This window comes from Streptomyces sp. NRRL F-5122 (assembly GCF_001507435.1).
GTDB lineage: Bacteria > Actinomycetota > Actinomycetes > Streptomycetales > Streptomycetaceae > Streptomyces > Streptomyces lannensis.
The window spans coordinates 57,532-115,202 of record NZ_LMWH01000026.1; the positions used below are offsets into that span (position 1 = coordinate 57,532).

The window sequence follows — 57,671 nt, forward strand, 5'->3', positions numbered from 1 at the left end:
TCGGTGGCGGTGCGCGCCCCGCCGTAGTCGTCGACCAGCACGCAGTCGGCGGCGAAATCGTTCGGCGGGCGGCTCGCGAGCACCACGGGCACACCCTCGGCCGCGGCGGCGGCCAGATGGCGCTGGTCGGCGTCGGCGGGCACGGCGATGATGCCGTCGACCCGGCGGGCCACCAGGTCCTGGACGAGGCTCCGCTCGCTGTCCAGGTCCTGTCCGGTGTTGCCGATGACGGACTTGAGACCGTGCTGGGCGAGCACGGAATCCACGCCCAGGGCCAGGCGGGAGTAGAAGGGGTTGGCGAGGTTGGTGACGACGAGCCCGACAAGTCCGGTCCCGCTGCCCAGTCGCAGGCTGCGGGCCATCTCGTTGCGCCGGTAGCCGAGTTCCGCGATGACCGTGCGCACCCGGGCCGCGGTGGCCGGCGCCACCTTGGGGTCGTCGCGCAGGACGCGCGAGACGGTCATGGCGCTGACCTCCGCACGCTCGGCGACGTCCCGCAAGGTCGGCTGCGCGTCCCTCGGTCCACGTGTGTCCGCCATCCCGGCCGTGTCCCCCTTCGTCAGTCCCCGTCGGCCGCCGCGCGCGCCGCGCCGATCAGTGCGGCGTCCCCGGCGAGACGGGCGGGCTTCACCGCACGAGTATGCCGTGTGGCGGCCGCGGTTTCGGGGGGCACAAGGCCACGAAGGGCGTCGCCGGCGTCGGGCACCCAGCCCCCGGCCTCGAGTCCCGACGTCAGGGCCGGAGCGACGAGATCCCACGAACGGGCCATGGAGCCGCCCACGACGAGTGCCGTGGCGCCGAAGGCCGCCAGACGCGGCCCCAGCACAGCACCCAGCGTCGAGAAGGCGTTGCCCAGGACCCTCAGGGCCCGCCCCTCGCCCGACCCGGCTCGCTCGGCGACGTCGTGCACGTCGAGGGCCGGATCGCCGTACCGGAGCAGGATCGCGCGGCGTGACACGACTTCTTCGAGTGGCTCGTCGCCCACCTCGGTCAGGTCCATGCGTCCTTCGGGCGGCACGCCGGGCCCGTACTCGCACATACGGCCGTCGGCAAGGAACGCGGAGCCGACACCCGTTCCGAGGGTGATGCCGACGACGCGGCGGTGGCCGCGCGCGGCGCCCGCGGACCACTCGCCTGCCAGGAAGGCGTGCGCGTCGTTGAGGAACACGACGTCGACGGGACGACGCCGCAACCCGCCGCGCAGCGCGGCCCCCACATCCACTCCGTACAGGGCGTCGAACTTCCCGACCCCCGCGAAGAGGGCGATGCCCGCCGCGTAGTCGAACGGGCCCGGCACCGCCACACCCCAGCGGGCCCCCGAGGGCACCGCCAGGGTGGCGGCACAGTCGTACACGGTTGCGAGGATCTCCTCGGCGGAACCGTGTGCGTCCAGCGGCATACGGGTCCGGTCCAGGACGCGGCCGTCCCGCGGCTCGACGAGGGCCGCGGTGACGTGGGTGCCGCCGATCTCCAGGACGGGTATCAACGCACGAGCGCCTTCACCACCCGGACGGGTCCGCCGTCCGCTGCCCGCAGGGTGTAGTGGCCGACCGCGGCGGGGACGGTGAGCGTCTCCGCACAGGCCAGTTCGTGCGTGTCCCCGGCCGCCGTCCGCACCGTCACACCCGCACCCTCCACCACGTTCAGCACATGGAAGCGCCCCAGCGTGGCATCCTCCGCCTCCGCTCCGGCGTCGAGCACATATCTCCTGACCTCGTAGAACATTTCGTCCAGTGCGCCGATGACCTCCTCGCGCCAGCCGGCACCCTCGCGCAGGATGCGCGGCTCCTGCACAAGGTCACGGGTGACGGCCGCACCGCGCCGTCCGGTCTCCAGGTTGGCGAAGCCGTGCTCGTACGGCAGCGGCCGGGGGCTGCCGTCCGTGCCGGGCCGCAGCCAGTCGTAGAACCGCAGGCTGTACAGGTACGGGGTGGCGCTGATCTCGAGTACGACGTTGCCGGCACCGCTGGCGTGCGGCGTGCCCGCCGGGATCATGAACAGCCTGCCCTGCTCGGCGGGGAAGGTCAGGACATGGTCCTCCGGATCCATGGGCACCCCCTCGGTGGCGGCCTTGAGTACCTCCTTGCGGAAGACGTCGACGTCGGCGTCCTCGCGCAGGCCGAGGAACACCTTGCTGTCAGGGCCGCCGAGGGTCATGTAGTACGTCTCATGCTGGGTGTAGGGCCAGCCGAAGCGCTCCCGCATGTACGGCTCCCTGGGGTGGCAGTGCACCGAGAGGTTGCCGCCGCCGACCGTGTCAAGGTAGTCGAAGCGGATCGGGAAGGAGGTGCCGAAACGGGCGTGCACATCGTCGCCGAGGACGTCCTCGGGGTGCAGGACGCACATCAGCTGGAACGGCACCTCCGCCTGGGCCTGCGGCCCGTCGCCGACGAGGATGCCCGCCTCGGGGGCGATGAGTTCGTAGCCGAGCGCCGTGTTCCGTGCCCCCGGGTCGAAGCCGAGTTCCTGCTGGGCCCAATGGCCGCCCCAGGGGGTGGAGTTGAAGAACGGCCGAGTGCGCACGGGACGGCGGGCCAGGGCGGCGAGGGTGGCCCGCAGTCCGTCGCCGTCCAGATAGACCGGACGTTCGGGGTCCTGGACGTCCAGCCAGCCGTCGAGGCGGGGAGCGAGCGCGTCGCGATGGCGGTCGAGCATGGGCCAGTCGACGTAGAACAGGCTGCGGAGGTCGCCCTGTTCGCGGGGCAGCCCCAGGTTGACCCCCCGTCCGGCGGCCACGGCGGCCTCCGCATGGCGCTTGGGGAGGTCGGCGTACCAAAGGACGTCGTGCCGGACGAGGGCGGCTCCGGGCCCGTAGACCACGGCCGCTCCTCCGCCCGGTGGCCGCGGCACGTCGTCGAAGAGGTCGTCCAGGGTGTTCTCGGCGAGCTTGCAGTAGTACGGGTCGGCGGCGTCCTCCGGGCGTACGGTGCGACGCCTGACCTCGGCGGGCGGTGCGTAGTGCTCGCGCACGTCGAGCAGCCGCACCGCCGTGCCCGGGAAGGCGGCGACGAGCCGGTCGGCCAGCAGGTCCCAGTCCACGGACGGCGGCCCGTCAATGGCGACGACCGCCGGGGTAGGGGGTAGTTGGTCCGCGATCGCCTGCCAGCCCGTGGCGAGGACGGTTCGCGGTGCGGGGGTGTATCGGGGGTCGAGCCGGTACACGCAATCTCCTTCGTACTGTCGTGCAGATTCAGTGGTGCTCGAGGAGTACCGCTGCCGTGCCCAGTGCGGGGATGTCCAGCGTCACCTCGCCGTCGTGCAGGGGGAGTCGGGCGGAGGGGGTACCCAGGTAGTTCGACCGGTGCGCGGCAAGGACCGGGAAGCCGGCCCGAACGGGGCAGGCCACCGGTTCCTCGGCGAAGGACTGCAGCCGCAGTAGCACCCGACCGGGTGCGGGCGTGGTGGCGCCGACCAACCTCACCCGGGAGTCACCCAGTTCGGCGAAGGTCAGGGAGGCGGGTGCAGCCTCCGGCTCCGGCCCCCTGGCGCGCACGGCGTGCAGGGGGCGGCTCCAGGCGGCGGCCGTGCGTGGGCCGAGACCGGCGTCCGTGCCGCCGCAGGCGATGCTGTAGCGGAAGGTGAACTCGAAGCCCTGCTCGCTGGGGAAGTTCGTGTCCCAGAGGTTGTTGTGGATCCAGGAGAAGACAGTGGAGGGCTCGTCGTGACCCATGGTCTTCGGGAACGGGGCGTACGGCAGCGCGATGTTGCCGAACTGAACCAGCGGCGCGTCCTGGCTGGCCCAGGCGACGGTGAACTCGTCCTCCCGCAGGGTGATCCAGCGGCGCACGGCGCGCATGTGCAAGGCGGATCCCGGGACGACCGGGAGGCCGTTGCCGGTGGCGCCGCCGGACGCCTCCATGCGCACCGTGGGCGTACCGAACGCGAACGGGAAGGCGAAGTAGGCGCTCTCCTTACCGGTGGTGGCGTCCTTGTCGACGCGATTCTCGATGTCGAGACGGGCGACGCCGCGCGGCAGTGTGAGAGTGGTGCGCACCCGGTTGGCGCCCGCGGGACGGGTCTCGTATGTGATCGTCTCGGCGGTGGTGGTCGACCGGCGGGCGATCAGGGCGGCCGGCGGCGCCACGGAGCGGTCGCCAAGGTGCTCCAGGCGGTCGGAGCCGGTGGTGCGGCTGGAGTTGTGGTTGAAGCCGCCTGCGGTGGTGTAGCTGTCGTGGATGTAGGCGTTGAAGCCGGTGACGGCGTCGTCACGGACCAGTTCGCGGCCGGTGGCCTTGTCGGTGACGGAGCCGATGCAGGCGCGGGCGAGATCCACGCGGACGGCGAGGTGCTCGTTCTCCAGGAGCAGCGGTTCGGCCAGCGCGTAGGCCGCGGCGGCGGTCTCGGCGGGGTCCTCCCGCTCGGTGCCGCCAGTGGGGTTCCAGCCGGTGGCGGCCTTGAGGACGGCCTCTTCGGCCGCGTCGCCGATCGCCTCTTCGGCGATCCGGATGTCGAGGCGGACGGAGCCTGCCGGCGGCACGTCGTCCACACGCACCAGCAGGAAGCGGCCTGCGTCCCGGTGGTCGTCGTTGACCTGGGGACGTTCCTCATGGTGCAGGTGCGCACCGGTACGGCCGTCGCGGACCACAACGGGTTGTTCCAGCGGGACGCTGGACTCGGGCAGGAAGATGCGTACGACGTCGGTACGCGCCCAGGAGCAGGTGTTGACGACGTGGTAGGAGGCGGGAACGCCGGCCGGGGAGGCGAGTCGCTGGCCCAGTCGCGCGGCGGCGCGGTTCAGCAGTGACTGCCCTTCGTCGTGGGCGCGCAGGGCCTGCCCGTACTTCCAGTGCCACTGCTGTTCGCCGGAGTGCCCACCGTGGTCGCCGTGTGTCCAGGGGTCACCTGCACCCCAGGTGTGCTCGTCGAAGAGGGACACCGACTCGTAGACGCCGGCCGCGTCGCGGCTGTCGTCCTCGGCCCCGGCGGCGCCGAGGACACCCGCGAAGGTGCCGAGGGTCTGGGCGTCGGCGACGACGGACTGGGCTGTGCGGGCCAGGGACAGCGGGTGGGCGCCCGAGCCGACACCGTCGACCCACCAGTCGGTCCAGTCGCCCTCGAAGGTGCGGATCTGGTCGCCCAGCCGGGACTCGGCGTCGGCGAAGAAGTCCTCGTTGCGCGACAGCCTCAGCTGCGGATAGGCCCAGGTCTCGTTCCAGCGGCGCACGGTGTCGGCGATGATCCGGCGTGGCGGCGCGTTGTCGCCGAACTTGCCCTGCACGCGCAGGTGCAGCACGTCCCACGGGTACGGCTCGCGCTTGATCTCCTCCTGGTCCATTGCCCAACCGAAGATGCCGCCGCGATAGGGGTACGGGTTGCTGGCGAGGGAGGTCAGATAGGACGGCAGGAGATCGTCGACGCTGCCGTAGTCGGTGTCGAAGCCCAGCAGCGGGCCCTCCATGTAGGCCAGGCCGTGCGGCGTGTCGGTGACCCACACCAGCAGGCTGTTGCCGCTGGGTGCGCGCCAGCGGAACAGACGCGGCAGCTTCTCCCCGCCGACGAGGTGCGGTACCGAGCGACCGGCCCAGTTGTGCGCCACCGACAGGTACTTCACGCCGGCGTCACTGAGCGCGTCGACCAAACCGACGACCGATCCGGGCACATCGGTCTGCATGGCCGAGGTGAAGTCGACGCCGTAGCGCTCCCTCACCTCATGGGCCATGCGCAGCAGTTCGTGCAGTTCGTCGGTGGAGCAGGTCTCGGTGTGCAGGTTGAAGGGCATGGCGGTGAGCTCGATCCTGCCCTCGCGCACCCGCCGTACGAACTCCTCGACCTGTTCGGCCGGCCGCGCGTCGGCCCACTGCCGGAAGGACCACAGCGACTCGACACACCACCGGAACTGGGACTCGGGTGCCCAGTCGTCGGTGGCACGGGTCAGCTCGAGGCAGGAGTCGAGGAAGGACAGGTGCTCGGCCAGCACCCTGCCTTGCGGGTCGGTGTATCCGATGTCCAGGTGCGAGTGGTGGACGAGGTGGACGGTCCAGCGGCGTTGGGGGGTGAGAGTGACGTCGATTCCGCTGTCCGGGTCGCTTCCGTGCAGGCCCACCGTGACCCGCTGCGCGGTGTCGACGGCGGGCAGCAGCAGGCGGACCGAGCGGTTGGGCCCGGCGATGCGTTCGGCGGGGAGTGCGCTGCCGGACTCGGTGCGTACCGTGAGCTCGTCCGGGAGTCGGGATCCGTTCACCGCTTCCACCCGCAGTGACTGCAGCAGGCCGCCGTTCCCGGCGCGGCGCAGAAGTGGTTCGACGGTGAGACGCAGGGCGCTGCCGCCCAGACTGCCTTCGGCGCTCACGACTGAGCCGCGAAGGCTGTCGCGTATCCGGTCGTTGTCCCAGTCGGTCGTACGGACGAGTGCCCGTGTGGTCATGCGGATCTCTCCAGATCGTGCTGAGGGACGGGGCTAACGTGCGGTCGCGGTGATGCCGCGCAGGAACAGGCCGCGGAAAACCAGGAAGACGACCAGGGTGGGAAGGGAGACGATGAGCGCGCCGGCCAGGATGACGGGCGGTCCCGAGGATGCGTAGGCGTTGTTGAGGGTCGTCAGAGCGGCCATCACCGGCTGGATGTCGGGGCTGCGGCTGAGCGTGATGCCGAACAGCAGGTCGTTCCAGACGGCGGTGAACTGGAAGATGAACGCGGCCGCCAGGCTGGAACCCATCAGCGGCACATGAATGCGCCAGAAGATGCGGCGGAAGGACGCCCCGTCGAGCATGGCCGCCTCCGTCACCTCGGGCGGCATCGTGGTCATCTGATTGCGGATCAGGAAGAACGCGAACGGGACCGCCCACGCCACATACACGAGCATGAGGCCGAGCCTGGTGTCGTACAGATTGCCGTCCGCGTACATGCCGAACAGCGGGGCGAGGAACATCTGCAGCGGGAAGAGCGTCCCCGAGTAGATGAGCCAGAACCAGAACACGGGCTTCGGTATGGGCAGCACCACCACGGCGAAGGCGGCCATGGCCGCCACGACCACGGCGGCCGCGCCGCACACCATGGCGTACACCATCGAGCTGAGGAAGCTCTCACCGATGCCCGCGTCGCTCCACGCGGTCGAGAGGTTCTCCCACACCGCGAAGCCCCGCGGGGCCCAGTCGGGCCGGCCCGTGTAGGCGGCGACAGGTGTGAGCGCGTTCACCACCAGCAGGTACAGCGGAATGAGCCAGAGCACCACGCAGCCCGCGACGAAGAGGTTTCGGAAGATCCGTCCCATGGGTCGTCACTCCTTTCGAACGCCTGGGGTCAGTTCTTCGCAGCGGACGTGTCGGGCATCTGCCGGCGCAGGTACATCCATGAGGAGGCGACGACGATGATGGACAGGACGAGTGCGATGGCGGATCCGTAGCCGACGTGGAAGAGCCGGAAGGCCTCGCGGTACATGGTCAGCGCCAGCGTCTCGGAGGAGCGGGCGGGCCCGCCCTGGGTGAGCACCCAGATCAGGTCGAAGGCCTTGAGGCTGTTGACGATGGCCATCCCGACCACCACCACGGTCACGGATCGCAGTTGCGGCAGGGTGATGTGCCGGAACATCCGCCAGCCGGTCGCCCCGTCGAGTTCGGCCGCCTCGACCGTCTCGCGCGGTATGGCGCGCAGTCCGATGGCGAACAGCACGACGTTGAGGCCGGTGGCCTGCCAGGTGCTGGCGACGATCATCGCGATCGTGTTCTGCGGCCACTCCAGCAGCCAGGCGCGCGCGAGTGAGTCCAGCCCGATGCCGTGCAGCACCTCATTGAGCGAACCCTCCGAGGTGAGGATGAACTTCCACAGTACGGCGGTCGCGGCGCCCGAGATCGCGTACGGCAGCACAATGAGCAGTTGCGCGAGCCATCCGAAGCGCATCCGGTGCGTCGCCACGGCGATGGCGAGGCCGATGGCAACGGGCAGCAGCAGCGTGCCCGCCACCCACATGACGGTGTTGAGCAGCGATCGGCCGAAGATCGGGTCGTCGGCGAGCCGCGCGTAGTTGTCGAGGCCGGTGTAGTGGCTGGTGAAGCCGTTGTCCTCGAAGAAACTGCCGTAGACGCTGCGGAAGAACGGGTAGACGAGGAGTACTCCGACGAAGAGCAGCGCGGGCAGCGCCCATGGGATGCCGACCAGCGGGTGGCCCAGCCGGTGCCCGGCCCGTATGCCGTCCGCGGCCTGATGAGGGGTGCGGGTGGGGATCCGCCGGCGTATCCGCAGTGGCTTGCCCGCGGCGCCGGGTCCGTCCGTCGCAGCGGGGGTTGCCGCGCTCATGGCGTCCGTCATGACTTCTCCCCCTCCCTCCACACCCTCCACGCCTCGTCGGCCCGGCCCTGCATCGTCCGCAGCACCGAGCGGTACGACGACGGATCGAGCAGAAAGGCCGCCAGATCGTCGACGGTGGCCTCGACCAGTTCCGGCGGTCCCAACTCCCAGAAGCGGTTGAGCATCCGCACCTTCTTCTCCCGCACGGTCGCGGTAATGCCCGCGATCATGACGTTGGCCGGTGCGACGCCGGGGTTGGGGCACCCGTCCTGCAGGGTGTGCGAGAAGGCCTTCATGACCTTCGGGTGCATCCAGGCGCCGGCGGCGCGATGGGCCTCGTCACGATCGGGGCCCTTGACGGTGCAGACGAGGGCGCTGGATTCGAAGATCATGCTGGGCCGCGCCCGGGTGTTCTGCATCGGCAGCACGAAGGCGTCCAGGCTCTTGCCTGGCTTGCCGCCCGCGCCGACGAGGGTGGAGCCGAGCCAGGTGCCGCAGGGCAGCATGCCGACCTTGCCGTGTACTACGGCCGCGGCGGCCATCGTGTGGTCCATGTCCATCGAGGTGAACCAGTCCTTGTCGAAGAAGGACGCGATGGTGCGCATGGCCTGTTCGGCGGGCGGGTCGGTATAGCGCGCCCGCCCGTTCATGAGGTCTTCGTAGAACTGCGGGTCCTGGCGGCTGAGGATCTCCTGGAACCAGATGAACGAGGGCCAGCGCCCGGCCGCGGTCCCGTGCAGCGGGGTGATGCCGGCGCTCTTCAGACGGGCCGCGACGGTGAGGAAGTCGTCCCAGGTCTCCGGTTTTCTCAGGCCGTTGGCCCGGAAGACCTCGGGGTTGTAGTAGAAGACCCAGTAAGCCAGGTTCATGGGCAGGGCGTAGACGCGGCCCTTGTATGTGAAGGCGGAGCGCAGCGAGGTGTCGACCCAGCCCTTGCCGGCGGCGCTCTCCCAATGTCCGGTCATGTCCACGATGCCGCCGGTACGGGCCAGGTCCTGGAGACGGTAGCCGGACCAGTACTTGAGCATGTCGGGCGTCTTGTCGGTGCGCAGTGAGGACTTGACGACCTGCTCGAACGACTCCAGCGACGGGATGACTTCGGGCACGATCTCGATGCCGTCGACCGAGTGCATCGCCTTGCCCGCGGCCTTCAGGGGTTCGGCCCAGGCCGGATTGTCCCCGTGTACGGCGACCTTGCCGGGGGGCTCCGCGGCGGCGCTTCCGCAAGCGTTGACCAGAGCGCCGGTAGCAGTGGCGAAGGCACCGGCCGCGACCGTTCGCAGGACGGTGCGGCGGGTGGGACCGGTGGCGCTCTGGGCGAAGTGCGCTGTGTTCATGGGCGGGTGACGGCCTGGCATGGGGCGGCTCCCTCAGGCATGTTCCGTGGCGGTGTTATCGTTAACATGCACTGCGGGGAGCTTGGACGCCAGGGGCGGTGGATGTCAATGGCCCCGACAGCCGGAGTTTTGGAACCGAACCGCGAACCGGCGGTGCGGCGCGGGTTCGACCTCACTTCGATCTGCGGCAGACCGGCACTTTCGTCGCCGGACCGGCTCGCGGATCTCGCGGTAGCCGACTCCCCGACAGCCGAGTTGAGGCATCGGACATCTCGAACAGCAGCCCAAGAACGAACCCTGGGGGCACTCCCCCGGACGACGGTCAACTGCGTCGTCCTGGTCGAAGCGAGCGGCAGACAGCTCTGCCCGCGCCCGGACCCAAGCAATCGGTGTGAAGACCTCGCCATGGGCCCCCCGCCCCGGCACACAGGGGGGAACTTCGGTGTCGATCGTTACATCGGGATCGACCATGACCATCATGGTCGTTGAAACCATGACACACATGGCAGAAGCGAATCGTTCTGCGTGCTCAGCAAATTCCGTCGCACACAGGCCCACGAGCGGAGCAATGATGCCCGACATCACGCAATCTCGCGAGGAATGGATCGCCGGCGGCAGCCGCCGGAGCCTGCCGGGGTTTCCACATGTCGTGTTCGTGAGGCACGACGGGCCGTCGACCGGCGTCCCCGTGACCCTGCTGCACGGATTCCCCACCTCCTCGCACGACTGGGCGGCTGTCGTCCCGCAGCTCGTGGGCGCGGGTTTTCGGGTGACAACGGCGGACTTCGTCGGATTCGGCGAAAGCGACAAGCCCTACCCTCACGCCTATTCGATTCTCGAGCAGGCGGACCTCGTCGAGGCAGTCTGGGAAGTCGACGGACACGACACCACCGCAGTGGTGGCCCACGACTACGCGGTCTCCGTCGCTCAGGAACTTCTGGCCCGCACCCCTGACAGGGTGACCTGCATGACCTGGCTCAACGGAGGCATCTGGCCGGACTTGCATCACCCAAGCCCTGAGCAGAAACTCCTCGCCGGCCCTGCCGGAGCGGAACTGGCGGAGCAGCTGGACGAGGAGAAGTTCATCTCCTTCCTCGATCGCCTCATCGGTGAACGCCCCCTGCCAGGTGCAATGCTGCACGACATGTGGCTGGACGCACGGGCACGTGACGGATTGAGGGTTCTCCCCGCGCTCCTTCACTACATGGAGGAACGCAGGAAGAACGCCGCTCGCTGGACGGGCGCGGTACGTGACTACGAGGGTCCGCAACAGTTCATCTGGGGGCCCGAGGATCCCATCAGCGGGGCCCATGTGATTCCACGGATCCGCGAGGCCGTCCCGCGGGCGAGGCTTGCCGTCCTCGACCAGGAACCGGCCGTCGGGCACTTTCCCCAGGTCGAATCACCCGAACGCGTCGGCCCCCTGCTCACCGGATGGATCAGGGAGAATTCCTGAACCGTACGAGCTGGATCGCCGACAGGGCCGAAGACCGTTTTCGAATTCACCGCGAGCAGAAGAGAGCACACTGCACGCAGTGAACTTCCGGAAGCACGGCAGCACTTGCCGGAGCTCCTCCGCAACTGCCGTGCGCAGTCGAGGATTCGCCCTGCCCGGTCCTTGATCGGTGCCGGCTCAGCTTGGACTTCAACCTTGAGGGGGAGCTTTGACCTTCAGCTCCGCAGGTTCGGTCCGGCAGCAACGGTTCAAGCCGCGCCCAGTACGCGTCAAGTCAACGGAACACATCAATCAACGTGCAGATGATCCGCTGGAGACGTTCCGGCACGGTCGAATGTCAGGCCGGTTCGAAGCCGTTCCGGATGACACCGTATTCCGTGGGCGTCTCCCAGCACGTGTAATGGCGGCCAAGAAGATCGGGCAGGTCAATCCCCAGTTGCTTCGCCAGGAGGTCGGCACCGGTCTTGGATGTCCGAGAGGGGTCATCGGCAGCTTGGCAGTGCGCAGTGGCGCCGCGCAGTCCGACAACTACGTACTCCACGCGCCTGCCCGCGCTGATCCCCGATTCCTCGTGGTTCTGCTCGTGCCGGGCATCCATGACCTGCCCACAGAGCCCACAGCGCAAGTCGTCCTTCGAGGCATCCATGGCAGCATCGTACGGCTTCCTCGAACACGCGTTGCGAGCAGCCGTCGCCCCGAAGCACCCAGGCATCGGCTCGCCGGGGTCCCATCGCATCACCCATCCGAAAGAGACGCCCCAGGTGCGCTGTTCGGAAAGGTCGGTGACGTGGACGACCTTCACCCCGGTCGACGTGCGTTCTCGGAACCCAAGCGAGCCGAACGCCGGCCCGTATGCCGGACTATATGCCGGTCGCGAACCACTGCTTCGCCGAGCCGCGTAGATACAGATGTCGCCCCCGCCCAACAGGGCGCGCGTACTGCTTGAGCGGTGCGCCGTCGGGACGGGTGAGCAGTGCTTCTTCGACGGGTATGACTTTGTGCCCATCCATGCGGCACCGGTGGAGCCGGTCGCTCTGCCGATTCCCGCCGAGCATCACGATCTCCTCCCCGTGCACGGCCATTCCCCGGGGAGCGACCACGGACGACGCGCGGACGCAGGTCCGCCCGTTCGTACGGACCTCCAGCAGGGGAAAGGTCGGGTAGTAGCAGGCCCAGGCCACACCGTCGTCGACGTTCAGGGCATAGACCGTATCGATGTATTCGATGCCCTCGGGAGCCGAGTACCGCCATTCCTGACGGCCCCCGCTGTCCCAACGCACCAGGCCCGCGGCGCTGATGGGGTCGGCGTAAACACCTTCGTCGAAGTAGGCGCTCCAGACATGATGCTGCCGGTCCGCCATCGCGAACTCGAAGGCATCCCCCATCTGGAAGGCGTGTCGGCGTCGACCGTCTCTGCCGTGGATCCGGGCGGTGCGCTCATCTCGGGTTCCGCGTCCGTCCACCAGGATGAACCGCCCGTTGGGCAGCGAGTCCACGTGGCTGACCCACGCGCTGACGTCGTGCAGGGTCCGTTCCTGTATGGTGCCGCGGTCGTCGGTGACGAGAATCGCGTCATCAGAGTCGGTGCGGGGTCTGGAATACGGCCTTCCGTACGGTTGCGGTTTGAGTTCCGCATCAGGGCAGATCAGCCAGAGGGCCCTGCCCCAGGCATCCACCGTGGTCGCCACGACCTTCCGGTGGTCGTACCGTCGAGGCAACAGTGCGTGGGGACGCAGTGCCACCTTTCTCAAAGGATCACCTCACGGGCGAACGAACATGGTGGCAACCATGTTCACCTGGTTCCACCACATGCCGCCACTGATTTCAGCGTCCGCGGTGGAGGTGACAACGCACCTGATTCGAGGACCGTTCGGGCAGATGCGCGGCACCGTCAAACCGTCTCGGTGCCGACGGCAATGTCTCCGCCTTGGGCAGGTCAGGCGGTTCGACGGCTGAGGGGAGACAGGACCCGGTCCCATGGCTGAGCGACGGCTTTGCCGCACTACGACGTGGCGGTGCGTGTGGCCAGAGCCGGTTCGGGCCAGGATCCGGCTTGGGCCACCGCCCCTTTGCCCTGGTCATGACCAAACCCTACGCAGTGCCGCGGGACGGTCGGCCACAAGCTGCCAAGCGGACAGCCTTCGACAACGAGCGCGGTGGGAGTTCGAGAACTCTTTCCCTATTCGATGGCACTGTCCAGGCCGAAGACGCGAGTGACGCAGGAGTCGAGCAGCGCTCCGAACGCCTGGGCGGAACGGATCGGCGGAGCAGGGATCCAACGGGCACCGGGCCCTGTCTTCCCGATGACTTGAGGAAGTCAGGGAGCCGGCCGTCTCCACTGCTCGTCGGTCAGCAGGCGCAGGCGCCCGTCGTGGTCATCGAGGTTTGTATGCGGTGGCCAGGACAGAGACGGTCACCCGGTCGGGAAGGGGTCCGCCGTCGTCCAACTCTGCGCGGCTCACGTGACGTGCACTCGGCGTCATCCCCACCAGGTTCAGGGCCTCCAGCCCGCCCAGGGCGATGGAGTACTCCACCCGTTCGGTGACGACGACCTCGAAATAGGGGTCCAGTGCGCGATGCAGGCGTTGTTCCTTGGCTGGGTCGACGGTGACCATTGCAGGTACCCGACCGTGCAATTCGGCCAGATGCCGCCCGGTAGGTCGGACCACGATCAGTCGGCCGGCCGGGCGGAGCACTCGGTGGAACTCGGCTGGATTGCGCGGTGCGAACACGTCCAACACCACGTCGGCCACCCCGTCGGCCAGTGGAAAGGGCCGGAAGACATCCCAGGTGGCGGCAGCGGCTCGTTCATGGGCTCGGGCTGCCGACCGCAGGGCTCGCACCGATGTGTCCAGGCCCAGGCCTCGGGCGCCGGGCAACTGGTCGAGGACGCCGGCCAAGTAGTAGCCCGTACCGCATCCGACGTCCACGACCGTGCCCCGCGCAGAGGATGAGTCGGCCGCCAGGCAGGCCACCGTTCGGCGGATGGACGCGTACCGGCCGGTGGCCAGGAAGCGGCCCCGAGCCTGGACCATGGCCGCGTCGTCGCCGCTGGTGGCGCGGGTGCCCGTCAGGAGGCCGGCATAGCCGTGGCGAGCGATGTCGAAGGTATGGCCCGCCCCACAGCGCAGTGCGCCGTGGTCGGCATGCAGGCGGCGCGTGCGGCACGTCGGGCAGCGCAGCAGGTCGAGGAATCGTTCGAGGGCAGGGGGAAGCAATACGGGCACGAGCACTCCTGGCATGGCTGAGGGGAGGGGACCGTGCCTGCGCGCACCGAAGGTGACTGCCTCAGGAAGGATCGGGCAGTGTCAGGAAGGTGGTTCGCACGGCAGGCACGCCGAAGAGGGCGACGTCGTCCGACATCGCCCTCAATGCCTTCCGATCACAGGAAGCAGCAGTGCGGGGTGCTCGTGAATGCCACCCCATGAGTTTACGAGCCTCGACAAGATCCTTCGTGCTGCCGAAACTGATGCCATGACCGTTGATCGCGCGGCACTTCAAGCCGGCTGGAACCTGACTCGCGCCCACCTTGCCGCAGCCAGGGTCCACCTGGCGGCCGCCCCGGAAACGCAATGACCCACCAACCCGGCCGACAACCCCCGTCCGGGCGGCATCCGGCAGGGTTCGAGTGTCCAGCACCGAATCCCCGTTGAGGTGCCGCGCGATCCGCCCGGTGGCCGTTCGATGATGGTTTCGCAGCGTGGGCCGAGCCGGTGCAAGCCCCGCAGCGTGGGCCGATCCGGTCGGGTGGCGACCGACACAACCGACGAGCAACCGCAAGGCCCGGTCATCGGTGTGCCGGCACGAACCATGTGCGTGGTGGCCAGGGCGTCAGGAGGCCGGGCCTGCGGCCTCGACCATGTCGAGGGAGAGCTGCCACAGACGAGCCGCACTCTGGGGGTCGACGGCGTGGCCGGCCACTCCCCGGCGCACACCCGGCCGGTGCGGACCGGCCTCGTTGCAGTCCTCGAAGTACCGTCCGGTGACACCCTCGACCAGCGGCGAAGCCGCGAGCAGCACCGATGTCGCGGCGCCCTGCTCGATGTTCTTCCAGGACACGTCGGTGCTGGTGGGGTCGAAGGAGGACGGGCTGTTGCCGATGTCCCCGATGTGGCGACCGAGGCGGGTGGTGGTGATGCGGCCGGGGTTGAGGGCGTTCACGCTGATCAGGTCGTGCGCCCAGCGACGGCCGGCCTCGACGGCGAACAGGACATTGGCGGTCTTGGACTGGCTGTAGGCCGCCCAGGGGTCGTAGGGGTGCTCCTCGAAGTTGATGTCGTCGAAGAGCACGTCGCCGTTGACATGGCCGACCGAGCTGACGACGACCACGCGTGCACCGCGGGCCTCCGTCAGGGCGCTGTGCAGGCCGGTCGCGAGGGCGAAGTGGCCGAGGTGGTTCGTGGCGAACTGCAGCTCCCAGCCCTCCTTGGTCCGTTCCAGCGGACACGCCATCACGCCGGCGTTGAGGACCAGGACGTCCAGTGGCCCTTGCCATGCCGCAACGAAGGCGCGCACTGACGCCTGGTCGGCGAGGTCGAGCATCGCGGCGCGCACCGTGCCCGGACCGCTCCCCGGGGTGATCTCCTCGGCCGCCTGTGCACCCGCGTCCAGGTCACGGACGCCGACGATCACCTCGGCGCCGGCAGCGGCCAGCACCCGGGCGGTCTCACGCCCGATGCCGGAGGCTGCTCCGGTGACGAGGGCTCGGCGACCGCTGAGGTCGATTCCGGCCAGCACCTCCTCCGCGGTCGTCAGCGCGCCGAACGGGGTGGTGACAAGGCTGTCTGTCATGTGACTCTCCAGAACGAGGGAAGAGGGCGAAGGGGATGCCGAGATACCGAGCTGCGCGGCGGGTGGCGTGGGGCACGGATCGCCGTAGGCTGATATCCGGAACCGGTTCCGGTTCGTCTTCGACATTAAGCGGAACCGGTTCCGGTTGCAAGTGGCGGCCGGGAGAGAACCGACAGTGAGCATGCAGACACACGCCGTCGCACCGCGGACCCGTGGGCGTCGTCGACGGGCGCATCATCGACGAGTCCGCATCGGCACCTTCGACCCGCGACTTCAAGTGCCGCCACGCCCCACATCGGCGCCGGCATGTCGGTGACACAGGGCACAACCACGGTCACGACACCACGCAGGGTGACCTCCGGCTCGGGTCCGTACAGAGTTCGCGTCGGACCGCACAGACGCCGAATAATTGCTTATCACTCGAATACGGCAGATCTTCTCTCGCGCCAACCGGCTCTTCGCGCCGGAGGGAGTCGTCATCGTGACGAGCAGCAGCCCAGGAAAAGATCAGCATCTCAGCGGCGAACCCACGGACATCCACGACGCGGGTCTTGCGGAAGTCCTGCACCATGCCGTCCGTGAGGCCAAGAAGCGGTTGTCCGCCGTGGCGGCAGCGGTCTACCTGCTGGACGAGGGCCGGGGCGAACTCCGACTCGCACTGGCCGCCGGGAGCCAGCTGTCGCTCTACACGATGCCCGGACGCATGGGACTGGACGGGTACGGCGCATCAGCCCGAGCTCTGCGGTCGGGGAAAGCGGCCGTCCTGGTCGATCCGGATCCTGCCGACCCCGGTCAGAAGCATGTACTGCCGTATCCCTACGTGGCCCTCTCTGCCCCCGTCATCGCCGGGGACCAGCGCTTCGGCGCCCTCACCGTTCTGTGTCTGGAGGACCGTGGCTCCTGCCGGCCCGCCGACGGACTGGCTCTCGTGGAGATCGGCGACAAGCTGGCCAACGCTCTCACCATGCTCGTCAAGGACGGCATCACCGTGGCGGCCGATCCGATGCCGATGTTGATCCCACCGGAGTCCACCACCGACGTGTGCGGGTGCACAGCGGGCTGGGGAGTGCAGGGCGTTCCCGGGTCCGCGGGCACCAGCATGATGTACCCGCTGCGGCGGCTGTCCGTGCTGCTCAACCGCGCGACGACCGTGGACGAGGTCGTCGGGGCCGCCCAGTACTGCATGATGGACCCGCTGCGGGCGCAAGCCCTGGTCCTGGCCACGGCCAGCGAGGGACGCCTCTGGGTGCTGGGACACAGCGGAGCCTCCTCCGGCATGGTCCGCAGCATCCACGGCGCCCGAGTCGAGGACCGGATACCGGCAGCAGAGGCCTTTCGCGGACGCCCGCTGTACATGTCCGCGGACTCCTCGCCGAGCGCCGATCCCCTGTCGGTCGACGAGCCTCGAACCGAGGTGTATCTCCCGCTCATCGGCAACGGACAGCTGCTCGATCTGCCTGTCGTCGAAAGCGGCCGGGTCGTAGGCGTCTGCTGCCTGACGTTCTCCGGGCCCCACAGTTTTCCGCCTGAGGAAAGAGCCCTCCTCGGCATGATGGCGGGCATGCTCGGAGCGGCGGTCGAACGGGTCGAGCTGAACCAACAGCAGCGTGCGGTCGCCGAATGCCTGCAGAGGTTTCTGCTGCCGTCCCGGTTGTCCCACCTGCCGCAGCTGGCCACCACGGCGCGCTACCGCCCCGCCACCGTCACCTCCAAGGTGGGTGGCGACTGGTACGACGTGATCAAACTGGCTGACGACCGTGCGGTGCTGGTCGTGGGCGATGTCGAGGGACACGCCATGGAGAGCTCCGCGGTCATGGGACAGGTACGCACCGCCGTCGCCTCCTATGCCACCGAAGGGCACCGCCCCGCCGCGGTGATAGACCGGACGGGCCGGCTCCTCATAGGGCTGGACACCGGTCTGACCGCGACCTGTTGCGTCGTTGCGCTCGATACGTCCGACCACACCCTAGAGGTCGCCCTGGCCGGCCATCCGGCTCCTCTGGTACGGCGGCCCGACGGAAGCGTCTACGCCTTGGAGGCCCCGGCCAACGTGCCTCTGGGTGTCTGCGCGCCCGGCCCCTACCAAGGATGCGAGCACACCTTCGAGGCCGGTTCCGTCCTGATGCTCTACACCGATGGTCTCGTCGGATGGGACGCAGCCGATCCCGAGGCCCGTGCGCAAGCGCTGCTCGGCTCCGAAAGCCCCGGATCCACACCCGACCTCGAGCAGCTTGCCGACGAGGTGATCGCGGAGGTCTCCGCACCACAGCAGCGGCGGGACGACGCGGTTCTGCTGCTGGCACTGTACGAAGGCACGCAGGGCACTGACAGGCCCCATGTGGGAAGCCTGCACATTCAACGCCGCGATCTGCGCGGGGTCAGGACGGCACGCGCCTTCGTACACGACCAGCTGGACTCCTGGGGGCTGGACGACTTGTCGGAAGCCCTCGAGCTGGCCGCATCGGAAATGGTGACCAACGCACTCATCCACGCCGGCAGCGACGTGGACGTCCGTCTGCGGGCCTTCCCCGATCACGTCCGGCTGGAGGTGCGGGACTCCGACAGCAACCCACCCGTCCCCTCGCCGCTGTCCCTCAGCGAGGAGGACAACGCCGAGGCGGAGCACGGTCGCGGCATGCTGATCGTGGAGTCCTTGGCCGAGATGTGGAACAGCTCCCCCAACGGTCAGGGCAAGACGGTCTCGTTGAACCTGCCCATCTCCCCGCACTGACCGCGCGATCGGCGAACCTCCGAGTGTGCAAGTCGTGGCCGGGAGTCACAACACCCCGCCGCGCGGCGCCACGACAGGCCCGGCCACGCTCCTCCGTTGCGCGTACAAGCAACTACCTTCCACCGCCCGGCCGTTGGCGGGGCGTTCACCCCTCCACGAGGCCCGACCAGAATCCGATCAGCGCCCTCGCCGTCTCCGTGGGACGCTGGAGGTTGGGTGAATGTCCCACGCCCTGCAGGACCGTCCGGTGCGCGTTCAGGCGGGTGGCCATGTCCTCCAGCTCCACCGTCGTCCAGGTGTCGTCCTTATCGCCGTACAGGACGTGCCTCGGCAGCGAGGTCACGGCCGCGAGTTCCGTTGTCCGGTCCGGTTCGGCCAGGAGCCGCCGTCCCACCACGCGCAGGTGCGACGGATGTGTACGCAGCCATCTCGCGCGAAGCCGTTCCGCGTCAGCGAGGGACGCGGGTGCGGGCCGGGACGCCTGCATCGCCTCCCACACTCGTGCCATCGTCATCGTTTCAAGCGCACCCAGGAGCAGCTTCAGCTGCAACTGCCGTTCCTCACCCACTTGCGCAGGCCCGGACGACAGCAGCGTGAGGGACAGAAAGGGCCGGGGGTCCGTCAACACCGCCGCCCTGGCCACCTGCCCGCCCATCGAGTGGCCCAGCAGATGCACCGGTCCACCGAGGGCCTCCACCTGCGCCAGCACGTCCAGGGCCAGAGCTTCCTGCCGATACGCTTCCTCGTCGTCCGGACCGGCAGTCTCGTTCTGCCCACGGGCATCGATCGCGACCGCTCGATAGCCGGCGTCGAACATGTCCGGGAGAAGGGGGACGAACTCCTCCTTGCTGCCCGTGTAACCGGGAAGCAGCAGGACGGTGCCGCGATGCTCCCCGCCGGTCGGCGTGGACTGCAGCGCGGCGAAGTCACCACGCCGGGTTTTCAGCGGCAGCGAACGCACATGGTGCGGCAGAGTGGAAGAAAAGTGCTCAGACATGGGCGGATCATATTCTTTGCCCGTCGCCCGGTCGGACAGCAGGCTGCGCATACGTACGGGACAGACACCTCAGCCCGCTCGCGGATCCGTGGGCGAGTACCCGCATCCCGGCCGAGACTCCGAGCGGAGCTTCACTCACATAACGTGCGGACGTAGATCAAAAGTTCTGCCCGCACATCGCCGAGGACGTCCGCCACGACCGTCGGAGCCACGGTCTATCCGGCCGTCGGAGTGGCGGACGGCGGGGCGTAACTCGGGTGCAGTGAGGCGGGCAGCGGGGCGAGCGACGCGCACAACGAGGTGGGGAAGGCGGGCTCGTTGCGTTGCACGTCCCGGCAGCCTCCGGCCGAGGTCCGCAGCATCGGCTCCCAGCCCGACTTCTTCGCCCGGAAGAACCAGCGATCGCCCAGCCGGGAGGAGCAGGCAGGGTCGGTGGAGTCGCCGCAGGCCGGCCCCGTGCGCCAGGAGAAGTCCAGCACGAGCCACTCCCCGTCGCACTTCTCCGAGTCCCGGTACGTGTGAGCGGGGGCGTCGACCGCCATCAACGCCTGCTCGTAGGAAGCGGCGGTGCAGCCGGTGGTCGGCGGTGTGCAGCCGAGTTCCCCGCACAACCGCAGCGCGGGCGGTTCGGCACCGTGGGCGGTGAAGACCGTGTTGTAGTCGACGACCACCTCCCGGTCGCCCAGCGGTTGGGGCAGCCTGACCTTCGCCGTGGCCGTGCTCTCCTTGGTGCACCCGGAGGCCCTGTCCGCGGACGGCGAGGTGAAGGTGACCTGCACCCGCACGAGGTCCGTCATCGGCTCGGTGAGCACTGCCTTGAGTTCGCGGACACACGCGTGTGCGCCACTGGGCACCTGCGTATCGAGGAACAGCGTGCGGCGGTCGTCGCCGAGATGGGCTCCGGTGACCGCGGAAGGCGCCATAGTGGTCCATGGGATCGGCCCGGTCGTCGTCGACAAGGGTGACCTCCCGTCGCCCTGACCCACCACCTGTGTTCCGCACGCGCCGAGGAACAGTGCGGCAACGCCGCTGAGCAGGGCGACCACCGCAGCTCGACACGTTCTGCCTGCTCGCAAGAGCGCTCAATCCCCCCGGCACGCAACGACGTTTCCCCCAGTCAATATAAGGCGGCGGCCGCGTCACCTGTTCGGTGGGTCGGCCACCGGGCCGACGCTGCGATGTGAGCCCGCCGGCCCCTACGCAACAGCGCCGCCGCCCACCACAACGGCGACCGGAACCTGCCCACAGCACGACGAGCAAGGCCGCCGCGCCCATTGAACACGGCGGCGCCGACACATGCCCGGCAGTCGCCCTGCCTGTACGACATATGAGACACATTTGCTTGACCGGTCAAATATGTGTTGCATGGCCTCGCTGTGCAACCACGTACCGACGGAAGCTTCCTGGGTGCCGCTGCCGGGCCGCCCCCACCTGACCGCAGTGGGCCCGTGCTCCTCCTCCGGCCGACCGGACCTGCCCCCGGACCCAAGAAGCAAGAGATGGCAACGGGGATTGACGCGTCAACCCCCCGTTGTCATGCTGGGGTCCATGGCAGACACCAAGGACCTCTCTGTGCATCAGCCCACCTTGAGCCGTATCAAGGAGGCCCGCGAGCAAGCGATCCACCACGCCCGCCTGGCGCAGCAGTTCGCAGCCGAGCGGCGTGGCTTGATGCAGAGCCTCATCGCCCAAGGCGTGTCGCAGGCCGACATCGCGCGGGAGCTCGGTGTGTCACGTCAGGCCGTTCAAAAGATGCTGGCCTGACCGGCCGCGCTCCCCGCCGTTCGCACGATGGGGTCATGGCCGGCCTCCGATGAGCCGGCGAGGGGGAAGGGCGATGTCCGGCCCGGGTTTCTCGTCGAATCGTGAACCAGCCCCGGCCTCTCGCCCGTATCTCCAGTAGCAGGACCCCACCGACGCGGTGTTCATCAACGGGCCCCGACGGTGGGACGGCGCCCTCACACCCTTCCCCCCTGGCGTGAGGGCGCCCTACTGCGTGCGCCGCTGCACCGCGTGCCCGAACACACTGTCAGTGCGGCAGACCTCGCCGCACGCGCGAACGCTTCGGGCCGATCGGGTGGGGCTTCGCCTCCCGATCCATGGGTCGGTCAGCGGCGTCATGCGTGCGCGAAGCTCGGGACGGCTCGTCTCCCGGCTCACGTGTCGGTCAGCGACGCCATGCGCGCGCGAAGCGTCGCCATGATGTCGCCGACGGCCGCGATCTGCTCGGGGGTGAGGGGCTCCACGAACAACTCCCGGATGGCACGCAGATGAGGCAGGGAGGCCTTTCGAAATGCCTGGGCACCCTGATCGGTGAGCGCCACCTCGGCACCGCGGTTGTCCGTGGCGCACTCGTCGCGCCGGATCAGCCCGCGGCGCTCCATGCGCCCGAGCTGATGCGACAGGCGGCTGCGTTCCCAGTGGATGGCTGCGGCCAACTCGGAGGAGCGCATCCGGAAATCGTCCGCTTCGCTCAGCGCCAGAAGTACCGCGTAGTCCCCCGGCGACAGCGCGAATTCCTTCTGCAGTCGTGACGCGAGTTCGGACCTCAGCGCCTCGGCGGTCTCGATGAAGTCCCGCCAGTCTCGCAGCTCTTCGACAGTGGGATACGTCCTGCGCCGCTGCCCCATGACAGCCACCTCTTCTAATTGGCGCGTCAATCATATCTCTACATACTTGACACGTCAATCAAATGAACCCCCCCGAACGCCCGGCCACCGGGGAATCACGAGCAGGGGGATCCCGGCGGCCGCCGTCTCCGGAAAAGATCGCGTCACCTGTTTGACAGGTGACACTGCCGCTTGCCAGGATCTCACCGGTTGAACCGGTGACGCACAGTGGTGCGGAACCTCCGTCCGTGAGAGCGAAGGCGAAGATGGATCTGAAACTCGAAGTTGTGGTGCTGCCCGTTTCCGACGTCGACCGGGCCAAGGCCTTCTACGAGAAGGCCGGCTTCCGACTGGACGTCGACCATGCAGCCGACGACAGCTACCGAGTGGTGCACCTGACGCCCCCCGGCTCGCAGTGCTCGATACTCTTCGGCACCGGCGTCACCACAGCCGCACCCGGTTCCGTGCGGGGGCTGCACCTCATCGTCTCGGACATCGAGACGGCTCACGCCGAGTTCGTCGAGCGCGGCATCGAAATGGGCGAGATCTTCCATGACGCGGGCGGGGTCTTCCACCGCGGTACGGAAGAAGGACGGGTCAGTGGCCCGCATCCGCAGCGCGCCAGCTACGGCTCGTTCACCGCCTTCAGCGACCCGGACGGCAACGAGTGGGTGCTTCAGGAAGTGACGACCCGGCTCCCCGGCCGGTGACGAAGGCCTCCCACCGAACAAGGATCAGGCGCACACGTTCCGGCAGGACCGCGCGTGCGGAGGCCGGAGCATCCGACGGAGTGACAGGAGCAGTGATGGACGAGGCCTTCCGCACCTACGACGTGGTCGTCATAGGTGCGGGCCCGGTCGGCGAGAACGTGGCGGACCGGGCCCGCGCGGCCGGACTGAGCACCGTGATCGTCGAACGCGAACTACTGGGCGGTGAGTGCTCGTTCTGGGCCTGCGAACCCAGTAAGGCGCTGGTGCGGCCGGTGATGCTGCGCGCGGACGCACGCCGTGTACCCGGGCTGGGCGACGGCGTGAAGGGCCCGCTGGACGTGGACGCAGTGCTCGCGCACCGCGACAGGATGGCCGCGTACTGGAAGGACGACGACCAGGTCGACTGGCTCGATTCCGTCTCCGTGGACCTCATACGCGGCCATGGGCGACTCACCGGTCCACGGCAGGTGACCGTCGAGACCGATGACCAGGGCACTGTCCGGCTGACCGCGCGGCATGCCGTCGCGATCTGCACCGGCTCGGGTACCGCCCTGCCAGAGATCCCCGGGCTCGACACCGCACGGCCGTGGACCAACCGTGAGGCCACGGGCGCCGACCGAGTGCCCGGTCGGCTCGCCGTTGTGGGCGGCGGCGTGGTGGCCGTCGAAATGGCCACTGCATGGCAGGCGCTGGGTTCCCAGGTGACCCTGCTCGTCCGTGGCGGCGGCGTGCTGGCGAACATGGAACCGTTCGCCGGTGAGCTGGTGGCGGAGGAACTGCGCGACTCCGGGGTCGGCCTACGGCTTTGGACCTCCGTCACGTCGGTGATCCGCGAAAGCGGCACGGACGACGGCCTGCGGATCACCCTGGCGGACGGCGAGGAACTGACCGCGGACGAGATCCTGTTCGCCACCGGCCGCTCACCGAACACCGCGGACGTCGGCCTGGAGACGGTCGGACTTCGTCCCGGGGACTGGCTCACCGTGGACGACACCTGCCGCGTCACCGAGGTCGCCGAAGGCTGGCTCTACGCGGTCGGAGACGTCAATCACCGTGCTCTGATGACCCACCAGGGCAAGTACCAGGCCCGGATCGCGGGAGCCGCCATCGCCGCACGCGCCACCGGCAAGCCGGTCGATGACACCCGCTGGGGCGCGCATGCGGCGAGCGCCGACCACACAGCCGTACCCCAGGTCGTCTTCACCGTCCCGGAGACAGTCTCCGTCGGTCTCACCACGCACGAGGCCGCACGCACCGGGCGTCGGGTGGATGTGGTCGACTACGACCTGGCGCGCCTTGCGGGGGCACAGCAGTACACCCCGGGCTACAAGGGCCGGGCCCGTATGCTGATCGACCCCGATCTCGGCACCGTCGTGGGAGTCACCTTCGTGGGCCCGGGTGTCGCGGAACTCCTCCACTCGGCCACGATCGCCGTCACGGGCGAGGTGCCGATCGAGCGGCTCTGGCATGCCGTGCCGGCCTTCCCCACCATCAGTGAGGTCTGGCTGAGGCTGCTCGAGACCTACCGGGACATGAACCGGTAGGTCTCCGCAAGCGGTGGTGCGCCCGCCGGTAGCCCTCCGTACGGCCGCCCGCTCGCACCACCGCCCACTTGCACCGCCGGCGAATCGTCAACCGTTGCACAGCGGCGGCACGGGGGCTGCGTCCATCGAGGAGACGTGCAGGCCGCTCACGTCACTCGGCGTCGGCCGCGGTCGTGTCCGCCTCGGAGTCGTCCTGATCCGTCTCCTCCGGCGGCAGGGGAGCCTTGGGGGGAAGCGACAGGACCGTCCCGGGTATGCGGACGCGGCGCAGACGAGAAGGGGCGTTACTGATCTCCGATCGCTTCATGGCCATTCCCATCTGTGTGTCAACGCGCGGTATCCGCGCCGCAGTCGGCTCGGGGCGAGGGGGTGTCAGGGAAACCACGGACGGGGACGGCGCATTCCGCACTCTTTCAGAGGAAAAGTGTGAGGGGCCTCACGATGCAATGATGAGGTGAGATTGCTCCGACGGCACGGCGAGCGCCCTTCAGCCCGTTCGTTCCCGCAGCCGGTGCTCATGCGCGGGATAGACCCCGAGGATGCGCACCTCCGAGGAGAAGAAGCGCAGCTCCTGCAGCGCGAGGTCCACACGGGGCTCGTCGGGGTGCCCCTCGATCTCGACGTAGAAGCGGCTGGGATTCAGCCCGGCGCCCATCTGATAGCTCTCGATCTTGGTGAGGTTCACGGAACTGCTGGCGAATCCGCCGAGCGCCTTGTACAGCGCGCTGGGGATGTTCCGTACGCAGAAGAACAGGCTCGTCATCGTCGGCTCGCCCGTGGCCGGCGCAAAGGAGGTCTCCCGTGAGAGGACGACGAACCGCGTGGTGTTGTCGGGGTCGTCCTCGACTTCGGACCGCAGGACGTCGAGGCCGAAAAGCCGTGCCGCGGCAGGCGGGGCGAGAGCCGCGTGCCGGGCATCGCCGAGCTCGGCCACCTCTCGGGCCGCTCCGGCCGTGTCGTCACTCACGAGCGTGCGCCAGCCGCCCTCACGCAGCACCTTCCGGCACTGCCCCAGGGCATGCACGTGACTGCGCACGCACTCCACCTGATCGAGCGATGTGCCGGGCACACCCATGAGGTCGAAACGGATGGCCAGGAAGTACTCGGCGACGATGAACAGCCCCGACTCGGGCAGCAGGTGGTGCACGTCGGCGACGCGTCCGGCAGCGGAGTTGTCCACCGGGATCACCGCGACGTCGGCGGCGCCCAGTGTCACCGCATCCAAGGCCTGTTCGAAGCTCGTGCAGGCCAGCTCGTTGCCCGTGGGAAAGAGCGCTCGGGCGACCGTCGACGAGTTGGACCCGGGTTCACCCTGATATGCGACGGTCGTCACTGTGTTAAGCCTTCCACATAGGGATCTTGCTGTGCGGCGGCAGAAGCTCCACAACGAACCGCATACATTGCAGTATCGGTGAAGCGCCCTCGATCAGGCACATCAAGCGGTGACGATCGACGCTCGCGAGCCATCGGGCCGCATGTTCGTAAGCGGCCGCAACCGCCTGACCGACCGTGCGGCAGGCCCGGAGCAGAGGTGGCGCCCAAGGCTGTGGAAGGTGCCACGGGCCGCGACGATCGGGCGTGGCGCGTGGCGTGCACAGCTGCCACGAGGACCGCTCGCTAGTCGTGCAGTACGTCGGCGGGTCCGGCCGACGATGCGGCGGGTGGCATGGTCACGGCAGCCGCCACACGCACCGCGTCGGTGGTGAGCCCGCTCAGGGCATCGGTGAAGCCGGGCCGCGCCCAGGGCCATGGCCGTGACAGCGGTGCGCAGAAAGATCCCATCACCTGTCCGAAGGGGCGCACCCGCGGACCGTGTGGAGAGGCCGGCGGGCATGTACGCGTCTCGAAGTTCGACAGCCGATGTGGCACCCTCCCACGGGCCCCCACTCATGGCCGGCGACAGCAGGCCCGCCTTGATCACGAAGAGGTCCGGACCGCCCTCCGCCGTGTCCCCTCGGCCCTCTGCCGCTCGGCGGCACACGACACCGTCACCCATCCGGGCCGTTCACCGGATGGCAGACGCCACTGTCCGGACAGTGAGAATCCCCCCGGAGGACGTGCGACGGGATCGATGTCGGCTCCTGTGACGGGAAGCGCGCACAGGTGCGGCGCGGCCCAGTTCCAGGCGATGGTGAAACCCTGCCAGGCCGCCGAGGGATCCTCATGGGCGTCTGCCTCGAAGTGTTCAAGCACGCGCGGTAGCACCGATGCCGGCCCGATCCTCCCCGGAGATCCGTTGTGCGCGGGCGACGGCCGAACGGCCTCGCCCGACGTCCGTCCCGTGTCGCGGACAAAACCGCGCGCACCGCAGGGAGGCACGACGCCCTGCGTCGAACGAGTGCGCGCTCCTCCCGTTCCGTCGATGGCGGCGGCAGGAGCGACACACCCGCTGAGCGCGTCAGTCGAGCTTGGACACCTGATAGTGACCGATGTACCACTCACCGTCGATGCGCCGGAGCACGATGCTGAGGCTCACATGAAGGGTCGGCCGGTCGGTGAAGGAGAAGTCGACACTCAGGTAGCCGAGCAGGACATCCTCGGCAAGCGTCCGCGTCTCGAGCACCTCGTATTCCGCCGCCAACCCGAGGGGCTGCGAATCGTAGTACTCCGCGACCCCTTCGCGACCGACGCTGTAGGGGTGGAGCCCTTGGAAAATCGCGTCCTCGGTGAAATACGAGGCCACCTTGTGCGGTTCGCGGGCACCGACCGCGGTCTTCCACCGGTCCATGACGCCGCTCAGCACGGCCCGCTGTGCCTCTGTACTTGTCATCAGGAGTTCCTCATCTCTTGTGGTGCTGCGCCGAACGGCGGCCCGGGGTGGGTGTCGCCGTCTCTGCCGAGCGGGGTCAGCTGGTCCGGCCGGGATCGTTGGGGTGCGACTGCAGGGCGGTGATCACCGCGGTCATCCAGGGCCACAGGGGCAGGCTTCCGAGGACCTTCTCACGCAGTTCCGCCTCGTCGTCGGCACGCCACACACCGATGCTGCGAAGCTCGCCGACCGGACGCCAAAGCCGGAACAAGTGCCCTTGGGCGGTCAGCTCCTTGGCCCGCTCTGCTTCGGCAGCACGGCGCCGGTCGACCTCGGCCGGCTCTGCGCCTTCGGGCACGGTGGTGGTCAGTTCGACCAGGAACTCCTTCATGAATTCTTTCCTCTTCTCGGATGGAACCGGGCGGGGACCACGGGGCTTCGGGTCCGGAGGGGGCCCTCCAGGTGCCGCACAAGCCGGGAACCGCTCGTGCGGCACCTACAGGACGTGCGTGTCGTCAGGCGGCAGCCTTCAGGGCGCCTGCCATCTTGATGACGCGCTGGACCTGGATGCGGGCCGCGATGCGGGTGACGTCGCCCACGGGGTTGGTGCCCTGCGCGTCGACGTGCGAGGTGCCGTAGGGGTTTCCGTCGACGAACTTGTTCGGCTCGGTGAAACCGGGGGTGACGGTGAGCCCACCGAAGTGGTGAATCGAGTTGTAGAGGGCAAGGAGAGTCGACTCCTGGCCGGCGTGGGCCGTCGCGCTGGAGACGAAGCCGCTGTACACCTTGTCGGCCAGCTTGCCCTCGGCCCAGAGGCCTCCAAGCGTGTCGATGAACTGCTTCAGCTGCGATGAGACGTTGCCGAAACGGGTCGGCGTGCCGAAGATGACGGCGTCGGCCCACTCGACGTCCTCCGGGGTGGCCTCGGGAACCAGGGCGGTGGCCGCGTGGTTGGCCGCCCAGGCGGGATTGGAATCGACGGCGGCCCGCGGAGCGAGCTCGGCGGCCTTCACAAGCCGGACCTCGGCGCCGGCCTTGACGCCTTCGTCGTGGAGCTCCCTGGCGATCTCCGTGATCGTGCCGGTGGACGAGTAGTAGACGATGGCGAGCTTGACGGGGGTGGCCACGAAGGTGCTCCTTCATCAAGGGATCGAAAAGATCGGTCGAAGTAGTCGACCGGTCAACTAAACTAGACGACCGGTCGACAACCGTCAAACACTCCCCGGCACACGAGGGGCATGCACCGGACCGGGGACGCGCCGACCTCGGGACACCACTGGGCCCCGCACACCGCACGAGTCGCCCGACGACGCGTGGCCGGCGATCCTGGGGTTGCCGCCCGCCTAGGACCTCCAGGGCCCATCTCCGCGCCTGCGATCGCGTATGTCCCCCGGCAACGCCCACGGGCGGGCCGAGGGCGGCGACCCCGCACAGGCCGGCCGCCCAGGGCTTCGTCGAAGCCCTTCGTCTCTGGCGCGGTCCCACATCGTCGCCGACGGTACGTCGGTCACTGGGCATCCGGCATTCACCTCGGTCGGCCATGAATTCGTCGCGACGATCAAAGAGGCCGCCGACGAAGTTCTCGCGGCTGCTCCGTCCCTGTCTGAGGACGTGCTGACGGCCCTGCGCCGAGCCGTGGATCACCACCCCGACAACGAGCCCACTCACGGATCATCACCGCCATGGCCGTCACGGGGCGTCAGGCGGAGGCCCTGAACCAGTCGAGGCCCCCGCCGCAATCCGGCCGACGAACTCGGTGCCGTACCTGGCCCTCAGCTGCGCGCGGCCCAGCAGCACCTTCTGAACCCCAAACCCTCCCGGGACGCCAACCGTCACGGACGGCAAGCCGAAGCCATGGGCGGTGCCCCTCATCTTCCGGCCGACTCCCTGCCGTTCGCCGGCCGCGAGGAGGTACTGCGGCACTGCTGCCGGTCCCCGAATTCGGGTCGCGGTAGGTCGCGCCGACAACTTCCTTGCGTGCGTGGGGTTTGCGTACCCGGTCGACGACGAGGTGAGGCTGTCGCATTCCGCGGTGCCGACATATCTGACGCAGCCTGCTCCCGTGATTGCTGGACTCCAGGTAGGTGCGGGTTTCTTGGTGAGCACCGGGCCCAACGACATCAAGGCACCCACATTCACCTACCCGCGATGCGTTTGCGGGTAGGAGGAACATGCAGAACATCTGTTTCTCGTGTGTGCCAGCCGACGCAGGAAAGGCCCTGCGCACGTCCGCGTCCAACTTGATCGGGCACCTACACTGTGCGTATGACAGACGCGACGACGATCGAACCTCTGAATAGGGACGAGGAGGCCTTCCTACGGGCTCTTGGCAGGGTCATGGCGCTCCTGCCCCGAACCGTCGACGCGGACATGCTCGAGGAACATCCGATTTCCGGTACCGAGTACAGAGTCTTGATGCACCTCTCCGAAGCGCCGGACAACCACATGCGCATGAGCGAGTTGGCCAACATGTGCGGGCTGTCCCTCAGCGGGATGACAAGAGTGGTGAACCGACTTCAATCACAGTCATTCGTCGTTCGTGAGAAGTGCTCCGACGACGGAAGGGCCTGGTTCGCCGTGCTCACGGCTGCCGGATTGGCGCAGCTCAAGGAGGCGTGGCCCACCAACCTCGCGAGTGTGCGACGCCATGTCTTCTCCCGGCTGGAGGGCTGCGACATCGCCGCGGCCGCCGAGGTGTTGGAGCGTATCGCTCCCGAGTAGTTGCAGCGTGTCCGAGCCCATCTCTTCCAAGGGGCGCTACGACTACTGCGTGCACTGAGCCTTTTCCAACCTCGGCTTGCTGTGTCGAGGTGCGGGACGAGGACGGCTTGGACGAGTGCGGTGAGGCGAGTCGTGCTCCACCGCCGGCACGCTGCCGTACTCAGGGGCTTACCGCGGCGCCGGTGGCGCCGCCATCCCCGCGCCCGACCTACCGCCCGGCACTCATGCCGCCGTCCACGTGCAGGATCTCGCCGGTGACGAACGGGGCGTTCTCCAGGTAGAGCACGGCGTCCACGATGTCGCTCTGCTCCCCCAACCTGCCGACCGGATGCATGGCGGCGAGTGCTTCATGGTCTTCCACGGCATGCATCGGGGTGTTGACGTTTCCCGGCGATACAGCATTGACCCGAATCCCGCGTGTGGCGTACTCGATGGCAAGTGATTTCGTGGCCGACTGAAGCCCTCCCTTGGTGAGCGAAGCCAGCACCGAGGGAACCCGCGAATCCGCGTTGTCGACCAGGCTCGTGGTGATGTTCACGATGTGCCCGCCCCCCTGGGACAGCATCTTCTCGACGACGAGCTGGGTGATGCGGAAGAAGCCTGTGAGGTTGACACGGGTCACCGCTTCGTAGTCGCCCTGGGTGTACTCCGTGAAGGGCTTGGATATGAAGATTCCGGCATTGTTGATGAGCGTGTCGACACGGCCGAACTTCTCCATCGCCGCAGCGACGACACGTTCGGCTGTCGCGGCCTCGGCGATGTCGCCCTGGACCGTCAGGGTGCCCTCGTCGTCGGAGGGGGAAATGTTGCGGGAGGTCCCGACGACGCCGTAACCGCTCTTGCGAAACGCTTCCACGATGCCCGCACCGATGCCCTGCGAGGCACCGGTCACGACGGCGACCTTCTTGACGTGATGAGAGGTCATTCTCAACGAACCCCCTTCGCTGCAGGGCTGGGGAAGCGGGAAGTTTCCGCGCCACCCCTAGACCAGTGCCTTGAGCAGTCGCTCTGCCAGGACCGCGGCCGATGCCGGGTTCTGCCCCGTGTAGAGGGTTCGGTCCACCACCGTGTACGGCTTCCACTTCTCGCCGCGCATGAATTCGACGCCGAGTCCCCTCAGTTCGTCCTCCAGCAACCACCGTGCCCTGGGCGCCAGGCCGACGGCCTCCTCTTCTTCGTTGGTGAAGGCCGTCACCTTGTAACCAGCGAAGGGGGACATACCATGCATCCTGGTGGCCAGCATCGCAGCGGGCGCATGGCACACAACGGCGAGGGGCTTGCCCGAGGCCAGTGCCGCCGTCAGCAGTCGGCCCGCATCGGCGTCGACGCACAAGTCCTCCATGGGCCCGTGGCCACCGGGGAAGTAGACGGCGTCGTAATCCTCCAGTCGCGCGTCCGCCAACTGTATGGGGCGCCGCATCTCCTCCGCGGAACGGATGATGGCCTCGAGGTCGAGGGCGATCTCGGCGCTACCCGCCATCTCCGGGCGCAGGCTCATCATGTCGACAGTGGGAACAACACCCCTGGGCGTGGCCACCACAACCTCGTGCCCGGCAGCCTTCAGCGCCTTGTAGGGCACCGCGAACTCCTCGGCCCAGTAGCCGGTCGCATATCTGGTGCCGTCCTTGAGCGTCCAGTACGCGGTTCCAGTCATCACGAAGAGTAGTTTCGCCATGCGGGAAGCGCCTCCTCATTTTCACCCCGGCGACTGAGGCATTCTTCGCCGCTTATCAGCGTAAGTCGCCCCCTCGTCGGCCGCATGCGGGGCCACGATCCCGTCCACGTGCGCGTAGGGCGATCCTTCGCGCTGTCTCCGCGGCGGCGTCCGAGGCGACTGCACAGGCCCGGCACGCCATGGTCAGCGTTTACGTCGCGTAACGATGACGTCCTCAACGTCACTTCTCGAAACGGTGACGAGTCGCATGGCATCGGTGAGGCCCATCACATGCGATGGGGTCCGGCACCCGTGCCGGACCCGATCTGCACGGCCGCGTTCAACAAGGTGTGACGCGAGGCTCGACGACCGGCCTGCCGATTGAACGGAGTGTCCTCCGTGGAGGGCGGTCGACCGACTCCCAAGTGCTGACTCGGCAGGGCCGTACGCAGGAGGTCCATGGACACTCGAGGTACGCCGATGAAGCATGCGCCTCGCCGGCTCCGCCCTACAGCCGGATCACGAAGCAGCCCGTCGCTTCGCCGATCGTCACAGTGATCCGCAACTTTGTGCCGCCCGAGGTGGGCACGAAGATCGTGCCGTTGTAGATGCGCTCTGGACCGGCCGTCGGCGGCGGGACCACCGTCTTGATGTCCTTCGCCGTCCGCACATACAGCGCCGGATCGGATGGGCGCTCGTCGTCGACAACCTCCACACGGATGACGGCGTCATCGGTTCGGCTCGGTCGATTCGAGGCTGCCACCCAGAACTTGGCGAGTCCGGACTCGTGACCGGCCCCCCGCATACCCGCGAAGGGACCGGCGATGACCCCGCCGGATGTGGCGGAGTCCTCCTCATCCCCCACGGTGGTACATCGAGTTGCGGCACCCGGAGTGGTCGGAGCCCTCACTGGACGAGCCGAGTCCTGCGCAGACGGGTGGTCGTCGTCGGTGGCCGACCCCTGGTCATCGCAGGCCGCCAGAGCTCCCATGGATCCGAGCAACAGCAACGCCGCCGCCACACGCATCCGGGTCATCTGCATCAGCAACCACCGACCCTCTCGCCGTGTGACCCTACTTGCGGCATTCGTCCAAGGGAAGGACCTGGCGCGCCGGAGGCAGCCGCCCGGCCACTGTCCGGGAAACCAGAAGCGGTGTCCGGGCGGCAGGACCAACACCACGACGCGTCTCAGCCCTTGAAGAGGGGATCGTAGGGCCTCCAAGTAGCCGACTGCGCCCGCCTGTCGGCGAACCTGACGGGGCAACGGGTCACGTTCAGGTGCCGTGGGGGTGGGCGTCCTGCTCCGCCCAGATGGTCTTGCCGCAGTCGTGGTAGCGGGTGCCCCAGTGCTGGGAGCACTGGGCGACGAGGAAGAGTCCGCGTCCGCCCTCGTCCATGGTGGCCGCCCGCCGGATATGGGGCGAGGTGCTGCTGGCGTCGCTGACCTCGCAGATCAGCATTTGGTCGTGGATGAGCCGGAGCCGGATCGGCGGAACGCCGTACCGGATGGCGTTGGTGACCAGTTCGCTGACGACGAGTTCAGTGGTGAACGCCAGGTCCTCCAGGCCCCACCGCTCCAACTGGTGCAAGGCGAGCGAGCGGGTGTCCGCGACGGCACCGGGTTCGGCAGGCACGTCCCATGTGGCGACCTGAGCAGCAGGAAGACGACGGGTACGGGCGAGGAGCAGAGCCAGGTCCTCCTGCGGTCCGATGCGGGAGCCCGCCACGTTGGCGAGAGCCTGGCAGATGTCCTCCGGCGGCATGCCGTCCTGGGCGATGATCGCGCAGAGTTGCTCGTCCAGAGCCCGCCCGGCGTCACGGGAATCCGCCATGCTTCGGGTGTGGAACAGGAGGGCGCTGCCCGCGGGCAGTTCGACCTCCAGCGGCTCGAAGACCGGATCGCCCAGGCCGAGGGGCTCGTTGGGCGGCAATTCGAGGAATCGTACCGGACGGTCCGGTTCGGCGACGGCAGGCGGCGCATGGCCCGCGCTGGCCATGACACAGTGGCACGAGACCGGGTCGTAGATCGCGTAGAGGCAGGTCGCTCCGACGAGCCCGTCCATGATCGGTGCGGATCCCGAGGTACGGGCGCGTTCGACCAGGCGCGGCACCATGTTGTCCAGTCGGGCGAGGACCTCTTCGGGGGCAAGATCCAGTTGCGCGAGGGTGCGAACGGCGGAACAGATCTGACCGGTGCAGGCAGCGGCCTCGATGCCCGTCCCGGGTATGTCGCCGATGGCGAGGGCGACGCGAGCGCCGGACAGCGGAATCACATCGAACCAGCAGCCGCCCACCCCTGTGTGCGTACGGGCGGGCCGGTAGCAGTAAGCAAGGTGGACCGCGCTCTGCTCGGGCACATTGCGCGGGAGCAAACTCCGCTGAAGGGTGACGGCCGCGACACGCTCGCCTGTGTAGCGTCGGGCGTTGTCCACGCAGACAGCCGCCCTGGCCACCAGATCCTGTGCCAGCACCAGGTCGTCAGGCTCGAAGGCGTCCGGGCGAGCCGACGTGCGGTACATGTGTGCCACACCCAGAACGGTGTCCCTGGCCCGCAGGGGCACCACCATGAGGGAGTGCGTCCCCCGCTCCACGAGCGCTTGCGCCCTGGGATCGAGGGAGCCACCGACCCAACCGGCGTCCGGGGCGATCACCGGCACCAGCACGGGTTGCCCGCTGACGAGGCTGCGTGCGTGCGGGGTGTCTGCGGCGAACTCCTGAATGTCACCCATCTCTCGCAGTCCTTCGAGGATGGACGGCCGAGCGGCCTTGCGCGCCGTCAGACGCAGCTCGATCCCGCCCGTGCCGGGGGTGAGAGGCTCCTCGCCTGCCTCCACCCCGTCCAGGAGATCGATCGTGGCCAGGTCTGCAAGGGCCGGAACCAGGACATCGGCCAGCTCGGCGGCGGTGCGTGTGACGTCGAGCGTCGTGCCGATACGGGCCGCAGCATGATCGAGCAGGGCCAGACGTTTCCGGACACGGTGACGTTCGGTGATATCCATCACCATATCGGTGACACCCAGTGTTCGCCCATCCTGTCCGGTCAGCGCGAACGAGGACGCCACCCACACACGATCCCTGTCGGGGTCGGCGGGGGTGCGCCCGTGCACCTCGGTGCCGGCGACGGGCTGACCTGTCTCCAGGACCCTGACGAGTCGGCTTTCGATGGCGGCGGTGTCGAGGTCGGGCAGGACCTCGCCGAGCCGGTGACCGAGCAATCGCGCATTGGGAACCCCGTGGATGCGTTCCAGCGCGGAATTGGCCCGTACGACCCGCAGTCCGCTGTCGTAGACGGCGACGCCGATCGGTGACTGGTTGAACAGCGCGTCGAGAATCGCGAGGTCTTCCTCGCGCGGAGACAGGCGATGCTCCCTTTGTCGGGAGTCGTCCTCGGGCACGCCTTCAGCGTAAGCACCCCCGAGCGGCTTTCGCGCGGTGACCACCGGCGGTACCCACAGCCCTCGGATCTCCTGTCTCCGACGCCGACTCGCCTTGCCCTGACGGCCAGGGCGGTGCTCGCCGCCCCATGCGAGTCACTGGTCCATGTGGTCGGGATGTGTGCCCGCAGCGCCGCGGGATCGCAGCGGCCAGGTCCGGGGCCTCACGTTCGCCCCGCTCACGGCCGAGACGGAACATCAAAGCGCGAACCAGCCGTTCGACGGCGAGTCGGCAGGCGCCCTGGGAACTGTGCGAGACGCCTCCCGGCTGACCCGCGGTCGAGGGCCGACACCCCAGTACGCCGACCGGAATTCCCTCGGAAGAATGGGCTTTGCAGGTCACACCGCTCAATAGGGCCGCGGGATCCCGTGCTTGTGCAACGCATCCTCATAGCGCGTCAGCAGAGCGTCGAGGGCGGCCAGGAGCAAGTCACCGGAGTCCCGGGCCTCGGCCGGATCGCTGCGCTCGCACGCCTCCACCACCTGGGCCAAGTCGTTCCTGAGGATGCGCAGGGAGTCGCCCTGAATCAGCACCCCGGGAAACCTACGACCGGGCAGGCGGACAACGGCGTTGTTGCCGCCATCAGTGAAGAGTTCTGCCTCGACGCGTTCCATCACGCCATCCAAGCCGACATCACCCGACGACGGCAACGACGGCGTACGCGGGGACAGTGGAGCGAGCGCCATACCTCACTGATCGTGTGCCGGCAGTTCGGCGTGACCGGCGGCTCCGGAGGCGTGCTGAGTGCCCAGCATGTCGAGTAGAACCATGGCGTCGTGGTCGGGGCTTGCCACGTCGGCGTAGTAGGCGACGAGACGGTGACCAGAGGTGCCTTCGAGCAGCATGGACTGGTAGCCGAGGGTGAGGTCGCCGACCCGGGGATGATGGAAGCGTTTGGTGCCTGGGCGATGGGGGCGCACATCGTAGCGCTCCCACAGGCGGGCGAAGTCCTCACTCTTCAAAAGGAGTTCACCTACGAGCTGGGCGAGGTCGGGGGCGTCCGGATCGGTGCCGGCCAGAGCGCGTAGGCGTGCGACACAGCCGCGGATACGGGTGTCCCACTCGGGGAACAGGTCGCGCGCCGCGGGATGGAGGAAGTAGTAGCGGGCCAGATTTCGCTGTTTGACCGGCCAGCTCTCCATGCCCGCGTACAGGTGCAGGCCGCCGGGGTTGGCCGCGAGTATGTCCAGGGTGCGGCTCAGGACGTAGGCCGGGCCAGGTCGCAGGTTCTCCAGCAGAAGCTGGACGCCAGGCCGCACCGCGCGGCTGGGCGCGGTGGGTGGCTCGGGAGCGGTTCGAGCGGCCCGGGCCGCCAGTCGGCGCAGATGCCTGTGTTCGTCCGTCTCCAGGCGCAGCGCCCGGGCGAGGGAGTCGACCACGGCTGGGCTGGGGCGGGTCTCCTTGCCGCGTTCGAGGCGGGTGTAGTAGTCGATGCTGACCCCGGCAAGAGTGGCGAGTTCCTCGCGGCGCAGTCCCGGAGTGCGGCGGAGCCCCGGGCCCATGGGAAGACCCACCTGCTCAGGCGTCACCTGGATGCGTCGGGCGCGCAGGAAGCGCGCCAGCTCGTTGCTGTGCTGGTCAGAGCTCATATGGACAGTGTCGCAAGTCGCTGACGCGATCGAGGGGGCTGTGGGGGGCCGTATCACTCCCTGGAACGCCACTCCCCAGCACCGTTCGGCCTGCCACGGGATGCGCGGGGGCGCGACGGTGGAAGGGCCGCGAGTGACCGTACGTCCAGCGGCCCCCTTTCAAGGGGCTGAGAACCGGCAGCCACGAAAGCAGGACACCAGCATGCGCACCACCACCCTGGGCACCCACGGACCGCAGGTCGGCGTCATCGGCCTGGGCGCCATGGGGATGAGCTTCGCCTACGACATGGCCACACCGCGTGACGAAGCCACCTCGGTCTCCGTCATCCGCCAGGCCCTCGACCTGGGCATGACCTTGATCGACACGGCTGACGTCTACGGCCCCTACACCAACGAGGAACTCGTCGGCCGGGCCCTGGCCGACCGCCGGGAGCACGCGGTGATCGCCACCAAGGTGGGCATGGAGGCCATCGACCCCACAGGCGGCCCCGGCGGGTCCCCGCTCGTCAAGCCCAACGGCCGACCCGAGCACGTGCGTGCCGCCATCGACGCGAGTCTGCGCCGTCTGGGCACCGACTACGTCGATCTCTATCAGCTCCACCGAGTCGACCCGGAGGTCCCGATCGAGGAGACCTGGGGTGCCCTGGCCGAGGCCGTCACGGCCGGCAAGGCCCGGCACCTGGGTCTGTCCGAAGTCGGCGTCGAGCAGATCCAGCGGGCCCAGGCCGTGCATCCGGTGACCACCGTGCAGTCCGAGTTCTCCCTGTGGACCCGTGACGTCCGGGCCGAGGTCCTGCCCTACTGCCGGCAACACGGCATCGCCCTCCTGCCGTACTCGCCGCTGGGCCGCGGCTTCCTCGCCGGCCGCTTCGCCTCCTTCGACGAACTTCCGGAGAAGGACCAGCGGCGCCGTCTGCCGCGGTTCCAGCAGGACAACCTGCAGGCCAACCTCGACATCGCGAACGAGGTCCGTGCAGCCGCCGACCGCATCGGTGCCACGCCTGCCCAGGTCGCCCTCGCCTGGCTCATGGCTCAGGGCCCGCATGTTGTTCCCATCCCCGGTACCAAGACCCCGAAGTACCTGACCGACAACGCGGGCGCCGCCGACGTCCCGCTGTCTCCGGCCGACCTTGCCGAACTCGACGCCGTACCGGCCCCCGTCGGCGGCCGGTACTGACCGTCCCACCTCGGCCGCCTGCCGAGGGCCGACCCCGACAACGAGGACGCGGACAATGCCGCGTCCTCGTTGTCACGTGCCCTGTTCCGGCAGACGGCCCGGGCGCCCACCGACGCCGCGCTCTCGTGCGGCGGCGGCCCCGGCAGTGGCGGCCCGTCGGCGGCCCGCATGCCGTCGAAGACCAGGTGGAGATAGCGACGCCACAGGTGCGGTTGTGTGGCCTGCAGCGGGGATGCCGTCTGGTAGATCCCGCTCATCAGCAGCGTGATGTCCTGCCCGGTGACGGAGATCGCCCGCGGGCACGGGAAGGCACTGTTCGTCCCCACGGATGTGACGGTCGAGGAGGAGGTCGCCCATCTGGTCGAGGTCGCCGTCCAGGAGTTCGGCGGCCTGCACGGCGCTTTCAACAACGCGGGCGGCGGGACCAGCCAGGGAGCGATCGGGGACATCAACGCGTCTTTCTGGGACAGTGTGATCGCCCTCAACCTGACCAGCGTCTTCTACAGCCTCAAGTACGAGATCCCCGCGATCGTGGCCAGTGGCGGCGGCTCCATCGTCAACAACGCCTCCGTTGTCGGCGTGGTCGGCGATCCGTCCGCTGCGGCCTACTCGGCTGCCAAACACGGAGTTGTGGGCCTCACCCGTTCGACGGCGCTCGACGCCGCCAGAGAGGGTGTGCGGGTCAACGCCCTCGTGACAGGCCTGGTGAACACTCCACTGTGGCGCGGCGTCGTCGAGAGCAGTCCGGAAGCCGCCGGCCTCATCCTCGACAAGCAGCCGACCGGCCGAGCCGCCGACGAGGCGGAGATCGCGGCATTCGCCGCCTTCCTGCTCAGTGACGAAAGCCCGTTCATCAACGGAGCCGCTCTCGCCATCGACGGCGCACTGACTGCCGGCTACTGAGCCTTCTCCCGTGCAACCGACCGAGGCATCTGCCGGTTGATCGAACTCCCGCAGCGGGCACCACGCATTCGAAAGGCGGTCCAGGCACGGGCGCACAGGCTCGGGGCGAGGAAGGTGCCCGCTGCGCGCCCCTGCATGGGCACGCGCCGCGGCCACCGTTGGTGTTCGGAGGCCCGAAACTTCGTGGCCGCCGTGCCAACCCTGTCGCTACGCTCAGGGCTCACCTTCGGCCGCAACCACGGTTGCCGCGCACAGAGAGCGATCCCCGTGACCAGCCAGCGAACGACGACCCTGTGGCGTCCTACCGGCCTCAAGGAACTGGACCTCGTGCGGGAGTCGGACTGGCGTGCGTGGCCGCCCCGGCTTCCCGAGCAGCCGATCTTCTACCCGGTGCTCAACGAGGACTACGCCGTCAGGATCGCGCGGGACTGGAACGTCAAGCACGACGGTGCCGGATTTGTCACCCGGTTCGAGGTCGAGTCGGAGTTCCTGCGCAGATACCCGGTCCAGCAGGTCGGCGGACAGACCATCCTCGAACTGTGGGTGCCGGCTGAGGAGCTCGAAGAGTTCAACGCCCACATCGTCGGCAGAATCCGGGTGGTTCACGAGTTCCGCTGAGTCGAGGAGTCCCGGGCGGTGCGACGATTCCGCCCTCCCGACGCACGGCCGCCGTCGAGGTGGGCCCCCGCACCCGCGCACGCACGGTGCCGGACCCACCCGACGGCTCACCCCTTGGCACAGCCGGCTTCGAAGGCAGCCTCGCTGCTGCGATGCATCACGAACTCGGGCGGGTCGGGCCGCTGTTGATCCGAATGCCATGCGCCGTCGCTGTCGATGATCGCTGCTCTCGCTCGCATCCGGAGTTCGTCGCCCTTCCAAGTGCCGTCGATATGCTCGATGTTCACGTCGCCCTTGCTGCGCGGAAGGCAGGGACTCACTGAGAATCGGGTGCCTCGCCAGTTGCGCACGTCCCCCGATACGTCGCCCCTCGCGTCCTTGCCTGCTCCGCAGACCTTCATCCCGCCTGTCATACCGCAGGCAGATTCGCAGTTCTCGTTGTAGTTCAGCCGCAGGAGGACCCGCCTGGTGTCGGTCTTCGAATACGAGATCTCACCCTGCCAGTAGCCTGTCAGCCTGGGCTGCCCGGGCAGCGGAAAGGCCCAGGGCGCAAACACCGTTCGCATAGCCAGCACCACGGCGATCAGAGCCGCCAAGAGGGCCAGGACCACGGTGCCTCTCTGCCAAGGGCCGGCCGTTCTCCACCACAGTCGTGCACGCTCGGTCTCCATCGTCTCCCCCCAATGACCATGATGGGCCTGCCAACGCAGACGTAGGACAAAGCGCTACCGTTCCGGCCCCCGGGAATGCACTCCCCTACGACAGGACGCGACCCGAGCCCAGCCGCAGGCTCGACAGCTCGAGCCGACTCCCGTGGCGCGTCCCCACGTCACAAGTGAGGTCGTTCCCGCGCACTGCATCGTCCTGGCACACTGCATCCGAACGGAAGGCGACGGGTGCCATGCCGTCGGACTGCGAACCCAGCCTCCCGGGACCCGTCTCGTCGCCTGCCCCCAAGGTCAACACCTCGTCTGCGGGCAACCGACCCCTGGACAGGGCAACTTTGACCCGACCCTGAAGGACCGGGCTCGGAGGTATTGTCCAACTGGCTGTTGTGTCGGCTCGTCCATCCAGCACCCGCCTATTGAGTGGCAGGCACGGGTCGATCGCCCGCATGCTGCCGCTCAACACCTGTGCCGAGCTCAGTAGCCGAAACCGCCGTCGCCGCCGTCCTGGGTGGCGGAGGCGGCCGGGGCGGCCTTCCTGACCGCGGCACCCTTCGCATCCAGCGCGAACCAGACACCGCCGATGCCCTGGCCCTTGACGTCGCCTGCCGCCCGGTCGGCGGCGTAGTAGTACAGCGGGTGCCCGGCGTATGTCACCTGCGCCCGGCCCGCGTCGTCCGTCGTGCCGATCGGGCCCGCGTCGACACCGCCGCCGGCCTTCGGCTTGCCCTCCATGGGCGGCCACAGCTTGAGGCACGCCGCGTCGCAGTCCATGGAGTTCGTGTTCTTCCCGTCCGCGGTGAACAGGTACAGGGTCCGGCCACTGCCGTCCACGAGGACCGTACCCAAGGGCGAGTCGTTCGTCCGGACAGCGGAGGGGTTCATGGCTGCTGCCGGCCCCTGGCTCTTGGCCCCCGTCTTCATTGCCGGTACTGCCTCCGCCGCAGCCCGCCGGCCCGAGGGCGGCCACGAGAGCCAGCCCGGACACGGCGATCCTTCCACGATGCATGGTGCCTCCGGTTCCATTCCGCTCGCCCGTACGACCGAGTCGCATGGGTTGTACGGGCGAGTCCGGCCACGGGATTGCGCCACATTCCCGAAAAGAATCCCGACCGCTTCGCCAATCTCTTCGCCGGGTTCGTACGTACACAGGGACGTGGTGCTGTTCTCGCGTGCGAACCAGGTCGACGACGTCACGCTCGTCGCCGCCTTCGCGCTGGGCGACGAGCAGGCGTCCGTCGCCTTCGTCAGACGTTTCCAGGACCCCGTGTACGGCCTCGCGCTGTCGGTGACCCGGGAGCCGGCCCTCGCCGAGGATGTGAGCCAGGAGGTGTTCGTGCGTGCGTGGCGCGCGGCAGGCAGCTACGACCCCCAGCGCGCCTCGGTCCTCACCTGGACGCTGACGATCACACGCAACGCGGCCATCGATGCCGTACGCGCCCGCCGGGCGAGGCCCGCCACGGACGCCACCCTGGAACGCCTCATCGACGTGGCGCTTCGCAGCGACCCCGGGCCCGACGATCCCGAGCAACGGGCCCTCACCACGCTGGAGAGCGAGCGCGCCCTGCGCCGGTTGCGCGCCCTCCCACCGGAACAGGCCCGCGCCGTCTTCGGCGGTTGTACCGCCGCCGAGATCGGCCGTCAGGAGAACATTCCACTCGGGACCGCCAAGACCCGCATCCGCAGCGGTCTTCGAAGGCTGCGCGACTCGCTGAAGGAGGAACGCCGTGATGGATCGCCACCCCGATGAGGACGAGTTGGTCGCCCTGGCGCTCGGCGCCCTCCCCGGCCCGGAGGACGAGGTGCTGCGGCACCTCACCGACTGCCCCGCCTGCCACCCGGCCTACGACGATGTCGCCACCGGCGTCGATGCGGTGCTGCCTGCATCACCGTCCGTCGCGGCTCCTGGTTTCGAGACACAGGTCCTCGACCGCCTGAGACTCGAACGCCCTTCCGACCCCGACCGATCCAGGTATCGGATCCCACCCGCGAGGGCTCTGCCCTCCATCGCTCACGTTCGGCCCCGGGCGACGTACACCTCTCCCCCGGCTGTCCGAAACCCGCGTCGCCCGGCCGCATCCGCGGCCAGCGCCGCCCTCGTCGGACGCTGCTGCTCGCGGCGGCCGCGGCCGCGGGGGTCTGCCTGGGCGGTGCAGCCGTGACCGTGCTCCATCACGACCACGCCCCGGTTCACGTGGCCCTCGGCGACCGCGGAGCATCCCTGGTCACCGCCTCGGGGACTGCGGTCGGAACCGTCGAACCGAGTCTGGCCGGCAAGGACCGCGTCGTGGTCATGCAGATCACCTCGGGCGCCCCCGGCACGCACTACACCTGCCGGCTCATGCTCAAGGACGGCTCCAGCCGCGACGCCGGCTCCTGGTGGATGCCGGCCTCCGGGCAAGCGACCTGGATCGCCTACGCCACCGCGGCCACCTCGAGCGGGTCGAACTGACCATGGACGACGGTCGCATCTGGTCGTCAGCCGTTCTCCGGCACTGACCCGGCATTCCCGGGCCGAGCACCGCTCCGTGCCGGAGCCGACGTACCAGCCGACCCGCAACAGCCCCTTCCCGGCTCACGCTCCGCCCTGTACAGCGGCGTACGCAGCCGCGCCCGCAACAAAGGACGCCGTTCCTTCCGTTTCCGCATGGCTCTGCTCGTCGAGCGCGCCCTGGAGCGAGCAGGCCGGAAAGGCGCTGCACCGCCGGCCACCCCCTAGGCAATTCACAACGTCCACACACAATGGTGGTTGCTCGTTATGCGTTCAACGAATAACAATCGCACGCGAAAGGATCTACCCGGCGAGTCGATGACGCCCCCACGTGCGGTCATCCCATGGGCCCCGGAACGGATCCGACCACGTCTCAAGTGAGGGTGACAACGTTGTCAGAGCGCGTACCGACGCGACTTTCGCCCTTCACGCGCCCACTGCGCCGTTCGTACTCGGCCAGAGAGTTCAGGAACGCTTCATGACAAGATCCACAGATTCCCGCCGGCGCAAGTCGCGACACCGTGTGCCTTTGTTGGCGGCGGCAGGCATGGTCGCCCTCGCGGGCGCGGCCGTCCTGCCGCTGACCGCCATGGCCAGCGGCGACGCCACGCCGTCGAAGACCGCACGGCAGGATGACTTCGCCGCGGCCTCGAAGGAGTTCCACGTCCCGCAGCAGGTGCTGCTCGGCGTCGCGTACCAGGAGTCGGCGTGGGAGGACCACGCCGGCCGGTACAGCACCAACGGCGGCTACGGTCCGATGCACTTGACGGACGTCACACCCGAGATGCTGGCCGGAGGCGACGCCGGGGCCGTCGGCCGCGCCGACCTCAAGACGCTCGCCGCGGACCCCGCCCTGCACACCCTCGAGGCGGCGGCACGACTGACCGGCCTGTCCGCCGAGGAACTGCGCAAGGACCCGGCGGCCAACATCCGCGGCGGTGCCGCCCTGCTCGCGTCGTACCAGAAGGCGACGGTCGGCGCCGCGTCGTCGGACCCGGGCAAGTGGTACGCGGCGGTGGCCCGTTACAGCGGTTCCGCGCATCAGCAGGGTGCCGCCGCGTTCGCCGACCGGGTGTTCTCCACCGTCAAGCACGGCGCCCGGCGCACCACGCAGGACGGGCAGCGCGTGAACATGACCGCAGCCCCGGACGTCTCCCCGGCCACCGCGCAGCTGGGCACCCTCCACCTCAAGGCGGCGGCCACCGCGGAGACCGAGTGTCCCTCCACGGTGGAATGCACCTTCGTCCCGGCCGCCCCGTCGAACGGCCAGGTCTCCAACCGCCCCGCCAACGGCATCCGGATCGACTCCATCGTCATCCACGACACCGAGTCGTCCTACGAGTCCGCCATCGCGACCTTCCAGAATCCCGGCGGCAGCGCGTCACACTATGTGATGCGGTCGTCGGACGGCGCGGTGACGCAGATGGTGCCCACCAAGGACCTGGGCTTCCACGCGGGCAACTACTCGACCAACATGCACTCCATCGGCATCGAGCACGAGGGCTACGCCGCGCACGGCGGCAGTTGGTACACCGAGGCCCAGTACGAGGCCACGGCGGATCTGGTGAAGTACCTCGCCGCCCGCTTCGACATACCGCTGGACCGGCAGCACATCATCGGGCACGACAATGTCGCCGGGCCCTCGTCGGCCCTGGTCTCCGGCATGCACTGGGACCCGGGCACGTCCTGGGACTGGGAACACTTCATGAAGCTCCTGGGCGCGCCGATCAAGGGCGTCCACGGCGTGGGCCGCGTCGGCTCGGTGGTGACCATCGCCCCCGGCTTCTCCTCAAACCGGCAGACCGTGCAGATCTGCCCGGCGGACGACCCGACCGGTGACACCACCGCCTGCACCGACAAGCAGCAGCCGTCGAACTTCGTCTTCCTGCACACCGAACCCAGCCAGACCGCCCCCCTCTTCGGGGACCAGGCGGTCCACCCGGGTGGCGCCGGCACCGACCGGATCAACGACTGGGGCAGCACGGCTCAGGCAGGCCAGCAGTTCGTGGTGGCCGATCGTTCCGGTGCCTGGACCGCGATCTGGTACAGCGGCGCCAAGGTGTGGTTCTACAACCCGCTCGGCCGCAACACCGTACCGGCGCACGGTGTGAAGGTGATCAAGTCCGCCGGCGCCGACCCTGTCGCGGTCTACGGCTCCAGCTACCCGGACGCCGCTGAGTACCCCGCCGGGCTGTCCCCGTCGACGCAGGCCCCGCTGAGCATGTACTCCGTCCCTGCCGGCCAGGCCTATGTCGCCACCCAGCCGCCGGCCGCCACGGACGACTTCTTCCCCTCGAGCGGAGCGGTGGTCACCGGCGGCAAGAAGATGTACACGATCCAGTACAACCACCGGGTCGGGCTGGTGTACGAGTCGGACGTGACCGCAACCGACCTTCCGGCCCTCGGCCACAACAGCTGACGCACTGATCGGGGGTGTCCGGTATCCGCACGACGGACCGGGCACCCCCTACCGCTCTGTACGGACGACAGTCGCACCCGCCCCGGGGAACAGGCTGAAGGCCGCGACTGCAGCATCGACGCCATAGGACTGAGTACTGATCGTGCGATCCGGACTCCCGCGAGTGCTCGCAGGCGCCCCCGCGCGCCACACCGCTGCCCGCCTCCCACCGCACAGGCGGCACCAGGTGCTTGGGATGTGACCCTCCGGCGACGAAGCTCGTCACGCCCCCGCCCTGGTCGGCGCGTCGCGTGGTAGTCATGACCCGTGATCGGTCGCCTTCCGCTGGATGAACAACTCGCCACTCTCACGTCGGTCCTCTCCCGCAACGAGGTACTGCTCGAGGTGCTGGAACGGTCCGCGTCCCTGGCCCTGCCCGGCTGGTACGTGACGGCGGGCTGCCTCTTCCAGACCGTGTGGAACGTCGTCACTGACAGGCCACCCACGAGCGGGATCAAGGACTACGACGTCTTCTACTTCGACGGCAGCGATCTGTCGTGGGAGGCGGAGGACGCGGTGATCGCAGCGGGTGCGGAGGCCTTTGCCGGGCTGCCGGCCGAGGTCGAGATCCGCAACGAGGCCCGGGTCCACCTCTGGTACGAGCAGAAGTTCGGCGTCGCACGCGCTCCCTATGCGTCCACGGAGGCGGCCATCGACAGCTTCGCGGCCACCACCTGTTGTCTGGGGGTACGGCTGGAGCCCGGCGGCCGGTGGCGCGTCTACGCGCCGCACGGCCTCTCCGATGTGTTCAACCTGGTCGTACGGCCCAATCCGGTGCTTGCCCCGCGGGAGGTCTACGAGAGCAAGACGGCCCGCTGGCGGCTGCACTGGCCCGAGCTGACGGTGCTTGAGTGGCCGGCCGGAACCGCGGCACGAGGTCGCTCCTCGTACTGACCCGCGCGGGGGGCGCAGGCAATTCGGAAGCCGGGCGAGACGCCGTCACATCAACCCGCTCGTACCCCTTCGATGAATCGACCCGCGAGGTCTACCCGTTCGTCGAGTGTGGCCGACATCTGGCCGAAGTCCACGAACAGTTCGTGCACACCGGCCTCCTCGGCGGCCCTGGAATAGTCGATGTACTGGTCCAGGGTGCCCGCTCGGGGGAAACGCTCCGGGCCGGTCGGTGTGGCGGTCAGCAAGGGATTCACCCGCAGGGCCATACGGAGTGCGGACGGATCCCGATCCGCCTCCTCGGCCTCTTTGACGATGGTCGCCCACATTCCCAGCAAGGCGGTCATCGGCATGGCGCCGGGCAGCCAGCCGTCGAGGCGTCGGCCGATGCGGCGAAGTCCCCTGGGTGTGAAGGCCGCCAGCAGGAGTGGCGGACGCGGGCGCTGGTGAGGCTTGAGCCCGACCACCGTGTCCGGAACGGTGAACAGGGGGCCGTCGTGGGCGAGGGCGTCCTTGGCCCAATACTGCTCCAGGACGTCGAGCGTCTCGTCGAGTCGCGCGCCTCTGCCGTCCCAGGGGACGTCGACGGCCGTGTACTCCTCGGGCATCCAGCCGAAACCGACGCCGACGTCGAGGCGCCCGTGACTCACGAGGTCGAGGGTCGTCAGCGATCGTGCCAGCATCAACGGTGGCTGCCACAGGGCGTTCAGCGTGCTGGTGCCCAAGCGGACCCGGCTCGTGTGAGCGGCGGCGAAGGTCAGGCCGAGCAGCGGGTCCAGGTGGTTCTCATAGACCCGGGGCATCACGCCGTCGACTCCCGGGTACGGGACGCTCGGTGCGACCGGTGCCAGCAGACGGTCGCCCGTCCACAGGGAGTCGAACCCCAACTCCTCGGCCGTGCGGCTGATTCTGATGATGCCTTCCGGCCGTGCGTCCGGACCGAAGGTCGGAAGGGCCAGACCAAGTCGCATGTCAATTCCCTGGTGGCGTAAGGGGGTACGGGGCGGCTCGGCGGGCCGCGGACCGACGGTCGTTTCCCGCCGTTTCGGCGCAGCGTACTCGAGGACGGCAGAGGGGTCCGCGGGCGGATCGATCGTCGGCTCGCTCGCGATCGGTCCCGCCTTCCGCCGGTGTGCCGCCCTCCGCACCCACAGTGCTCCGTGCCCAGTCTCCCGTATTTCACGAGGGCGTAGGCCTTGACGGGGAGGTTTCCTCGGAGCCGCGCCAGGTGCCTCGCCTGCGTCGTGACTCCTGCGGACAGGACCGGCACCCGGCGCACAGCTGATCGGATGTCGCAGGGCCCGAACCGGGCGCATGCGAGTCGGACCAGCCCGATCGCGAGCGGTGTCCGGCTGGGTTAGTGTGAATGGTGGGGTCGATTATGACCGGAGCCATATCGTGCGTGCCATCGTCATCGAGAAGTTCGGTGGTCCTGACAGCCTCGTCTACACGGAACTCCCGGACCCTGAACCCCGAACAGGTGATGTAGTCATCAACATCAAGGCGTTCGGGCTCAACCATGCCGAGATGCATATGCGCAGGGGTGAGTGGGCCGAGGCCGCCAAGGTCAGCGGTATCGAATGCGTCGGTCTGGTCACGTCCTGCCCCGGCGGTGAGTTCCCCGTGGGCGCGAAGGTCGCCGCGCTGATGGGTGGCCTCGGGCGCACGATCAACGGCAGCTACGCCGAATACACCCGGGCGCCGGCATCGAATGTCGCGATCATCGAGTCGGACCTGCCCTGGGCCGAGCTGGCCGTCATCCCGGAGACGTACGCAACGGCGTGGACCTGTCTGTTCCGTAGTCTGGAGATCGCCCCGGGTGAGACCTTGGTGGTCCGAGGAGCGACCTCCGCCTTCGGTCAGGCCGCCGTGAACCTGGCCGTGAACGCCGGTGTGCGGGTCATCGGTACGTCCCGCGATCGTCGGCGATTCGACCTGCTGGAGGAACTCGGCGTGGACCGAGCCGAGTTGGAGGGCCCGGAGCTCTCCGAGCGGATCGCCGAGGCCAAACAACTCGACGCGGTACTCGATCTGGTGGGCAACAGCACCATCCTCGACTCCCTTGCCATGCTGCGCCGGGGCGGACGCGCCTGCTTGGCGGGCTGGCTCGGCGGGCTCGAGCCGATCAGCGACTTCAACCCATTGCTGCAGATGGCAAGCGGCGTCTATCTGACCTTTTTCGGCAGCTTTGTATTCGGAAAGCCCGGATTCCCGCTCTCGGATGTACCGCTCCAGGAAATCGCGGAGCAGGTGGCGGCAGGGCGTCTCAAGGCAAAGCCCTCGCGCGTGTTCCGCTTCGACGACGTACGTGAAGCCCATCGTGTCATGGAAGTGGGCGAAGCCAAGGGGAAGATGGTCGTCGTCCTCGATTGACCGCCCACCAGATTCCGGACAACGGCGGTCGACGAGGTTCGGCGGGCGGTCAGGGGTTGCGGCATCACCTCGGTACCGCTCCCGTGCGTGCCGCGCCGGTTCCGGCCGTCCGCGCCCCCACCATGGTCCCGGTGATGAACGTGCCTGTGCCGTAGCCGCCGCCCCGTCACCGGCGGCGGCTACGGCACCCACGCCCCGTCGCGTGGCAGGTTGACGTGTCGCCCGTGCTCGGCTCACCTGCTCGGCCCGGCGGGACCTGTGGAGTGCGAAGGTCCCGCCGGGCGCAGGATGCGGGCGGACGTCAGCTTCGCGGCGTCGACGTCGCTTCCAGGAAGACCGGGTTGGTCAGAGCGGCCATGGGACCGAACAGCAGCGCGTCGCCCATGGTGTTGCCCTGCCCCGGGGAACCGTCGGCCATCGGGTGGCGCACCTCGGCACGCACGTACGCAGCGAGAGAGGCGGTCGTCCGCCACACCACCGTGCCGGAGCCGGAGGCGTCCACCGACTCCTGGTGCATCTGACCCTCGTCGGTGATGAACCGCACCGTGCCGTGGGGCACACCCTCGACGTCGAGGCGGACGTCGACGGGAGCCTCGGCGGGCACCCTCAGCTTTTCGCCGATGCCCGCGTGCTTGCCGTTCCCGGTCGCGGAGAACGTCAGCTTGACGGCGGACGACTCGGCGATCCAGCTACGGCCGGCGCGGATGCCGTCCGTGATCGAGTCGGTGGCGAGGTCGTCCGCGTAGACGACGTTGTGCGGCAGGCCGATCACCTGGGGGTCGCTGTGGGCGTCGCTGTTGCCCATCGCGGGCAGCCAGCGCTCGCCGGTACGGACCGCCTCACCGAGCTTCTGGTCCCAGGTGCTGACCGCGTGCTCGTCGTCGTAGGTCCACGGGCCGGTCCACACCTCCGTGGCATCGGCGTCCTCGAAGCCGAACTTCCACTGGCAGGCCACATACGCGCAGTACATGTGCGCGGGGACCACGAGACCCCCGCTGCGGCGCACCTGACGCGAGAACCGGGCGAACGCGTCGTCCCGGGAGCGGTAGCGCCAGTCGATCCATTCACCGGCCGGAAGACCGAGCGCGAGCCAGTGCCCGTTACGGGTGGTGACCTCCTCACCCGTCATGATCAGCAGATCCTGCCCGGCGTACTCGCCCCACACCGCGTGCGACGCCGAGGTGTTGTGGTCGGTGGAGACCATGAAGTCCAGGCCCGCGGCACGCGCCCCGGCCGCCACCTCCGCCGGCAGGCGCTTGCCGTCGGAGTAGACGGTGTGCAGGTGGCAGTCACCGCGGTACCAGTCGCGGCCGCGGCCCTTGGCCCGCTGCGGCGGGTACTTCTTCACGAAGGCGGGCCCGGGCTCGCCGTAGGTGAGGGTGATCTGGACCTGGTAGTGCATGCCCTGCGGAGCCACCTGGTAGGGGCCGAGGACGATGTTCCAGGTTCCGGCGTTGACCGGACCGGGCAGATAGCCCGGGGTGGCCTCGCTGTTGCTGATCTCGAACGAGGTGCGGAAGCCACCGGACCAGCCACGGAAGCCACGACCGCCGAGAGCGATGCCCCGCTCGTCGAACACACCGATGTCGCAGGAGTTGCCCGGGGTGCCCGAGGGGACGGCCGGCTTGTCGTAGGAGTACGAGACAGCGATCTTCTGGACCCCGTGCGGGATCTGCACCGGAAGGTAGACGAAGTCCGCTACGCCGGTCTCGAGGAACCCGCTGATGACACGGGTCTCGTCGCTGCCCGCCGCAGGCTTGCCACCGGTGGAGCCGTCGGCCGCTTGCGCGAAGGAGACCGGGGTCAGGGTCAGGGCTGCCGCGCCGGCCACGCCCACCGTCATGAATCGCCGACGTCCCAGCCCGCTGCTCGCCTCGTCGACGGTCAGCGCCTCGGGGTCGAGGACATCCACATCGTGTTCGCAGTGTCCGTCAAGACACATGTTCGTCCTTAGCAATGTCGGTGATATGTGCACGCTGAATGCACCTGAAGCCTTCAGACCTTGATCCTGCTCTGTGGACGGCGGATGAGCTCAACGTGAAGGCGCTGCGGCAGACGGGCAACGACCTCCCGCGATGCCGCGACGCGTACTGGCCTGGATCCCCGTGGGTGATGCCGCTGAAGTACCACCACGGCGGGTCCGGGTCCAGTCCCGGGACCGCTCGGTCCGGATGGGCCGCAGCCGTTCGACGAAAGGAACCAGCCAGGCAATTGGGGCAGCGGCATGTCCCGAAAAGATGGCGTCGCTGCGGGACGGGCGCTCGCGGACGCGTTTACTGCTAGCTTGCTCAGTGTCTGCAGGGGGGCTCCCCCGTACCCCCTGCAGACCCATGGGTCGTGGTCAGCTGCCTGCGTGCAGCGTGCAAGCCGGAGCACAGACGGTCGGCGGACCCCGTCCTGTGTAGAGACTCGCGGGCTACGGGATCAAGGCCCGGCGATTCCCGAAGCGACGGCCCCGACTACCTTTTCGTATCTGCCTGCGGGACGAACTGCACCGGACCGCGCCGCATCCCCGCGAGCCCTCTCTCGTTCAACTCGCCTTTCCCTGGGCGGGATTGCGACAAATTCCAGGCTTTCGGCGCCGCCGAAAAGGCGCAACAACGCGGGCGGACGACGCGTCCTGGCCACCGCGGAACTCCCAACCGCCGCAACATGTTCGCATGCGGCGGCGGTCCGACCACCGATACGACGTGGCGCCGCGCCCGCTCGAGGTCACCGGAAGTGCACCACCCGGCTGCCTCCTCCACCGGAGCCCACCCTCGCCGCAGCAGTGCCCTGCTCGCCATCGGCCAACGGCCTGGAGACGCGGAAGAGTTCGACGGGGTCGTGGCAGGCAGCGGGGTTCCGGGGCGGTGGCCGACCGGGATCGCAGGCCTGTTCCCGAGGACCGCACACCCGTTCCAAGCGGGATATGCTGTACATGCCGCCGATCCATTTACGGTTCAACAACATGTCGGACGCATCGCTGCTTCCGTCGGGTAAGTCCCGTCCGGCACGGACACGCGTCGATGAGTCCGGTGGCCCGCAGTGATATCGATGTCATCATCTTCCGGAAGGAACTGCCGTGGCTCCGGTGCTCGTCGGACACCAAGGTCTGCTGGCGGGAGAGCGCATCCCGATTCTGGACACCCGCGTCACCTTCGGTCGCAACTCCGACAACACCGTCGTCATCTCGAGTCTGAGCGTCTCCCGCTTTCACGCGGAGATCGTCTTCGACGAGAACGAGGGATACGTGCTGCACGACTGCGGCAGCAGCAACGGCACGCAGGTCAACGGCGAGGACGTGGAGTCCCGGCTCCTCCAGTCCGGCGACGAAATCACCATGGGTGACCAGGAGTTCCGCTTCGAGGTCGCGGACGCCATGGAGACCCTCATGGCGCTCTCCCTGCCGCGATCCGTGACCCACGGCGCCGAGGAGAGCGAAAGCGGTCCGGTTCTGCGCGTCACCGTCGCCGGCGGTGGTCCCGTCGGTCTCTCCTTCGCCCTGCTGCTGGAGCACTTCCTCGGCCCTCAGGCGCAGATCACCGTCTACGACGGCAGGTGGCGCAAGCAGGGCCGCACCATCGTCTGGAAGGGCCAGGACGAAGGCAACGTACGGCGCCAGCAGGTGGTCACCGTGCAGAGCCGCCAGTACCTGGCCTGGCCGGAGGAGGTTCGGGCACGCCTCTTCGATCCGGAGCACTACAGCGAGATGTGGCCCTCCGGTCCGGACTCGATCGGCGACCACCACCCGCGCAACATGCGGATCGCGTACATCGAGGACCGACTGCTGGAGCTGGCGAACGAGAAGCGGGAACGGATCCGCCTCATACCCACCCGGTTCGACCCGGCGGAGCAGCAGGACGCCCTCGCCACACAGCACGTTCTCGCCATCTGCGACGGCGGGCGATCGCACACCCGAGAACACTTCGCCGCCCGGTTCGGCAAGGCCGACGAGTCCATCTACTCCCTGGACGGCCGCCACCTCCAGGACGTCGTCCTCGGCCTGCGCGTGAAGTCGACCCTTTCCGATCCCATGGCGGTCCTGCTGACCGTCGCTCAGAACCGCTTCCTGCTGAACTCGCTGCGCGGCGAGGGCTTCCTCAACATGCGCCTGACCGACGCCGAGCTGTCGGAGGTCATCGGCATCGACCCGGTCCGCCGCGTCTTCGAGGAGTGCATCGCGTCCCGGCCGTGCCTGATGGACCGCGACGAACACGGCGACTTCCAGTGCTCCACCCACGGCACGCTGTTCCTGCCCGCCCTGATCAAGGGTTCGTCCCTGTGGAAGCGTGTGCATGAGGGACTGCGACTCTTCGGTGTCGAGTCCGAGGATCTGACCGCGGTCACGAGTTTCCGCCTGGACATGGTCCAGCGCCCGCGCTTCTCGGCCGAGTTGATGCCCGCCACCGCCGGCTCTCCCGGCACCTACGGGTTCCTTCTGGGAGACGCCGCCAACGCCATTCACTTCTGGCCCGGTCGCGGACTCAACAGCGGTCTCGCCTCGGCCATTTCCCTGGCCCGTTCCCTCAACGGGGCCTGGAGCGGGAAGGCTTTCCGCGACGCGGACTTCCTGCGGCACGAGGCCGCGATGTCGATGCTCCAGTACCGGCACAAGAGCCGCGCATGGAAGGCGATGGTCACCAGCGACGACAAGGGCGCCACGTGGGCCATCAAGGACATCATCGCCCACGGGATCGACGCCGCCGACGACCTGGACCGCGACGCGGACACCAAGGCCCTTCTGGAACGCATGCGCACCCTCCGCGAGAGGCTGGCGCCCCGCCTGCCCGGAATGCCTGACGACGAGGCGATCCTGGAGCGTCTGCAGACGCTGGAGCCCGCCACACTGCGCATGCTCGTCCTCAGCGGCGCCTGGGACACTCTCACGATGGGCGGCGAAGAGGTCGACATCGACATCTTCTACGGCCAGGACTCCTCCGCGGCGGCCGCCGCGGTGGAAGCGCTGGAGCCCGCCGTCCAGTCATGATCCCTTCAGGCAGTTGACAGGCGCGGAGAGGGGGCCCTCTCCGCGCCTTTCCAGCAGTACGCCGATCGCGCACACCCGTAGCTCAGCCTTCCACCCAGCGGGACCATTCGACGACGCCGACGCACGCGACCTGGCCCGCTCGAAGGCGCGCGGCGGGTCAGGCCGCCGAGTGGGCACTCCAGTGCGCTTCGAGGGCCGCAGCGACCTCGGCCGGCCTCTCGAGCACCGTCCAGTGGTTGCAGTCGAGCTCCAAGACGCGGGACGCCCGCAGCGCTACGCCGAGCTCCCGCCCGAACCGGACCGGACAGGCCGGGTCGAGTGCCCCCCAGAAGACCAGGCACGGCGCTGACACGTTCGCCAGTGCCGGTTCCCATTCGGCGCCCATGGTCAGGGCGGAACGGTAGAGCCTGAGGATGCTGTCCTTCATCGTCCCGTCGACGTGGCGGACCATCTCCTCGGCCGGCTCGGCGGGGACGTCGAAGCCCGCCACCAGATCCCTGGCGAAGGACGTCGCCTCCAGTTCGTTCATGAACCGGTCGCCCTCGTCCCGGTCCTGCCACACCTTGGCCAGCGGGTGCCAGCCGTACCTCGCGCTGATCGGGCCGTTGCCGCCGGCCCACGTACGGACCAGATCGGGCCGCAGGGACGCGACGCGTGCGGTGATGATGCACCCCCAGTCGTGGCCCACCAGGTCCACCGGTTCACCGACTCGCTCCAGGCGATCGATGAGCCGATCGACGTACTCCTCTTTGGTGGAGCCGAAGCCCCGCGGCCGCGGAGCGCCGAAGCCGGGCAGGTCCCAGGCCTCCACATCGGTTCGGGTCAGGTGCCGGCGTACGCCGTCCCATACGCGGTGGGTGTCGGGGACTCCGTGGATCAAGACTGCAGGCATGGTCGAGGTCCTTGTCCGAGCGATGCTGGTGAGGGGCAGCACGGTCACCGCGGATCGAGGCGCGCACAGCGACCGTATCTCTGGGAATACACATTGTGTCACACGGTGTTGAGTGGGGTGATCGGAGCCGATCACACTGTCTGCACGGCGGATCGCGCACAGTATTGCGGTCAGGCCCTTGATCCATGACTGAGGACGAACACAAGCCCCGAACGTCGATGGGCGGAGCGTTTGAGGCAACCTGTGTTCTCAGGACGAACGGTCGCGAACGAACAGGACGGGAAGCAGTGGACAGAGCCGGACTGGCGGCCTTCCTCAGGGCGCGACGCGAGGCCCTGCAGCCGGAGGACGTAGGCCTGCCGCGTGGGCGACGGCGGCGCACAAGAGGGCTGCGCCGAGAGGAAGTGGCCGCGCTGTGCGACATGTCGGTCGACTACTACACCCGGCTCGAGCAGCCTCGGGGCCCGATCCCCTCGGAGCAGATGCTCGCCGCGATCGCACGCGGTCTGCATCTCTCGCTCGAGGAGCGCGATCACCTGTTCCGACTCGCCGGCCACGCCGCCCCCCGAAGAGTGCGGCGCGGCGACCACATCGCCCCTGGCATGATGCGCATCCTCGACCGCCTGGAGGACACTCCCGCGCAGGTGGTCAATCACCTGGGTGAGACGTTGAAGCAGACCAGGCCCGCGATAGCGCTGCTGGGTGACGAGACGGCTTTCACGGGACCGGCCCGCAGCCTGCACTATCGGTGGTTCACCGATCCCACCTCACGACTGATCCATCCGATCGGCGACCACCCGGTGCACAGCCGGCTCCTGGTTGCGGATCTCCATGCCGCCCATGCACGGGACGGCCGTGACTCGCGAACCGCCGAGCTCGTCGACGCGCTGCGGGCGGCCAGCCCCGAGTTCGCCGCACTCTGGCGCGAGCATCCGGTACTCGGGTCCTACTGCGCAGCCAAGCGCTTCCAGCACCCGCAGCTGGGGACCCTTGAACTCCACTGCCAGACGCTCGTCGACCCCGACCGGTCGCAGCGCCTGCTGGTCTTCACCGCCGCACCGGGCACGGAGAGCCACACCGGTCTCCAACTTCTCGCCGCCGTCGGGTAGCCCGCACGACTTCCGCACCCCAAGGACGCCGGCACCTCCCGGGGCAGTGCCTGGGCCGGGACACCGCATCACCGACCGGGCCGCCGCGTTGTGACCACCGCGCCCCATCACCGGGCGGCCCCTGGCCGGTGACGGCCGCCCGCCCCCACGGGCATGGACCCCGTCCCGCAGACCCGCCGGACGGTCCCGGCAGGCATCGGCGACACACGTCGAGAGACGTACGTCACATTTCACGTCGTCACACTTTTCCGAGGTGTCCGGTCACTAGGGATGTATCCGCAACACGGCGAGAGGATCACCATGGAACCGCGTGTCAACTACTTCGGAAACTCCCTCGCAGGCAAGGTCCTGAAGCACATCAACTCGGCCAGCAAGGTGCTGTCCGAGTCGACGCTGCCGCACGCGACGCAGGAGCTGGTGAAGATCCGCGCGAGCCAGATCAACGGCTGCGGTTTCTGCACCGACATGCACACCAAGGACGCCGCTGCCGCCGGTGAGACCGCGCAGCGCCTCCACCTGGTCGCGGCCTGGCGCGAGGCCACCGTCTTCACCGACGCCGAGCGTGCCGCACTCGAAGTGGCCGAGCAGGGCACCCGTCTCGCCGACGCTGCCGGTGGTGTCACGGACGAGGCCTGGGCGAACGCTGCCAAGCACTACGACGAGGACCAGCTCGTCGCCCTTATGTCGCTGATCGCGGTCATCAACGCCTACAACCGCGTCAACGTGATCAACCAGCAGCCCGCCGGTGACTACAAGCCCGGCATGTTCGGCTGACAGGCACTGCTGTCCGGTGAAACACAGCGTCCGTCTCCGCGCCCCCCGACCTCAAGGTGTGGAGACGGACTGCCGGCGCAAACAGGCCGCACCCGATGCGCGGACCGTCCTTTCCGCGGCCTGACAAATCCTCGGGGTATTTCGCCCCGCGTCCGCCCTCACAGCGAAACTCACCCGACGAGAAAGACGCACTGCGAACAGAGGCAAGTCATGTCCAATTCCACAGCCCGGAACTTCATGGACCGTGTGGTAATCGTCACCGGGGCCGGATCGGGAATCGGCCGCGCCACGGCCATCGCCTTCGCGGAGTCGGGGGCCCACGTCCTCGGCGTGGGACGCCGAAAGGATGCTCTGGAGGAGACGGCCGGTGCGCACTCCGGCATCGCCGTCCTGCCGCTCGACATCCGCGAGGAGGGGGCCGCGGAAAGGGCCGTCGCCACGGCCGTGGAGAAGTGGCGCCGGCTCGACGTACTCGTCAACAACGCCGGTACGACCGCCATGATGCCCCTGTCGGAGACCGACCGGTCGGTCATTACCGACCTGTTCGATCTCAATGTGACGGCCCCCAGCGTGCTCGCCCACGCGGCCCTGCCCCACCTGAGCGACTCCGCGGGTTCCATCGTCAACGTCTCGAGCACCTACGGCCACCGCCCCCTGCCCGGTGGAGCCCACTACGCCGCCACCAAGAGCGCTCTGGAGCAACTGACGCGAAGCTGGGCTCTCGAACTCGCGTCGACGGGGGTACGCGTGAACGCGATCGCCCCGGGCCCCACCGAGACGGACGTTCTGGCCGCGGCCGGCCTCCCCCAGGACACGATCAACGAGATACGCAGCGCGGAGCGCGAACGCATCCCGGTGGGCCGTCTCGGTGACCCCAAGGACGTCGCCGACTGGATCCTGCGTCTGGCCGACCCCCGGGACACGCACCTCACCGGCCAGATCCTCACGATCGACGGCGGACTCGAACTCGTCTGATCCGGCAAGGCACCGCAGTGCAGTCGGCCGGTGCGACGGGCGCACCGGATCGCGCCTTCGAGGCTGGGAATCTCCTCTCGGATGCCCAGGGGAACAAGAGCTCGTGACAACGCGAGCGATTTTCCACCACCCGAGCGCCCGGCGATGCATATTCCTCTGAGCGGGCAATGTCGGCCGACGTCAGCCCACTGCCTCGCCGGACCCCTCAGGGAAAAATTCATCACGTCGCTGCGGGCACGTTGTCACAAATGAAGTCGCCGCCTTGTCTTTCATGGTGAAGACACCATTGACCGGTATCGGTGAGCGGCTCACGGCGAGTGCACATCTCCCGTGAGCGCCGAAGGGATTACATTATGAAGGTCGTAGTGATCGGCGGAACCGGGCTCATCGGTTCGAAGCTGGTCGGCAAGCTCAACGAGCACGGGCACGAAGCGGTCGTGGCCGCGCCCAGCACCGGCGTGAACACCCTCACCGGCGAAGGTCTGGCCGAGGTCATGAAGGATGCCTCCGTCGTGGTCGACGTGTCCAACTCTCCCTCGTTCGAGGACGAGGCGGTCATGACCTTCTTCCGTACCTCCACCACCAACGTTCTGAACGCGGAGACCGAGGCCGGTGTGCAGCACCACGTGGCGCTGTCCGTCGTGGGCACCGAACGGCTCCAGGAGAGCGGGTACTTCCGTGCCAAGCAGGCTCAGGAAGAGCTGATCAAGGCGTCGGGGATCCCCTACTCCATCGTTCACGCCACCCAGTTCTTCGAGTTCATGAAGGGGATCGCGGACTCGGCGACCGAGGGCGACACCGTGCACCTCGCCCCGGTGAAGATCCAGCCG

The 57,671-nt window shown here is 68.4% G+C and carries 49 protein-coding genes (2 of these 49 only partly in view); 19 read left to right on the forward strand and 30 right to left on the reverse strand.

Annotated elements, in window-relative coordinates:
* The 7 genes in view from ADL25_RS05230 to ADL25_RS05260 are tightly spaced (at most 33 nt apart) and all read right to left on the reverse strand, a layout consistent with a single transcriptional unit that may run on beyond the window.
* Positions 1-539, reverse strand: the 5' portion of a protein-coding gene (locus ADL25_RS05230) for a LacI family DNA-binding transcriptional regulator (protein WP_059126434.1). Its footprint begins 493 nt before the window's first position; 539 of the gene's 1,032 nt are visible here — the first part of the coding sequence; the start codon lies at positions 537-539; the stop codon falls past the left edge of the window.
* A 20-nt stretch (positions 540-559) separates the two neighbouring features.
* A complete protein-coding gene (locus tag ADL25_RS05235) occupies positions 560-1,486 on the reverse strand; it encodes an ROK family protein (protein ID WP_059126435.1) in 927 nt (308 codons plus the stop codon).
* Positions 1,483-3,162, reverse strand: a complete 1,680-nt coding sequence (locus ADL25_RS05240) for a class I mannose-6-phosphate isomerase (protein ID WP_059126436.1) — start codon at positions 3,160-3,162, stop codon at positions 1,483-1,485. Before ADL25_RS05240 ends, ADL25_RS05235 begins: the two co-directional genes overlap by 4 nt.
* A gap of 28 nt (positions 3,163-3,190) precedes the next feature.
* The gene (locus ADL25_RS05245; RefSeq protein WP_059126437.1) at positions 3,191-6,364 is read right to left on the reverse strand and encodes a glycoside hydrolase family 38 C-terminal domain-containing protein; all 3,174 of its coding nucleotides are present in this window, start codon (positions 6,362-6,364) and stop codon (positions 3,191-3,193) included.
* Positions 6,365-6,397: 33 nt separating this feature from the next.
* Positions 6,398-7,210, reverse strand: a complete 813-nt coding sequence (locus ADL25_RS05250) for a carbohydrate ABC transporter permease (RefSeq protein WP_059126438.1) — start codon at positions 7,208-7,210, stop codon at positions 6,398-6,400.
* Positions 7,211-7,239: 29 nt separating this feature from the next.
* Positions 7,240-8,244: a carbohydrate ABC transporter permease gene (locus ADL25_RS05255; protein ID WP_234380591.1), complete on the reverse strand. Its 1,005-nt coding sequence runs from the start codon at positions 8,242-8,244 to the stop codon at positions 7,240-7,242.
* Positions 8,241-9,560: an ABC transporter substrate-binding protein gene (locus tag ADL25_RS05260; RefSeq protein WP_234380599.1), complete on the reverse strand. Its 1,320-nt coding sequence runs from the start codon at positions 9,558-9,560 to the stop codon at positions 8,241-8,243. The genes ADL25_RS05255 and ADL25_RS05260 overlap by 4 nt, the downstream gene beginning before the upstream one ends.
* A 469-nt stretch (positions 9,561-10,029) precedes the next feature.
* On the opposite strand from ADL25_RS05260, the gene ADL25_RS05265 reads away from it, so the two are divergent.
* Entirely contained in the window at positions 10,030-11,016 is a 987-nt protein-coding gene (locus tag ADL25_RS05265; protein WP_234380601.1) for an alpha/beta fold hydrolase, read from the forward strand.
* A gap of 337 nt (positions 11,017-11,353) precedes the next feature.
* On the opposite strand, the gene ADL25_RS05270 is transcribed toward ADL25_RS05265, so the two are convergent.
* From ADL25_RS05270 to ADL25_RS05285, 4 genes are all read right to left on the reverse strand, one after another.
* Positions 11,354-11,662: a hypothetical protein gene (locus ADL25_RS05270; RefSeq protein WP_234380603.1), complete on the reverse strand. Its 309-nt coding sequence runs from the start codon at positions 11,660-11,662 to the stop codon at positions 11,354-11,356.
* A gap of 214 nt (positions 11,663-11,876) precedes the next feature.
* Positions 11,877-12,758 (reverse strand): hypothetical protein, encoded by an 882-nt coding sequence (locus ADL25_RS05275; protein WP_234380624.1) that lies wholly within the window; start codon positions 12,756-12,758, stop codon positions 11,877-11,879.
* Positions 12,759-13,391: 633 nt separating this feature from the next.
* Positions 13,392-14,243 (reverse strand): putative RNA methyltransferase, encoded by an 852-nt coding sequence (locus ADL25_RS05280; RefSeq protein ID WP_059126440.1) that lies wholly within the window; start codon positions 14,241-14,243, stop codon positions 13,392-13,394.
* Positions 14,244-14,847: 604 nt separating this feature from the next.
* Positions 14,848-15,807: an SDR family NAD(P)-dependent oxidoreductase gene (locus tag ADL25_RS05285; RefSeq protein ID WP_059126441.1), complete on the reverse strand. Its 960-nt coding sequence runs from the start codon at positions 15,805-15,807 to the stop codon at positions 14,848-14,850.
* 481 nt (positions 15,808-16,288) lie between these two features.
* On the opposite strand from ADL25_RS05285, the gene ADL25_RS05290 reads away from it, so the two are divergent.
* Entirely contained in the window at positions 16,289-18,538 is a 2,250-nt protein-coding gene (locus ADL25_RS05290; RefSeq protein WP_107116521.1) for a SpoIIE family protein phosphatase, read from the forward strand.
* Between the two features lie 145 nt (positions 18,539-18,683).
* On the opposite strand, the gene ADL25_RS05295 is transcribed toward ADL25_RS05290, so the two are convergent.
* Positions 18,684-19,535 carry an alpha/beta fold hydrolase gene (locus ADL25_RS05295; protein WP_059126525.1) on the reverse strand — a complete coding sequence of 284 codons (852 nt, stop codon included), beginning with the start codon at positions 19,533-19,535 and terminating at the stop codon, positions 18,684-18,686.
* A gap of 215 nt (positions 19,536-19,750) precedes the next feature.
* On the reverse strand, positions 19,751-20,458 hold the full coding sequence (locus ADL25_RS05300) for a hypothetical protein (RefSeq protein WP_319114552.1): 708 nt from the start codon (positions 20,456-20,458) through the stop codon (positions 19,751-19,753).
* Positions 20,459-21,083: 625 nt separating this feature from the next.
* On the opposite strand from ADL25_RS05300, the gene ADL25_RS05305 reads away from it, so the two are divergent.
* Positions 21,084-21,299: a helix-turn-helix domain-containing protein gene (locus tag ADL25_RS05305; protein ID WP_147318063.1), complete on the forward strand. Its 216-nt coding sequence runs from the start codon at positions 21,084-21,086 to the stop codon at positions 21,297-21,299.
* 392 nt (positions 21,300-21,691) lie between these two features.
* Here ADL25_RS05305 and ADL25_RS05310 read toward each other — a convergent pair whose 3' ends face one another.
* Positions 21,692-22,165: a MarR family winged helix-turn-helix transcriptional regulator gene (locus tag ADL25_RS05310; RefSeq protein WP_059126443.1), complete on the reverse strand. Its 474-nt coding sequence runs from the start codon at positions 22,163-22,165 to the stop codon at positions 21,692-21,694.
* A gap of 245 nt (positions 22,166-22,410) precedes the next feature.
* Between ADL25_RS05310 and ADL25_RS05315 the strand changes: the two genes are divergently transcribed.
* Together ADL25_RS05315 and ADL25_RS05320 are read left to right on the forward strand one after the other, a co-directional pair.
* Entirely contained in the window at positions 22,411-22,854 is a 444-nt protein-coding gene (locus ADL25_RS05315; RefSeq protein WP_059126444.1) for a VOC family protein, read from the forward strand.
* 95 nt (positions 22,855-22,949) lie between these two features.
* Positions 22,950-24,398: a dihydrolipoyl dehydrogenase family protein gene (locus tag ADL25_RS05320; protein WP_059126445.1), complete on the forward strand. Its 1,449-nt coding sequence runs from the start codon at positions 22,950-22,952 to the stop codon at positions 24,396-24,398.
* Between the two features lie 151 nt (positions 24,399-24,549).
* Here ADL25_RS05320 and ADL25_RS48870 read toward each other — a convergent pair whose 3' ends face one another.
* The 5 genes from ADL25_RS48870 to ADL25_RS05340 form a co-directional block, all read right to left on the reverse strand.
* A complete protein-coding gene (locus ADL25_RS48870; protein ID WP_159044888.1) occupies positions 24,550-24,705 on the reverse strand; it encodes a hypothetical protein in 156 nt (51 codons plus the stop codon).
* A gap of 180 nt (positions 24,706-24,885) precedes the next feature.
* Positions 24,886-25,731, reverse strand: coding sequence for a prephenate dehydratase (locus tag ADL25_RS05325; protein WP_059126446.1), 846 nt, complete (start codon positions 25,729-25,731; stop codon positions 24,886-24,888).
* A gap of 1,065 nt (positions 25,732-26,796) precedes the next feature.
* Positions 26,797-27,168: an SgcJ/EcaC family oxidoreductase gene (locus ADL25_RS05330; protein WP_059126447.1), complete on the reverse strand. Its 372-nt coding sequence runs from the start codon at positions 27,166-27,168 to the stop codon at positions 26,797-26,799.
* A gap of 76 nt (positions 27,169-27,244) precedes the next feature.
* Positions 27,245-27,538, reverse strand: a complete 294-nt coding sequence (locus ADL25_RS05335; protein ID WP_059126448.1) for a muconolactone Delta-isomerase family protein — start codon at positions 27,536-27,538, stop codon at positions 27,245-27,247.
* A gap of 124 nt (positions 27,539-27,662) precedes the next feature.
* The gene (locus ADL25_RS05340) at positions 27,663-28,274 is read right to left on the reverse strand and encodes an NAD(P)H-dependent oxidoreductase (RefSeq protein WP_059126449.1); all 612 of its coding nucleotides are present in this window, start codon (positions 28,272-28,274) and stop codon (positions 27,663-27,665) included.
* Between the two features lie 1,138 nt (positions 28,275-29,412).
* On the opposite strand from ADL25_RS05340, the gene ADL25_RS05350 reads away from it, so the two are divergent.
* Positions 29,413-29,868: a MarR family winged helix-turn-helix transcriptional regulator gene (locus tag ADL25_RS05350; RefSeq protein ID WP_059126451.1), complete on the forward strand. Its 456-nt coding sequence runs from the start codon at positions 29,413-29,415 to the stop codon at positions 29,866-29,868.
* A 208-nt stretch (positions 29,869-30,076) separates the two neighbouring features.
* Here the strand turns inward: ADL25_RS05350 and ADL25_RS05355 are convergent, their stop codons facing one another.
* From ADL25_RS05355 to ADL25_RS05380, 6 genes are all read right to left on the reverse strand, one after another.
* The gene (locus ADL25_RS05355; protein WP_059126452.1) at positions 30,077-30,793 is read right to left on the reverse strand and encodes an SDR family NAD(P)-dependent oxidoreductase; all 717 of its coding nucleotides are present in this window, start codon (positions 30,791-30,793) and stop codon (positions 30,077-30,079) included.
* 57 nt (positions 30,794-30,850) lie between these two features.
* Positions 30,851-31,543, reverse strand: a complete 693-nt coding sequence (locus ADL25_RS05360; protein WP_059126453.1) for a type 1 glutamine amidotransferase domain-containing protein — start codon at positions 31,541-31,543, stop codon at positions 30,851-30,853.
* Positions 31,544-32,030: 487 nt separating this feature from the next.
* Positions 32,031-32,237 (reverse strand): hypothetical protein, encoded by a 207-nt coding sequence (locus tag ADL25_RS48875; protein ID WP_147318062.1) that lies wholly within the window; start codon positions 32,235-32,237, stop codon positions 32,031-32,033.
* A 559-nt stretch (positions 32,238-32,796) separates the two neighbouring features.
* The gene (locus ADL25_RS05370; RefSeq protein WP_147318061.1) at positions 32,797-34,917 is read right to left on the reverse strand and encodes a SpoIIE family protein phosphatase; all 2,121 of its coding nucleotides are present in this window, start codon (positions 34,915-34,917) and stop codon (positions 32,797-32,799) included.
* A 387-nt stretch (positions 34,918-35,304) separates the two neighbouring features.
* Positions 35,305-35,571 (reverse strand): DUF6959 family protein, encoded by a 267-nt coding sequence (locus ADL25_RS05375; RefSeq protein ID WP_059126527.1) that lies wholly within the window; start codon positions 35,569-35,571, stop codon positions 35,305-35,307.
* Positions 35,572-35,646: 75 nt separating this feature from the next.
* Entirely contained in the window at positions 35,647-36,546 is a 900-nt protein-coding gene (locus ADL25_RS05380; protein WP_059126456.1) for a helix-turn-helix domain-containing protein, read from the reverse strand.
* Between the two features lie 202 nt (positions 36,547-36,748).
* Between ADL25_RS05380 and ADL25_RS05385 the strand changes: the two genes are divergently transcribed.
* The 3 genes from ADL25_RS05385 (at position 36,749) to ADL25_RS05395 (ending at position 39,244) form a co-directional block, all read left to right on the forward strand.
* Positions 36,749-37,723 (forward strand): aldo/keto reductase, encoded by a 975-nt coding sequence (locus ADL25_RS05385; RefSeq protein ID WP_059126457.1) that lies wholly within the window; start codon positions 36,749-36,751, stop codon positions 37,721-37,723.
* Between the two features lie 279 nt (positions 37,724-38,002).
* Positions 38,003-38,626 carry an SDR family NAD(P)-dependent oxidoreductase gene (locus ADL25_RS05390; RefSeq protein WP_234380605.1) on the forward strand — a complete coding sequence of 208 codons (624 nt, stop codon included), beginning with the start codon at positions 38,003-38,005 and terminating at the stop codon, positions 38,624-38,626.
* Positions 38,627-38,887: 261 nt separating this feature from the next.
* Complete coding sequence (locus ADL25_RS05395; protein ID WP_059126528.1) at positions 38,888-39,244, forward strand: hypothetical protein; 357 nt, start codon at positions 38,888-38,890, stop codon at positions 39,242-39,244.
* Between the two features lie 107 nt (positions 39,245-39,351).
* Here ADL25_RS05395 and ADL25_RS05400 read toward each other — a convergent pair whose 3' ends face one another.
* Both ADL25_RS05400 and ADL25_RS05410 read right to left on the reverse strand, forming a co-directional pair.
* The gene (locus tag ADL25_RS05400; RefSeq protein WP_059126458.1) at positions 39,352-39,855 is read right to left on the reverse strand and encodes a hypothetical protein; all 504 of its coding nucleotides are present in this window, start codon (positions 39,853-39,855) and stop codon (positions 39,352-39,354) included.
* A gap of 531 nt (positions 39,856-40,386) precedes the next feature.
* Positions 40,387-40,794, reverse strand: coding sequence for a hypothetical protein (locus ADL25_RS05410; RefSeq protein ID WP_059126460.1), 408 nt, complete (start codon positions 40,792-40,794; stop codon positions 40,387-40,389).
* A 274-nt stretch (positions 40,795-41,068) separates the two neighbouring features.
* Here ADL25_RS05410 and ADL25_RS05415 point away from each other — a divergent pair, with 274 nt between their 5' ends.
* The 4 genes from ADL25_RS05415 (at position 41,069) to ADL25_RS05435 (ending at position 45,752) form a co-directional block, all read left to right on the forward strand.
* Positions 41,069-41,659, forward strand: coding sequence for an RNA polymerase sigma factor (locus ADL25_RS05415; RefSeq protein ID WP_234380607.1), 591 nt, complete (start codon positions 41,069-41,071; stop codon positions 41,657-41,659).
* A gap of 408 nt (positions 41,660-42,067) precedes the next feature.
* Positions 42,068-42,361, forward strand: a complete 294-nt coding sequence (locus ADL25_RS05425) for a hypothetical protein (RefSeq protein WP_059126463.1) — start codon at positions 42,068-42,070, stop codon at positions 42,359-42,361.
* A gap of 517 nt (positions 42,362-42,878) precedes the next feature.
* On the forward strand, positions 42,879-44,819 hold the full coding sequence (locus ADL25_RS05430; protein ID WP_059126464.1) for an N-acetylmuramoyl-L-alanine amidase: 1,941 nt from the start codon (positions 42,879-42,881) through the stop codon (positions 44,817-44,819).
* 306 nt (positions 44,820-45,125) lie between these two features.
* Positions 45,126-45,752 (forward strand): nucleotidyltransferase family protein, encoded by a 627-nt coding sequence (locus tag ADL25_RS05435; protein WP_059126465.1) that lies wholly within the window; start codon positions 45,126-45,128, stop codon positions 45,750-45,752.
* Positions 45,753-45,802: 50 nt separating this feature from the next.
* On the opposite strand, the gene ADL25_RS05440 is transcribed toward ADL25_RS05435, so the two are convergent.
* On the reverse strand, positions 45,803-46,720 hold the full coding sequence (locus ADL25_RS05440; RefSeq protein ID WP_059126466.1) for a TIGR03619 family F420-dependent LLM class oxidoreductase: 918 nt from the start codon (positions 46,718-46,720) through the stop codon (positions 45,803-45,805).
* A gap of 373 nt (positions 46,721-47,093) precedes the next feature.
* Here ADL25_RS05440 and ADL25_RS05445 point away from each other — a divergent pair, with 373 nt between their 5' ends.
* Positions 47,094-48,122 (forward strand): zinc-binding alcohol dehydrogenase family protein, encoded by a 1,029-nt coding sequence (locus ADL25_RS05445; protein ID WP_234380609.1) that lies wholly within the window; start codon positions 47,094-47,096, stop codon positions 48,120-48,122.
* Between the two features lie 301 nt (positions 48,123-48,423).
* Here the strand turns inward: ADL25_RS05445 and ADL25_RS05450 are convergent, their stop codons facing one another.
* A complete protein-coding gene (locus ADL25_RS05450) occupies positions 48,424-50,064 on the reverse strand; it encodes a CehA/McbA family metallohydrolase (RefSeq protein WP_107116522.1) in 1,641 nt (546 codons plus the stop codon).
* Positions 50,065-51,186: 1,122 nt separating this feature from the next.
* On the opposite strand from ADL25_RS05450, the gene ADL25_RS05455 reads away from it, so the two are divergent.
* Entirely contained in the window at positions 51,187-53,091 is a 1,905-nt protein-coding gene (locus ADL25_RS05455) for an FHA domain-containing protein (protein ID WP_234380616.1), read from the forward strand.
* A 157-nt stretch (positions 53,092-53,248) separates the two neighbouring features.
* Here ADL25_RS05455 and ADL25_RS05460 read toward each other — a convergent pair whose 3' ends face one another.
* Positions 53,249-53,983, reverse strand: a complete 735-nt coding sequence (locus ADL25_RS05460; protein WP_059126468.1) for an alpha/beta fold hydrolase — start codon at positions 53,981-53,983, stop codon at positions 53,249-53,251.
* 287 nt (positions 53,984-54,270) lie between these two features.
* Between ADL25_RS05460 and ADL25_RS05465 the strand changes: the two genes are divergently transcribed.
* The 4 genes from ADL25_RS05465 to ADL25_RS05480 all read left to right on the forward strand — a co-directional run.
* The gene (locus tag ADL25_RS05465) at positions 54,271-55,092 is read left to right on the forward strand and encodes a helix-turn-helix transcriptional regulator (RefSeq protein ID WP_059126469.1); all 822 of its coding nucleotides are present in this window, start codon (positions 54,271-54,273) and stop codon (positions 55,090-55,092) included.
* Positions 55,093-55,392: 300 nt separating this feature from the next.
* Entirely contained in the window at positions 55,393-55,866 is a 474-nt protein-coding gene (locus tag ADL25_RS05470; protein ID WP_059126531.1) for a carboxymuconolactone decarboxylase family protein, read from the forward strand.
* 210 nt (positions 55,867-56,076) lie between these two features.
* Positions 56,077-56,841, forward strand: a complete 765-nt coding sequence (locus ADL25_RS05475; protein ID WP_059126470.1) for an SDR family NAD(P)-dependent oxidoreductase — start codon at positions 56,077-56,079, stop codon at positions 56,839-56,841.
* Between the two features lie 353 nt (positions 56,842-57,194).
* Positions 57,195-57,671 carry the 5' portion of an SDR family oxidoreductase gene (locus ADL25_RS05480; RefSeq protein ID WP_059126471.1) on the forward strand. It continues 270 nt past the right edge of the window, so only the first 477 of its 747 coding nucleotides appear in the window; its start codon is at positions 57,195-57,197; its stop codon lies beyond the right edge, outside the window.

Coding starts and splice junctions, on each gene's coding strand:
- ADL25_RS05245 (WP_059126437.1), bottom strand. CDS start 6,364: ATGACCACACGGGCACTCGTCCGTACGACCGACTGGGACAACGACCGG.
- ADL25_RS05250 (WP_059126438.1), bottom strand. CDS start 7,210: ATGGGACGGATCTTCCGAAACCTCTTCGTCGCGGGCTGCGTGGTGCTC.
- ADL25_RS05255 (WP_234380591.1), bottom strand. CDS start 8,244: ATGACGGACGCCATGAGCGCGGCAACCCCCGCTGCGACGGACGGACCC.
- ADL25_RS05260 (WP_234380599.1), bottom strand. CDS start 9,560: ATGAACACAGCGCACTTCGCCCAGAGCGCCACCGGTCCCACCCGCCGC.
- ADL25_RS05265 (WP_234380601.1), top strand. CDS start 10,030: ATGACCATCATGGTCGTTGAAACCATGACACACATGGCAGAAGCGAAT.
- ADL25_RS05270 (WP_234380603.1), bottom strand. CDS start 11,662: ATGGATGCCTCGAAGGACGACTTGCGCTGTGGGCTCTGTGGGCAGGTC.
- ADL25_RS05285 (WP_059126441.1), bottom strand. CDS start 15,807: ATGACAGACAGCCTTGTCACCACCCCGTTCGGCGCGCTGACGACCGCG.
- ADL25_RS05295 (WP_059126525.1), bottom strand. CDS start 19,535: ATGTCTGAGCACTTTTCTTCCACTCTGCCGCACCATGTGCGTTCGCTG.
- ADL25_RS05300 (WP_319114552.1), bottom strand. CDS start 20,458: ATGGCGCCTTCCGCGGTCACCGGAGCCCATCTCGGCGACGACCGCCGC.
- ADL25_RS05305 (WP_147318063.1), top strand. CDS start 21,084: ATGGCAGACACCAAGGACCTCTCTGTGCATCAGCCCACCTTGAGCCGT.
- ADL25_RS05310 (WP_059126443.1), bottom strand. CDS start 22,165: ATGGGGCAGCGGCGCAGGACGTATCCCACTGTCGAAGAGCTGCGAGAC.
- ADL25_RS05315 (WP_059126444.1), top strand. CDS start 22,411: ATGGATCTGAAACTCGAAGTTGTGGTGCTGCCCGTTTCCGACGTCGAC.
- ADL25_RS05320 (WP_059126445.1), top strand. CDS start 22,950: ATGGACGAGGCCTTCCGCACCTACGACGTGGTCGTCATAGGTGCGGGC.
- ADL25_RS48870 (WP_159044888.1), bottom strand. CDS start 24,705: ATGAAGCGATCGGAGATCAGTAACGCCCCTTCTCGTCTGCGCCGCGTC.
- ADL25_RS05330 (WP_059126447.1), bottom strand. CDS start 27,168: ATGACAAGTACAGAGGCACAGCGGGCCGTGCTGAGCGGCGTCATGGAC.
- ADL25_RS05335 (WP_059126448.1), bottom strand. CDS start 27,538: ATGAAGGAGTTCCTGGTCGAACTGACCACCACCGTGCCCGAAGGCGCA.
- ADL25_RS05350 (WP_059126451.1), top strand. CDS start 29,413: ATGACAGACGCGACGACGATCGAACCTCTGAATAGGGACGAGGAGGCC.
- ADL25_RS05355 (WP_059126452.1), bottom strand. CDS start 30,793: ATGACCTCTCATCACGTCAAGAAGGTCGCCGTCGTGACCGGTGCCTCG.
- ADL25_RS05360 (WP_059126453.1), bottom strand. CDS start 31,543: ATGGCGAAACTACTCTTCGTGATGACTGGAACCGCGTACTGGACGCTC.
- ADL25_RS05375 (WP_059126527.1), bottom strand. CDS start 35,571: ATGGAACGCGTCGAGGCAGAACTCTTCACTGATGGCGGCAACAACGCC.
- ADL25_RS05380 (WP_059126456.1), bottom strand. CDS start 36,546: ATGAGCTCTGACCAGCACAGCAACGAGCTGGCGCGCTTCCTGCGCGCC.
- ADL25_RS05385 (WP_059126457.1), top strand. CDS start 36,749: ATGCGCACCACCACCCTGGGCACCCACGGACCGCAGGTCGGCGTCATC.
- ADL25_RS05410 (WP_059126460.1), bottom strand. CDS start 40,794: ATGAACCCCTCCGCTGTCCGGACGAACGACTCGCCCTTGGGTACGGTC.
- ADL25_RS05430 (WP_059126464.1), top strand. CDS start 42,879: ATGACAAGATCCACAGATTCCCGCCGGCGCAAGTCGCGACACCGTGTG.
- ADL25_RS05440 (WP_059126466.1), bottom strand. CDS start 46,720: ATGCGACTTGGTCTGGCCCTTCCGACCTTCGGTCCGGACGCACGGCCG.
- ADL25_RS05450 (WP_107116522.1), bottom strand. CDS start 50,064: ATGTGTCTTGACGGACACTGCGAACACGATGTGGATGTCCTCGACCCC.
- ADL25_RS05460 (WP_059126468.1), bottom strand. CDS start 53,983: ATGCCTGCAGTCTTGATCCACGGAGTCCCCGACACCCACCGCGTATGG.
- ADL25_RS05470 (WP_059126531.1), top strand. CDS start 55,393: ATGGAACCGCGTGTCAACTACTTCGGAAACTCCCTCGCAGGCAAGGTC.
- ADL25_RS05475 (WP_059126470.1), top strand. CDS start 56,077: ATGTCCAATTCCACAGCCCGGAACTTCATGGACCGTGTGGTAATCGTC.